Origin of the sequence: Chryseobacterium sp. UNC8MFCol, from assembly GCF_000482305.1 — a bacterium.
Classification (GTDB): domain Bacteria; phylum Bacteroidota; class Bacteroidia; order Flavobacteriales; family Weeksellaceae; genus Chryseobacterium; species Chryseobacterium indologenes.
Map to the genome: position 1 here is coordinate 1 of NZ_AXUZ01000003.1, position 57,671 is coordinate 57,671.

The 57,671-nt window shown below is 36.8% G+C and carries 49 protein-coding genes, 2 pseudogenes and 1 riboswitch (1 of these 52 running past the window's edge); of the genes and pseudogenes, 15 read left to right on the plus strand and 36 right to left on the minus strand.

What is annotated here, in order from left to right:
• Positions 1-236 precede the first annotated feature (236 nt).
• The 3 genes from cysS to folE form a co-directional block, all read right to left on the minus strand.
• Positions 237-1,703, minus strand: a complete 1,467-nt coding sequence (gene cysS / locus M030_RS0100010; protein ID WP_027371661.1) for a cysteine--tRNA ligase — start codon at positions 1,701-1,703, stop codon at positions 237-239.
• Between the two features lie 125 nt (positions 1,704-1,828).
• On the minus strand, positions 1,829-2,260 hold the full coding sequence (locus tag M030_RS0100015) for a DinB family protein (protein WP_027371662.1): 432 nt from the start codon (positions 2,258-2,260) through the stop codon (positions 1,829-1,831).
• A gap of 3 nt (positions 2,261-2,263) precedes the next feature.
• The gene (gene folE / locus M030_RS0100020) at positions 2,264-2,929 is read right to left on the minus strand and encodes a GTP cyclohydrolase I FolE (protein WP_027371663.1); all 666 of its coding nucleotides are present in this window, start codon (positions 2,927-2,929) and stop codon (positions 2,264-2,266) included.
• A 102-nt stretch (positions 2,930-3,031) separates the two neighbouring features.
• On the opposite strand from folE, the gene M030_RS0100025 reads away from it, so the two are divergent.
• Together M030_RS0100025 and M030_RS0100030 are read left to right on the plus strand one after the other, a co-directional pair.
• Entirely contained in the window at positions 3,032-4,183 is a 1,152-nt protein-coding gene (locus tag M030_RS0100025; protein ID WP_034721862.1) for a hypothetical protein, read from the plus strand.
• Between the two features lie 82 nt (positions 4,184-4,265).
• Positions 4,266-5,015 (plus strand): hypothetical protein, encoded by a 750-nt coding sequence (locus tag M030_RS0100030; RefSeq protein ID WP_027371665.1) that lies wholly within the window; start codon positions 4,266-4,268, stop codon positions 5,013-5,015.
• Positions 5,016-5,088: 73 nt separating this feature from the next.
• On the opposite strand, the gene metF is transcribed toward M030_RS0100030, so the two are convergent.
• From metF to M030_RS0100065, 7 genes are all read right to left on the minus strand, one after another.
• Positions 5,089-6,048, minus strand: coding sequence for a methylenetetrahydrofolate reductase [NAD(P)H] (gene metF, locus M030_RS0100035; protein WP_027371666.1), 960 nt, complete (start codon positions 6,046-6,048; stop codon positions 5,089-5,091).
• An 8-nt stretch (positions 6,049-6,056) separates the two neighbouring features.
• Positions 6,057-8,717: a methionine synthase gene (gene metH, locus M030_RS23475; RefSeq protein WP_051584818.1), complete on the minus strand. Its 2,661-nt coding sequence runs from the start codon at positions 8,715-8,717 to the stop codon at positions 6,057-6,059.
• 5 nt (positions 8,718-8,722) lie between these two features.
• Positions 8,723-9,814 carry a fatty acid desaturase family protein gene (locus M030_RS0100045; RefSeq protein WP_027371667.1) on the minus strand — a complete coding sequence of 364 codons (1,092 nt, stop codon included), beginning with the start codon at positions 9,812-9,814 and terminating at the stop codon, positions 8,723-8,725.
• Positions 9,815-9,897: 83 nt separating this feature from the next.
• Positions 9,898-10,908, minus strand: a complete 1,011-nt coding sequence (locus M030_RS0100050) for a homocysteine S-methyltransferase family protein (RefSeq protein WP_027371668.1) — start codon at positions 10,906-10,908, stop codon at positions 9,898-9,900.
• A gap of 92 nt (positions 10,909-11,000) precedes the next feature.
• Positions 11,001-12,161 (minus strand): O-succinylhomoserine sulfhydrylase, encoded by a 1,161-nt coding sequence (locus M030_RS0100055; RefSeq protein ID WP_027371669.1) that lies wholly within the window; start codon positions 12,159-12,161, stop codon positions 11,001-11,003.
• A gap of 68 nt (positions 12,162-12,229) precedes the next feature.
• Complete coding sequence (locus M030_RS0100060) at positions 12,230-13,768, minus strand: ACT domain-containing protein (protein ID WP_027371670.1); 1,539 nt, start codon at positions 13,766-13,768, stop codon at positions 12,230-12,232.
• A gap of 4 nt (positions 13,769-13,772) precedes the next feature.
• Positions 13,773-14,711, minus strand: coding sequence for an alpha/beta fold hydrolase (locus tag M030_RS0100065; RefSeq protein ID WP_027371671.1), 939 nt, complete (start codon positions 14,709-14,711; stop codon positions 13,773-13,775).
• 58 nt (positions 14,712-14,769) lie between these two features.
• Positions 14,770-14,877: riboswitch (SAM riboswitch) on the minus strand.
• Positions 14,878-15,065: 188 nt separating this feature from the next.
• Here M030_RS0100065 and M030_RS0100070 point away from each other — a divergent pair.
• Positions 15,066-17,684 (plus strand): MGH1-like glycoside hydrolase domain-containing protein, encoded by a 2,619-nt coding sequence (locus M030_RS0100070; RefSeq protein ID WP_027371672.1) that lies wholly within the window; start codon positions 15,066-15,068, stop codon positions 17,682-17,684.
• Positions 17,685-17,758: 74 nt separating this feature from the next.
• Here the strand turns inward: M030_RS0100070 and M030_RS0100075 are convergent, their stop codons facing one another.
• The 9 genes and pseudogenes from M030_RS0100075 to M030_RS0100110 all read right to left on the minus strand — a co-directional run bounded on the left by M030_RS0100075 (position 17,759) and on the right by M030_RS0100110 (position 24,928).
• On the minus strand, positions 17,759-18,178 hold the full coding sequence (locus M030_RS0100075; protein WP_027371673.1) for an OsmC family protein: 420 nt from the start codon (positions 18,176-18,178) through the stop codon (positions 17,759-17,761).
• 24 nt (positions 18,179-18,202) lie between these two features.
• Entirely contained in the window at positions 18,203-19,525 is a 1,323-nt protein-coding gene (locus M030_RS0100080; protein ID WP_027371674.1) for a DUF58 domain-containing protein, read from the minus strand.
• Between the two features lie 132 nt (positions 19,526-19,657).
• Positions 19,658-19,741, minus strand: a complete 84-nt coding sequence (locus tag M030_RS26040) for a four helix bundle protein (RefSeq protein ID WP_232527571.1) — start codon at positions 19,739-19,741, stop codon at positions 19,658-19,660.
• A pseudogene (locus M030_RS23480) lies at positions 19,727-19,881 on the minus strand (four helix bundle protein); the annotation flags it as partial. The gene M030_RS26040 and the pseudogene M030_RS23480, both read right to left, overlap by 15 nt.
• 64 nt (positions 19,882-19,945) lie before the next feature.
• Complete coding sequence (locus M030_RS0100090; protein ID WP_051584819.1) at positions 19,946-20,977, minus strand: AAA family ATPase; 1,032 nt, start codon at positions 20,975-20,977, stop codon at positions 19,946-19,948.
• 68 nt (positions 20,978-21,045) lie between these two features.
• A complete protein-coding gene (locus M030_RS0100095; protein WP_027371676.1) occupies positions 21,046-22,203 on the minus strand; it encodes a DUF4350 domain-containing protein in 1,158 nt (385 codons plus the stop codon).
• A gap of 11 nt (positions 22,204-22,214) precedes the next feature.
• The gene (locus M030_RS0100100; protein ID WP_027371677.1) at positions 22,215-23,006 is read right to left on the minus strand and encodes a DUF4129 domain-containing protein; all 792 of its coding nucleotides are present in this window, start codon (positions 23,004-23,006) and stop codon (positions 22,215-22,217) included.
• The gene (locus tag M030_RS0100105) at positions 22,999-23,961 is read right to left on the minus strand and encodes a DUF4013 domain-containing protein (protein ID WP_027371678.1); all 963 of its coding nucleotides are present in this window, start codon (positions 23,959-23,961) and stop codon (positions 22,999-23,001) included. Before M030_RS0100105 ends, M030_RS0100100 begins: the two co-directional genes overlap by 8 nt.
• A complete protein-coding gene (locus tag M030_RS0100110; RefSeq protein ID WP_027371679.1) occupies positions 23,945-24,928 on the minus strand; it encodes a stage II sporulation protein M in 984 nt (327 codons plus the stop codon). Before M030_RS0100110 ends, M030_RS0100105 begins: the two co-directional genes overlap by 17 nt.
• Positions 24,929-24,956: 28 nt before the next feature.
• On the opposite strand from M030_RS0100110, the gene M030_RS0100115 reads away from it, so the two are divergent.
• Complete coding sequence (locus tag M030_RS0100115) at positions 24,957-25,706, plus strand: RDD family protein (protein WP_027371680.1); 750 nt, start codon at positions 24,957-24,959, stop codon at positions 25,704-25,706.
• 92 nt (positions 25,707-25,798) lie between these two features.
• On the plus strand, positions 25,799-26,089 hold the full coding sequence (locus M030_RS0100120) for a GNAT family N-acetyltransferase (RefSeq protein WP_027371681.1): 291 nt from the start codon (positions 25,799-25,801) through the stop codon (positions 26,087-26,089).
• Here M030_RS0100120 and M030_RS0100125 read toward each other — a convergent pair.
• The 5 genes from M030_RS0100125 to smpB form a co-directional block, all read right to left on the minus strand.
• Complete coding sequence (locus M030_RS0100125; protein ID WP_027371682.1) at positions 26,078-27,049, minus strand: glycosyltransferase family protein; 972 nt, start codon at positions 27,047-27,049, stop codon at positions 26,078-26,080. The two genes, M030_RS0100120 and M030_RS0100125, sit on opposite strands and share 12 nt — an antisense overlap.
• On the minus strand, positions 27,050-27,874 hold the full coding sequence (locus M030_RS0100130) for a UDP-2,3-diacylglucosamine diphosphatase (RefSeq protein WP_027371683.1): 825 nt from the start codon (positions 27,872-27,874) through the stop codon (positions 27,050-27,052). It abuts the gene before it with no gap.
• Between the two features lie 143 nt (positions 27,875-28,017).
• The gene (locus M030_RS0100135) at positions 28,018-28,758 is read right to left on the minus strand and encodes a YebC/PmpR family DNA-binding transcriptional regulator (protein ID WP_027371684.1); all 741 of its coding nucleotides are present in this window, start codon (positions 28,756-28,758) and stop codon (positions 28,018-28,020) included.
• A 94-nt stretch (positions 28,759-28,852) separates the two neighbouring features.
• Positions 28,853-30,361, minus strand: a complete 1,509-nt coding sequence (locus M030_RS0100140) for an OmpA family protein (RefSeq protein ID WP_027371685.1) — start codon at positions 30,359-30,361, stop codon at positions 28,853-28,855.
• A 77-nt stretch (positions 30,362-30,438) separates the two neighbouring features.
• A complete protein-coding gene (gene smpB / locus M030_RS0100145) occupies positions 30,439-30,897 on the minus strand; it encodes an SsrA-binding protein SmpB (RefSeq protein WP_027371686.1) in 459 nt (152 codons plus the stop codon).
• Between the two features lie 121 nt (positions 30,898-31,018).
• On the opposite strand from smpB, the gene M030_RS0100150 reads away from it, so the two are divergent.
• Positions 31,019-32,641: an ABC-F family ATP-binding cassette domain-containing protein gene (locus tag M030_RS0100150; RefSeq protein WP_027371687.1), complete on the plus strand. Its 1,623-nt coding sequence runs from the start codon at positions 31,019-31,021 to the stop codon at positions 32,639-32,641.
• Between the two features lie 83 nt (positions 32,642-32,724).
• On the opposite strand, the gene M030_RS0100155 is transcribed toward M030_RS0100150, so the two are convergent.
• Entirely contained in the window at positions 32,725-33,537 is an 813-nt protein-coding gene (locus M030_RS0100155; RefSeq protein WP_027371688.1) for a M48 family metalloprotease, read from the minus strand.
• A 108-nt stretch (positions 33,538-33,645) separates the two neighbouring features.
• On the opposite strand from M030_RS0100155, the gene recJ reads away from it, so the two are divergent.
• The 6 genes from recJ to M030_RS0100185 all read left to right on the plus strand — a co-directional run bounded on the left by recJ (position 33,646) and on the right by M030_RS0100185 (position 42,150).
• A complete protein-coding gene (gene recJ / locus M030_RS0100160; RefSeq protein WP_027371689.1) occupies positions 33,646-35,358 on the plus strand; it encodes a single-stranded-DNA-specific exonuclease RecJ in 1,713 nt (570 codons plus the stop codon).
• 46 nt (positions 35,359-35,404) lie between these two features.
• On the plus strand, positions 35,405-35,989 hold the full coding sequence (nadD, locus tag M030_RS0100165; RefSeq protein WP_027371690.1) for a nicotinate (nicotinamide) nucleotide adenylyltransferase: 585 nt from the start codon (positions 35,405-35,407) through the stop codon (positions 35,987-35,989).
• A 75-nt stretch (positions 35,990-36,064) separates the two neighbouring features.
• On the plus strand, positions 36,065-36,403 hold the full coding sequence (locus tag M030_RS0100170) for a DUF3817 domain-containing protein (RefSeq protein ID WP_027371691.1): 339 nt from the start codon (positions 36,065-36,067) through the stop codon (positions 36,401-36,403).
• A 244-nt stretch (positions 36,404-36,647) separates the two neighbouring features.
• Positions 36,648-38,909, plus strand: a complete 2,262-nt coding sequence (locus M030_RS0100175; protein ID WP_027371692.1) for an outer membrane beta-barrel family protein — start codon at positions 36,648-36,650, stop codon at positions 38,907-38,909.
• 45 nt (positions 38,910-38,954) lie between these two features.
• On the plus strand, positions 38,955-41,207 hold the full coding sequence (locus M030_RS0100180) for an outer membrane beta-barrel family protein (protein ID WP_027371693.1): 2,253 nt from the start codon (positions 38,955-38,957) through the stop codon (positions 41,205-41,207).
• 82 nt (positions 41,208-41,289) lie between these two features.
• Positions 41,290-42,150: an alpha/beta hydrolase gene (locus M030_RS0100185; RefSeq protein WP_027371694.1), complete on the plus strand. Its 861-nt coding sequence runs from the start codon at positions 41,290-41,292 to the stop codon at positions 42,148-42,150.
• 38 nt (positions 42,151-42,188) lie between these two features.
• On the opposite strand, the gene M030_RS0100190 is transcribed toward M030_RS0100185, so the two are convergent.
• The 4 genes and pseudogenes from M030_RS0100190 to M030_RS0100205 form a co-directional block, all read right to left on the minus strand.
• Positions 42,189-43,943, minus strand: a complete 1,755-nt coding sequence (locus M030_RS0100190; protein WP_027371695.1) for a discoidin domain-containing protein — start codon at positions 43,941-43,943, stop codon at positions 42,189-42,191.
• 158 nt (positions 43,944-44,101) lie between these two features.
• The gene (gene ctlX / locus M030_RS0100195) at positions 44,102-45,025 is read right to left on the minus strand and encodes a citrulline utilization hydrolase CtlX (RefSeq protein ID WP_027371696.1); all 924 of its coding nucleotides are present in this window, start codon (positions 45,023-45,025) and stop codon (positions 44,102-44,104) included.
• Between the two features lie 53 nt (positions 45,026-45,078).
• Positions 45,079-45,397: pseudogene (locus M030_RS23485) on the minus strand (four helix bundle protein).
• Between the two features lie 115 nt (positions 45,398-45,512).
• Positions 45,513-46,427, minus strand: a complete 915-nt coding sequence (locus M030_RS0100205) for a dimethylarginine dimethylaminohydrolase family protein (RefSeq protein ID WP_027371697.1) — start codon at positions 46,425-46,427, stop codon at positions 45,513-45,515.
• A 281-nt stretch (positions 46,428-46,708) separates the two neighbouring features.
• On the opposite strand from M030_RS0100205, the gene M030_RS25350 reads away from it, so the two are divergent.
• Complete coding sequence (locus M030_RS25350; RefSeq protein WP_155857869.1) at positions 46,709-46,876, plus strand: hypothetical protein; 168 nt, start codon at positions 46,709-46,711, stop codon at positions 46,874-46,876.
• 484 nt (positions 46,877-47,360) lie between these two features.
• On the plus strand, positions 47,361-47,525 hold the full coding sequence (locus M030_RS25700) for a hypothetical protein (RefSeq protein ID WP_164464873.1): 165 nt from the start codon (positions 47,361-47,363) through the stop codon (positions 47,523-47,525).
• Between the two features lie 34 nt (positions 47,526-47,559).
• Here M030_RS25700 and M030_RS0100215 read toward each other — a convergent pair whose 3' ends face one another.
• The 5 genes from M030_RS0100215 to M030_RS0100235 all read right to left on the minus strand — a co-directional run bounded on the left by M030_RS0100215 (position 47,560) and on the right by M030_RS0100235 (position 56,160).
• On the minus strand, positions 47,560-49,734 hold the full coding sequence (locus M030_RS0100215; protein ID WP_027371698.1) for an outer membrane beta-barrel protein: 2,175 nt from the start codon (positions 49,732-49,734) through the stop codon (positions 47,560-47,562).
• 80 nt (positions 49,735-49,814) lie between these two features.
• On the minus strand, positions 49,815-50,876 hold the full coding sequence (locus M030_RS0100220) for a helix-turn-helix domain-containing protein (RefSeq protein ID WP_027371699.1): 1,062 nt from the start codon (positions 50,874-50,876) through the stop codon (positions 49,815-49,817).
• Positions 50,877-51,492: 616 nt separating this feature from the next.
• The gene (locus tag M030_RS0100225) at positions 51,493-52,779 is read right to left on the minus strand and encodes a citrate synthase (protein WP_027371700.1); all 1,287 of its coding nucleotides are present in this window, start codon (positions 52,777-52,779) and stop codon (positions 51,493-51,495) included.
• A gap of 81 nt (positions 52,780-52,860) precedes the next feature.
• A complete protein-coding gene (gene eno, locus M030_RS0100230) occupies positions 52,861-54,153 on the minus strand; it encodes a phosphopyruvate hydratase (protein ID WP_027371701.1) in 1,293 nt (430 codons plus the stop codon).
• 147 nt (positions 54,154-54,300) lie between these two features.
• A complete protein-coding gene (locus M030_RS0100235) occupies positions 54,301-56,160 on the minus strand; it encodes a glycoside hydrolase family 35 protein (protein WP_027371702.1) in 1,860 nt (619 codons plus the stop codon).
• Between the two features lie 66 nt (positions 56,161-56,226).
• On the opposite strand from M030_RS0100235, the gene M030_RS0100240 reads away from it, so the two are divergent.
• Positions 56,227-56,661 carry a hypothetical protein gene (locus M030_RS0100240; RefSeq protein ID WP_027371703.1) on the plus strand — a complete coding sequence of 145 codons (435 nt, stop codon included), beginning with the start codon at positions 56,227-56,229 and terminating at the stop codon, positions 56,659-56,661.
• An 83-nt stretch (positions 56,662-56,744) separates the two neighbouring features.
• Here M030_RS0100240 and rplQ read toward each other — a convergent pair whose 3' ends face one another.
• Both rplQ and M030_RS0100250 read right to left on the minus strand, forming a co-directional pair.
• A complete protein-coding gene (rplQ, locus tag M030_RS0100245) occupies positions 56,745-57,266 on the minus strand; it encodes a 50S ribosomal protein L17 (protein ID WP_027371704.1) in 522 nt (173 codons plus the stop codon).
• 6 nt (positions 57,267-57,272) lie between these two features.
• A protein-coding gene (locus M030_RS0100250) for a DNA-directed RNA polymerase subunit alpha (protein WP_027371705.1) crosses the window boundary here: on the minus strand, positions 57,273-57,671 show its end. It continues 597 nt past the right edge of the window; 399 of the gene's 996 nt are visible here — the last part of the coding sequence; its start codon lies beyond the right edge, outside the window; it ends in the stop codon at positions 57,273-57,275.

Consider the following 57,671-nt stretch of genomic DNA (forward strand, 5'->3'; position numbering starts at 1 on the left):
TCCATTTTCAACTTTTTACCATTTCCTAGCCCCGATAGAAGCGGTTACCCCACAGCAGGCGCTGGAGAATATAAGGTTAGACGTGGAGCGCAAGGGCGCGAGGAGTATGAGCGGATAGCGGGAAACAGCTCCTGAATATGAATATTACAGATATAATGAGGATCTACATAAAAAAACATTCCGTAAGAGTCCTTTTATAGGCTTCCTACGGAATGGTTATAAAGAAGTTATATTTTCTAATTCAGAACATAGGATGTTCCGTCTCTTCCATCTTTTAATTCGATACCTTCGGCAAGGAGTTTGTCTCTGATCTGGTCTGAAAGATCGAAGTTCTTGGATTTTCTTGCCTGATTTCTCAATTCGATCAATACTTTTAAAGTCTGATCAAGCTTTTCATTATTGTTTTCTTCTACAGTCTGTAATCCCAGTACGTCAAAGATAAATGCATTCAATGATGATTTTAAATCTTCGAGATCTGCTGTTGAAATTGTTTCTTTACCGTCATTTAAAGCAAAGATGTATTTTACTGCTTCAAATAAGTGAGCGATCAGGATTGGAGAGTTGAAATCATCTGTTAATGCGTCATAGCATTTGTTCTTCCATTCTGTAAGACTGAATGCCGATTGCTTGTTGTCATCTGGAGTAATGGAGTTCAATACCTTCACAGCTTCCATTAATCTGATAAATCCTTTTTCGCTGGCGATCATGGCATCATTGGAAATGTCTAACACACTTCTGTAATGTGCCTGCAGAAAGCAGAAACGTACAATTGACGGATGGAAGGGCTTTTCGAAAAAATCATTATCCCCGGTTACCAACTGCATAGGAAGGATATAGTTCCCGGTAGATTTGCTCATACGCTGGGAATTCATCGTTAGCATATTGGCGTGCATCCAGTAATGTACCGGTGCTGCACCATTGCAAGCTTTTCCCTGAGCGATTTCACATTCGTGATGAGGGAATTTCAGATCCATACCACCTCCGTGGATGTCAAATGTTTCACCTAAATATTTAGTGCTCATTGCGGTACACTCAAGGTGCCATCCCGGGAAGCCTTCTCCCCAAGGCGAATTCCATCTCATAATATGAGCAGGAGATGCTTTTTTCCAAAGGGCAAAATCCTGAGGATTCTTCTTCTCTCCTTGCCCGTCAAGATCACGGGTATTGGCAAAAAGCTCTTCTATATTACGTTTTGAGAGCTCACCATAGTTCAGCCCTCTTTTATTGTATTCCAATACATCGAAGTATACGGAACCATTACTTTCATAGGCAAAACCTGTGTCTATTAATTTTTGAGTTAGCTCAATCTGTTCTACAATGTGACCGGTTGCGGTAGGCTCGATATTGGGAGGAAGCAGGTTGAACATGTCCAGAACTTTATGGAAGTCTACCGTATATTTCTGTACAATTTCCATTGGTTCTAACTTTTCAAGACGGGTTTGCTTAACGAATCTGTCGTTATTTACATCTCCGTCATCGGTAAGGTGCCCTGCATCGGTAATATTTCTTACATATCTTACTTTGTAGCCCAAATGCATCAGGGTACGGTAAATAAAATCGAAAGAAAGGAAAGTTCTTACATTCCCCAAGTGTACATTGCTGTACACTGTAGGTCCGCAGACGTACATTCCTACGTTTCCTTCTAAAATAGGTTTGAATATTTCTTTTTCTGCTGTAAGCGAGTTATATATTTTTAATTGCATTTATTTTTTATTAAAAGATTCAATAGTTTTTTAAGATTCAAAAATTAGTTAAAATAAAAATCTGCCACAACATATAATTGTTGTGATGAAAATTTTATCTTCTATTTTTTTAAATTTTATCATTATTAAATCGCTTTTAAATGATGCTGCAGATGATCTACATAATCATTGATAATAAATTCCAAGGTAAACCTTTGAGGTTCTGTCTTGGTGGTGTCACAGGTTCTTTGCAACGCTTCATCGGGGATATTTTCAACAATGTGCACAACCTGATAATTCAGCATTTTCCACAATAAAATCAAATCAGCCGTGGGAACATTCTGATAGTTCTGAGCTTTTACCCAGGCATTCTGATCGTATACAATATTCTCGTTCTCTTTGTATTGTGTAACTACAAATCTACGGATATTTGTAAAAGCACTGTCACAAAGGTGACCAATAATTTCTTTTTTGGACCATTTTTCGGGTGCGGACTTGTAGCTCCATTCTTCTTCAGAAATCGTCTGAAATCTCTGAAGTTCTGCATCTATTATGTTTTTGAGTATCTGGTAATTCATGGATTAATCTAGTTTGGCATGGCTTCCAACATAATGTAAGAATTCCTGTCTTGTAATAGGGTTTGTTCTGAAAATTCCGCTTAATTCTGCTGTAATGGTAGAACTTGCAGTATCTTTAATTCCCCTGCAGTTTACGCAGAGATGCTTGGCATCAATAATGCAGGCCACATTTTTTGTTCCTAAAGCTTCTTTTAAAGCTTCAACAATCTGCATGGTCAATCTTTCCTGAACCTGTGGTCTTTTGGCATAATAATCAACAATCCTGTTAATTTTTGAAAGACCGATTACTTCACCATTTGAAATGTAGGCTACGTGAGCTCTTCCGATGATAGGTAAAAAGTGATGTTCACAAAAAGAATAGACTGTGATATCCTTCTCCACCAACATCTGGCGGTATTTATATTTATTGGAAAATGTAGAAATGCCGGGTTTATTTTCCGGAAGAAGTCCTCCAAAAATTTCATTCACATACATTTTGGCAACACGTTTAGGGGAATCTTTTAAAGAATCGTCTGTCATATCCAGCCCCAGTGTTTCCATGATTTCTCCAAAAAGCTCAGTGATTTTTTCTATTTTTTCCTGTGGCGATTTATCAAAAGCATCATCTCTTATTGGCGTATGTTCTTTTCCTGTGAAAATATCATCGTCGTTATCGGTAAAATCAACCATTTTTATTTAATTTGCAGCAAAAATACGGATAATATTTAATCATCTATTTTAAAATTAAATGAAAAATATTATCTTTTATAACCTTGTCTGATTAAAGAACATATGATTATTGTCGAAGAAGTACAAAACGAAAAACAAAAACAGGAATTTCTGGAATTTCCGGTACAACTGTACCAAAACGACAAAAATTATATACGTCCTTTAGATAAACATATTGAAGAAATTTTCGATCCTAAAAAAAATAAATTCTTCAAGGATGGTGAATGCAAAAGGTTCTTATTTAAAAAACACGATAAAACGGTAGGTAAAGTCGCTGTATTTATCAACAGTCACTACAAGCAGGAACAACCCACCGGTGGTTTTGGTTTTTTTGACTGCATTAATGATCAGGAAACGGCAAATTTTATTTTTGACCATTGTAAAAACTGGCTTCAGGAAAGAGGTATGGAAGCGATGGATGGTCCTATTAACTTTGGGGAAAGAGATAAATTCTGGGGACTTTTGATTGAAGGTTTCATCGAGCCTTTATTTGGGATGAACTATAATCTTCCTTATTATAAAGCGCTTTTTGAAAATTATGGTTTTCAGATTTATTTTGAACAGCTTTGTTTTACCAGACCCATTTTCACAGAAGTATCCCGAGTATTTAAAATTGCTCATGAAAGGAACAGGAGAAATCCTGCTATTTCAGCTCAACCCATGAAAAAGAACAATCTCGAAAAATTTTCCAGAGATTTCACTGAAGTTTATAATAAGGCATGGGCATCTCATGGGGAAGGTAAACAGTTGGATGAAAAGAAAGTGCTGAAGATGTTCAATACAATGAAACCAATCATCAATGAACACATTTCCTGGTTTGTATACGAAAATGAAAAACCGATAGCTATGTGGATCAATCTTCCGGATCTGAATCAATGGTTCAAGTACCTCAACGGGAAATTTGGAATTTTTGAAAAGCTTACATTTTTATTCTTAAAACATTTTAAGAAGAATGAGAAAATGGTGGGCCTTGTCTTTGGAGTTGTCCCGGAATGGCAAAAGAGAGGAATCGACGGATATATGATCTGGGAAGGGACTCAATATATTAGAAAGCATACGGATTTCAAAATTACTGAGTTGCAATGGATTGGTGATTTCAATCCAAAAATGATCAGGATTGCTGAAAATCTTGACACAACAGTAACCAGAAAACTTGCCACTTACCGTTATTTATTTGATAGAAAAAAGAAATTTTCAAGGCACCCATTATTGTAATATCCCATTTCCGTTAAATTCTAGCATAAATTCAAAGTTTTACGTTAGTATTATTTGTAAATTGCCTTAAAATTCTAATAATATGAAAAAAACATTTTTCTTAGCTATACTGATGTTTTCAGCTGTAAGCTATGCTCAAATTCTTCGTATGGATGAGATCCCTAATAGTGACAATATATTGTCCAACAGGCTTATGGATCCATTTTCGCCTGTTAATGGTGGGGTATTGAATCAAAGAGGTGAAATGTACATGAACCAACCCAGTGCTCCGGGAGCAAGAACTATAGCATATAGCGACATTCAGGGTGATCCTTATTTTAAAAAAGACTTCACGCCTACAAGATTCCAGGGTGTTACAGAACCCGCCCCGGCAAGATATAACACGTATCTTGATGAAATAGAATTTAAGAAAAAAGATGATAAAGTATATGTGCTACCAAAAAGTGATACTTTTCCCAAATTAACTTTTTTAGATAGTAAGGATACCTTAGTACGACTGGATACTGGTGATGATCTTTCAGGATATTTTTTTGAAATTGTAACGGGAGAATATGGACTGTATAAAAAGATCAAAACTACTTTTCTAAATGGCGAGAAAGCAGATAATGCATATTCAAACAATACTCCACCTTCATTTAAAAACCTGAACCCAATATACTATATAAAGACTCCGGATGGGTTTATCAAAAATCCTAAAAATTCAAAAGAATGTATGGATGGACTTCCGGGAAAAAAGGAGCAACTCGAAGGTTTCTTCAAGTCTAATAAAATTAAATTCAATAAACAGGATGATCTTATAAAACTGGTTAATTTCTTAAACGGTAAATCATAATTAAATCTGAATTTTTGATACAAAATAAACCCTGCTACATCACGTAGCAGGGTTCCTTCATTTAGTACTGATATTAGAATAGCTCGCCGGCTACTTTTTTAATATTATCACTTTTCCCCATGGAATAAAAATGCAAAACAGGAACTCCGAAATCCAGCAGTTCTTTGCATTGTGCAATAGACCACTCTATTCCGATTTGTTTGACTGCTTCATTATTTTTTGCATTTTCCACTTCGTTGATCAGTTCTTCCGGCAGATCAATTTTAAATACCTGTGGAAGCAGTTTTAAGTGTCTTTTGGTAGCAATGGGCTTGATCCCCGGTATGATAGGAACTGTAATTCCCATTTCCCTGGCTTTTTGTACAAATTCAATATATTTTTTGTTATCAAAAAACATCTGGGTTACAATGTAGTCAGCTCCGGCATCTACTTTTTGTTTCAGCCATTTTAAATCATAATTCATGGAAGGTGCTTCCATATGTTTTTCAGGATAACCGGCAACTCCGATGCAAAATTTATTCAACTCGTCACAGACCTGATCTTCATTGTGCAGGTACTTTCCTCTTCCCAGATCGTTAATCTGATTGACAAGATCCATAGCACTGGCATGACCTCCCTGCGTAGGTTCAAAATACTGGTGTCCTTTCATGGCATCTCCTCTCAAAGCCATTACATTTTCTATCCCGAGATACATACAATCTACAAGAAGGTATTCTGTCTCTTCTTTGGTAAAACCACCACAAAGTAAATGAGGCACGGTATCAACATTATATTTGTGTTGAATCGCCGCACAAATCCCCAATGTCCCCGGGCGCATCCTTGTGATTCTGCGTTCCATCAGACCATTTCCTTTATCCAGATAAATATATTCTTCTCTCGAAGTGGTAACATCAATGAATGGAGGTTTAAATTCCATTAAAGGATCAATGTTTGTATAGAGATCTTCAATACCTATTCCCTTTTGTGGCGGAACCACTTCTAAGGAAAATAGAGTCTTTCCATTTGCATTTTTAATGTGTTCAGTTATCTTCATGTTTAATTTTAATCTGCTAAGTTGGGTGACAACCATTTTTTAGCTTCCTGAATGCTACAACTTCTTCTGTCGGCATAATCTTTCAGCTGGTCTTCCGTAATTTTTCCTAAACCAAAATATTTGGCATGCGGGCTTCCGAAATAATATCCGGAAACAGATGCCGTTGGAAACATCGCCAGGCTCTCTGTAAGGAAAACACCTGTATTCTCTTCTACTTTGAGAAGATCCCAGATGGTTTTCTTTTCCAGATGGTCAGGGCAAGCCGGATATCCAGGTGCGGGACGTATTCCTTTGTATTTTTCGGCAATCAGTTCTTCGTTGCTTAAGTTTTCCTGATTGGCATATCCCCAATATTCGGTTCTTACTTTTTTATGTAAAAATTCTGCATAGGCTTCTGCAAAACGATCTGCCAATGCTTTCACCATGATCGCATTATAGTCATCATTGGCTTTTTCATATTCTTCTGCAAGTTCATCCGTTCCAAAACCCGTGGTGACACAAAATGCTCCCATATAATCGGTTTTCCCCGAACTTTGAGGGGCAATAAAATCACTTAGGGCCAGATAATCTTTTCCTTTTGATCTTTGAGCCTGCTGTCTTAAGGTTAAAAACTTGGCCTGTTCTTTATTATTTTCATCAAAAATCAAAATATCATCGGTCTCATTGGAATTGGCCTTAAAAATTCCGAAGACGGCTTTTGCCGTTAGTAACTTCTCATCGAGAATTCTTTTCAAAATGACCTGTGCATCTTTGAATAGCTCGCTTGCCTGCACGCCCACCACCTCATCTTCTAAAATATTGGGGTATTTGCCATGTAGATCCCAGCTTCTGAAAAATGGTGACCAGTCGATGAAAGGCAACAATTCCCGAAGGTCCTGGTTTTCAACAACGGTTACACCCAAATTATTTGGTGTGAAAATATCTTCGTTTTGCCAATCAATTTTAAAATGATTTTCTCTTGCCTCTTGTATAGAAACATAGTCTTTATCCACTTGCCTGTTCAGGAATTTCTCTCTGAAATCGGAATAATCGCTTTTCAGATCAGAAACATATTCTTTATTCCGGTCTCCCAATAATGAGCTGACTACATTTACTGCCCTGGAAGCATCATTCACATGAACGACAGCGTTTTTATATTTTAAATCGATTTTCACTGCAGTATGTGCTTTTGAAGTGGTAGCACCTCCGATCAATAAAGGAAAATCTAAATTTTGTCTTTCTAATTCTGATGCGATATACACCATTTCGTCCAGGCTTGGTGTAATCAATCCGCTCAATCCGATGACATCTACTTTTTCTTCAATAGCTGTCTGGATAATTTTTTCTGCCGGCACCATCACACCAAGGTCAACAATTTCGTAATTGTTGCATCCTAATACTACACTGACAATATTTTTTCCGATATCATGCACATCTCCTTTTACAGTAGCCATTAATATTTTTCCATTGGCAGGTCTTGATCCGTCTTTTTCAGCTTCAATGAAAGGCTGTAGATATGCCACGGCTTTTTTCATTACCCTTGCAGATTTCACTACCTGTGGTAAGAACATTTTTCCGCTTCCGAATAAATCTCCTACGACCCCCATTCCCGTCATCAGGTTTACTTCAATGACATGAAGTGGTCTTTCTGCCTGTTGCCTTGCTTCCTCCACATCCTCTTCTATAAAACGGTCAATACCTTTTACTAAAGCATAGGTAATTCTTTCCTGCAAAGGATTGTTTCTCCATTCAAGGTCTTCGGTCTTTTCTTTCTTTACCGATTTATGTTTTTCAGAATAATCAAGAAGTCTTTCTGTGGCATCTTCTCTTCTGTCAAGAATCACATCTTCAACCAGTTCAAGCAATTCCTTGTTAATCTCATCGTAGACTTCCAGCATAGCCGGGTTTACAATTCCGATATTCATCCCGGCCTGGATTGCGTGATAAAGAAAAACTGAATGCATAGCTTCTCGTACGGTATCATTTCCACGGAAAGAGAAGGAAACATTGCTCACTCCCCCACTTACTGAGGCATAAGGGAGATTTTGTCTTACCCATCGTGTTGCTTCGATAAAATCGATGGCATTTCTTCTGTGCTCATCCATTCCTGTAGCTACCGGGAAAATATTCAGATCGAAAATGATATCTTCTGCCGGGAAACCCAGCTGGTTGACAAGAATGTCATAAGATCTTTTTGAAATTTCAATTCTTCGTTCATAACTATCTGCCTGCCCTACCTCATCAAATGCCATGACAATGACTGCGGCTCCATATCTTTTAATAGCTTTTGCATGGTGGATAAATTCTTGTTCACCTTCTTTTAAGCTGATAGAATTCACCACACATTTACCTTGCGCGACCTGTAAACCGGCTTCCAGGATTTCCCATTTGGAAGAGTCCACCATGATGGGGATTCTTGCGATATCCGGTTCTGAGGCGATTAAGTTCAGGAATTTGATCATCGATGCTTTTCCATCGATCAGTCCGTCATCAAAGTTAACATCAAGAATCTGTGCACCTCCTTCCACCTGATGGCGGGCGATATCTAATGCTTCAGAGAACTTTTCTTCTTTGATGAGTCTTAAAAATTTCTTTGAACCGGCCACATTGGTTCTTTCACCTACGTTGATGAAATTACTCTCCGGCGTTATGATAAGAGGCTCGAGGCCTGATAATCTTAAATATTTCATTAATCTTATTCTTCTAAAATATAATAGGCATTATTTGCATTCTGCCTCAATAAATCTCTGTGCTTACTTAAAGCAGTGATCAAGGGAAACCTTTTATAGGCTAAACCATGCTCCCTGGCAAATTGTTCTATTTCCTCTGTGATTTCATTGTAATACATATAACTGTAGTTTGGAAAGAGATGATGGGCCACATGAAAATTAAAATTCCCCAATAGATTTCTTACAAACCAGTTATTTTCTTTTAAATCGTTGGTAACTTCCAGCTGATGACGAAGCCAGCTAAACGGAAGTCCGTTTTTATTATCTAATTTCGGAAAAGCATTATCCGGCAGCGGATGTAATGGCAGTAGAACAAACAGGGCAAAAATACTGGCTGCAATTACCTGCAAAAACCAGGCTCCCAGAGCCAATCCTATTGATACTTTAAAGAACACAACAGGGATCACAATCTGATAAAAGAAGTAGAATAGTTTATAACTCACCATTTTTACTTTTTCTACAACAGGAATTCTTCCCTGGGTTTTTAAAATCACCCTTTCCTTGTCAAAGAAGTCTCTAAAATCCCTTATAAACATCCAGTTGAACAAATACAAAGGATATACTAGAAAGAAAAACTTGTGCTGATACTTCTGAATGCCTTTTGCTTTAATCCATGGTACAATTAACAATAAACCACTTTGCTCGATGTCTGTATCCCATCCGTCTACATTAGGATAGGCGTGATGACTTGCGATATGCCTTTTTTTCCAGATATAGGAATTAGCCCCTACAAAATCAAAAATGTGTAAGACGATCCAGTTGAGTTTTTTGCTTCTGTAGATATTGTTATGGGCTGCTTCATGAATTAAATTCAGATAAATCAACACGAGAAGAATTCCCATACAGATAAAACTCAGTATATACCCCCAAGGTGTCTGTGCATTAAAAAGAGCAAAAAGATATAACCCCACATAGATCAATGGCAAGATGACCGCCTTGATCTGAATGTAAATATCCCTATTCTCGGAAATGGTTTCTACACGCTGGTTCACTTTCTTTCTTAATTCATTAAACAGTTTGGCATCGTCTGGATCTTTCAGGTAAATCGGCTTTTCCATTACATTAAATTTTGTGGTTTATTTAAAGTTAATATTTATAAGCCAGCCCACATTCTTGATTTTAATTAAAAAAATCTATCAAATCATACAAATTCCTTCAATTTTCTTGGTTGATACTTTTCTACCAGATCAGCAATGGCTTTGATATGTTCCGGTGTTGTTCCGCAACATCCTCCGATAATATTGATCAATCCTTTTTCTACATATTCCTTGATCTGTCTGGCCATATCTTCAGGAGTCTCGTCATATTTCCCGAAAGCATTAGGCAAACCTGCATTCGGATATGCTGAAACGTAGAACTCTGAATTATGAGCCAATGTTTCAAGATACGGGGTTAGCTGATCTGCTCCCAATGCACAATTGAATCCAACACTCAGCAAATTCAGATGGGAAACTGAGATCAGGAATGCTTCAGCCGTTTGGCCACTCAATGTTCTTCCTGATGCATCGGTAATTGTTCCTGAGACCATGATCGGAATTTTAATTCCTCTTTCGTCCTGCAGTTCATCAATGGCAAATAAAGCTGCTTTGGCATTTAATGTATCAAAGATGGTTTCTACTAAAAGAATATCGGAACCACCATCCAGCAAAGCTTCACACTGCTGTTTGTAGGCTACCCTTAACTCTTCGAAAGTAATGGCTCTGTAACCGGGATCGTTCACATCCGGACTTAAGCTTGCCGTTCTATTGGTAGGACCGATGGACCCCGCGACGAATCTTGGTTTATCAGGATTTTTGGCAGTATACTCATCACAGGCTTTTCTGGCAATCTTTGCTGATTCGTAGTTCAGTTCATAGACCAATTCTTCCATGTGATAATCAGCCATGGCTATGGTAGTTCCTGAGAAAGTATTGGTTTCAATAATATCAGCTCCTGCTTCCAGATATTTTTTATGAACTTCTTCTATCGCTTGAGGCTGGGTAAGGGAAAGCAAATCATTATTTCCTTTTACCGGATGTTCCCAGTCTTTAAATCGCTCTCCACGGTAATCTTCTTCTTCAAACTTATAACGTTGAAGCATGGTTCCCATCGCGCCGTCCAGGACTAGGATGCGTTCTTTGAGGGCTTTGTTTAGTGATTCTATATTTGTCATCTCTTTTATAGTTGTTGAGTGAGACTGATAGTTGGTTGATAGGACTTCGTTCTCTATCTTGGGTTAAATCGCCCCTTTGGCACTCTTTGTGATTAATCTAAGGCTTGTTTTAAGTCTGCAATAATGTCGTCTACATTTTCCAGACCTACTGAACAACGTACTAAACCTGCGGTAATTCCTACTTCGTTTCTTTCTTCATCCGACAGTTTTGAATGGGTCGTTGATGCAGGATGGGTGACGATCGTTCTCGTATCACCTAAGTTGGCAGAAAGCGAGCACATTTGTATCTTATCTAAAAAGCTTCTTCCGCCTTCGATACCTCCTTTAATTTCAAAAGCAACAATATTTCCTCCCAGCTTCATCTGTCTTTTAGCGATTTCATAGCTTGGATGGGATTTGAGGAATGGATATTTTACAAGTTCCACATTAGGATGGTTTTCTAAAAACTCTGCTACCTTCAGTGCATTTTCACAATGTTTTTCAACGCGGATGGCTAAAGTTTCCAGACTTTTTGATAGTACCCAGGCATTGAAAGGAGATAATGCAGGCCCTGTATTTCTTGCGAAAAGATAGATTTCCCTGATCAGGTCTTCCCTTCCTACTGCAATTCCTCCCAGTACTCTTCCCTGTCCGTCAATCAGCTTCGTTGCAGAATGTACAACAACATCTGCACCATATTTGATCGGCTGCTGCAGATAAGGCGTTGCAAAACAGTTGTCTACAATGAAAATCAGGTTATGTTTTTTGGCAATCTGTCCGAAAAACTCAAGGTCCAGGATTTCAATCGCAGGATTGGTAGGAGTTTCAAGGTACAGAATCTTTGTATTGGGTTTGATGTATTCTTCTACGTTTTCAGCATCTTCAGCTTTGAAGTAGGTGGTTTCAATATTCCATTTCGGGAAATATTTTGTAAACAAAGTATGGGTAGAACCAAAAACTGACTGACAGCTTACGATATGATCCCCCGCACTTAATAATGCTGCAAATGTTGAGTAGATGGCAGCCATTCCCGTTGCAAATGCATATCCTGCTTCTGCTCCTTCCATTTTTGCGATCTTCTCTGTAAATTCAGTTACATTTGGGTTTGAGAATCGGCTGTACAGGTTTTTAGGCTTTTCTTCCGCAAAGCTTGCTCTCATATCCTCAGCATCCTGAAAAATAAAACTGGACGTAAGGTATAAAGGTGTGGAGTGCTCATCAAACTGAGATCTTTCAGTCTGTGTTCTTATTGCTGATGTTTCGAAATTTTCCATATAGTTTTAATTTGATAGAATTGCATTCTATCTTTGGTTAAATCATCCCTTCGGGATTGTTTCTACAATTATTTTGTTTCACTTACTCTTAAAATGTCACCGAATACTCCTCTTGCAGTTACCTGAGCTCCGGCCCCGGCTCCCATGATGACAATCGGATTTTCGCCGTAGCTTTCTGTATAGATTTCAAAGATCGAGTCTGAACCTTTCAACTGACCTAATGCGGAAGTAGCAGGAACAGAGATCAGTTTTACATCCAATTCTCCTTTGTCTTTCTGTAAATCGCCATGTAAATCTCCGACGTATCTCAACACATGACCCGGTTCCTGGCTTTCTTTGATTTTTTGGTATTCTTCGTCTAATTCGTCAAGTCTGGAAAGGAATTCTGATTTTGAAACAGATGATAAACTTTCCGGTACCAGATTCTGAATGTTGATATCATCAAATTCATTGATCAGATCCAGTTCCCTTGCCAGAATCAATAATTTTCTTGCTACGTCATTTCCTGAAAGGTCTTCTCTCGGATCCGGTTCTGTATATCCTTTTTCAAGAGCTTCATTGATGATGGTTGAGAATTTGTCGTTTCTTAAAGAAAAATTGTTGAATACATAGCTCAATGTTCCGGAGAATACCCCTTTGATTCTTGTGATATTTTCTCCTGAAAGGTGTAATAATTTGATAGTGTCAATTAAAGGCAACCCTGCTCCTACATTGGTTTCGTATAAATAACGTCTGTTATTTTTACTCAACGTATATCTTAGTTTACGATATTCTTCAATAGGCAGCGTATTGAAAATCTTGTTGGATGACACTAAGTCGAATCCGTTTTCAGCCAATGCATGATAATTCTTCACAAAGTCTTTGCTGGCAGTGTTGTCTACAACGATCAGGTTTTCTAATTGATTTTCGTTTGAAAAGTTAATCAGTTCCTGAACATTTGACGGATGTTCTGCAGTCAACACTTCATCACCCCAATTGGCATCAAATCCTTTTTTGTTGAAAGCTATTTTCTTTGAATTGGCTACAGCAACTACTCTAAGATCTATTTTCTTGCGTCTTTTAATTTCTTCTGACGACTCAAGCACCTGCTGTATTAATGTTTTTCCAACATTTCCATGACCGATGATTGCCAGATGAACGATCTTTGGTTTTTTAAAAATTTCGGATTCAATGATATTTTTTGTTTTTTCATCCTGAGATGAAGTCACGACGATATTTACTCTGTTTTCTCCGGCTACCTGATTTAACAATAATGGAAAAACGTTGTTTCTTGCCAGTTCGGCAAATACTTTATTGAAATCTTCTGCAACAAATCCGATAACAGAAACATTATTGATACTATATATCTGGGATACTTTTCCTGATTTTCTTTCCGGTTCAAATTCATCAATAAGACAAGCTACTGCTTTTTCGGCATCATTTTCGTGAACCAAAATAGAGATTCCGTTTTCTATAGCTTGCTGGGAGATCACTCCTACACTGATACGCGCTAGAGTAAGCGCTTTAAAAATTCTTCCGTCAATTCCGATTTCTCCTAAAAAATCTTCTCCTTCAAATTTGACGATTGATCTGTTCTTCAAAAATTTTATTTCGTTAGCATTTTTCATTACTTTATAAAATGTTTTTTATGATATTATTTAATTGTTGGTATTCCATTAGGAAGGCGTCATGCCCGTGTATAGATTGGATCTCGTGATAGGAAACAGTATTCTTTTTTTTCTGCAGGCTTTCAAAACACATTCGGATTTCAGAAGCAGGAAAGAATAAATCTGTATCAACGGAGATCATGTGCATTCGTGCCTGTATGCTCTCCAGAGCAGATTCTTCCGTGTTAATATTCATCAGCAGATGATTCATCAGTTTATAGGCTTTTAAACTAAATCTATCGTTTAAAGCATTTCCATGATAAACCAGCCAGTCTTCTGATTCCAGGCGTTGTTTTTCCGGGTTGTATGTATTTTGAAATCTGTCATTGAGTGACTGCGGAGTTCTGTAGCACAGCATGGCATGAATTCTTGCTTTTTGTAATGGCTGATCTTCAGAATTCAATAGAAATTTCTGAACCAGACATTGTGCATGAAGCCAGTCATGAGTTCTGTGATCACAGGCTATCGGGATAAAAACTTCTGTCAGCGCAGGTTGCTTGGCCAGCATTTCCCAGGCAATTCCGCCTCCGAGTGAGCCTCCGATAATGGCGTATACGTTTTTGATATGTAAAGCTTCAAGCCCTTTCAGAAATAGATTTGCAATATCTGAGGGAGTGAAGTCTTCATAGTTGTCAATTAAAAAATGATCGTAACCGTTTCCGGGAATATTGAAACACAGAACTGTGTATTTTTCCGTATTGATCACCTGATTTTCCCCAATAAGTTGTTTCCACCATCCTTTTTCTCCTGAAACATCAGAGTTTCCGGTTAAGGCATGATTGACTACAATAATGGGTGCTGTAAACAGCTCTTTCCCGAACAGCTGATAGCTCAACGGGATATGGTATTCCTTTCCGGAATTGGTTTGATACGTAAGATTAATATAGTTTAGTTCTGTTTTCAATTCTATTATTTTAATACAATTGAAAATGCCACAGGAAATGGCTGAAAAGAACTTCAGTAAGTTATCTGTCCAAAATAATTTTGGTAGAACGTAGCACCTTCTTTGCTTGCACAAAGGGTTGCTAAGGTTTCATAGGGTCTAATCCCTCAACCTTTCTTGATAACATTTTCAATATTTGAATGAACGAATAGTGCAAAGGTAGTTCTTTTCTTTTAATTTCAAAAAAAAATTAATTTAATATTTAAAAATCGGCTTAAATACTAGTGTTTCAAGAGTATATTAATAATTATTCAGATGAAAAAAATTGGAATTACTTTTCAAAAAAACTAACTTCGTATAGAAAAATGATGAGATATGACCGCCGAAAAAGAAAGATTACAAGATACCAAATGGAAAAACTGGGGACCTTATGTAAGCAACCGGCAATGGGGAAATGTACGTGAAGACTACAGTCCGAACGGAAATGCCTGGAACTATACCAATCATAATAACGCGGAAAGCTATGCTTACCGTTGGGGTGAGGAAGGTATTGCCGGGATTTCAGATGTAAAGCAGCTTTTCTGCTTTGCTTTTTCATTTTGGAACAAAAAAGATAAAATCGTAAAGGAACGCTTCTTTGGATTAAGCAATCCACAGGGAAACCATGGAGAAGATATCAAGGAAATTTTTTATTACCTCGATAATACCCCTACGCATAGCTATATGAAAATGGTATACAAATACCCTATCAATGCTTTTCCTTATGATGATCTGGTGAATGAAAACGGAAGACGCAGCAAACAGGAACCGGAATACGAGCTTTTCGATACCGGGATCTTTGATCAAGATGAGTATTTTGATATTTTCATTGAGTACTGCAAGGTTGACCATAATGATATTCTCGCCAGAGTAACGGTGTGCAACAGGAGTCAGCATGAAGCTCCTATTGTTGTGATCCCCACAGCCTGGTTCAGGAATAACTGGAAATGGGGCTACAATACCTATAAAGGGCAATTGAATGCCTCTCAAAACGGATGTATAGATATCGGGCATGACAGTATTTCCATCAAGAAAATCTATTCTAGGAATACGGATGTTCAAAGTGTGTTCTGTGATAACGAAACCAATACGACAAAGCTTTACGGAGTTCCGCACACTGAAAATAATTACTTCAAGGATGGAATTAACGATTTTATCATCCATCATGGAACTGATACCGTTAATCCTGAAAAGAGAGGAACAAAAGCGTCTTTTCTGATTGATGAAATGATTGGCGCCGGACAATCGAAAGTTTTTGAATTCAGATTGTGTCCGAATGAAACAGACGAACCGTTTGCACAGTTTGAGGAGATCTTCAATAGGAGAATTGCTGAAGCTGAAGAATTTTATCAGGAAATTCAGAACGACCCTATCAACGAAGATGAAAAAAATGTTCAAAGGCAGGCATTTGCAGGACTTCTGTGGAACAAGCAGTTTTATCATTATAATATCGGAAAATGGCTGAAAGGTGATCCGAATTTTGAAGCTCCAAGGAATTTCAATGAGTATGTACGAAATACGGAATGGAACCACCTTCACAATAAGGATATTATTTCGATGCCCGATAAATGGGAGTATCCATGGTATGCGACATGGGATCTTGCTTTCCACTGTGTGCCTCTTTCCATTATTGATGCAGAATTTGCTAAAGGACAGCTTCTGCTATTGACCAAAGAATGGTATATGCATCCTAACGGCCAGCTTCCCGCGTATGAATGGAATATGAGTGATGTAAACCCGCCTGTACATGCATGGTCGTGCTTCCGGGTTTTTAAAATTGATGAAAAAAATAATGGCAAACCCGATCTTTTGTTCCTTGAGAAAGTTTTCCAAAAACTTCTCCTGAATTTCACCTGGTGGGTGAACCGAAAGGATAAAAACGGTAAAAATATTTTCGGAGGAGGGTTCCTTGGTCTGGATAATATCGGAGCTTTTGACCGGAATATGGTTTTAAAAGACGGCCAGCATCTGGAACAGGCGGATGGAACAAGCTGGATGGCCATGTATGCCCTGAATATGATGCGAATCGCTATGGAACTGGCTCAATATTATCAGGTGTATGAAGATATGGCGATCAAATTTTTTGAACATTACCTTTATATTGCTGAAGCCATGGAGAATCTGGGTGAAGGGACAAAAGGTCTGTGGAATGAGGAAGACGGATTTTTCTATGATGTCTTACAGCTTGGAAACGGAGACAGTGTCTCCCTGAGATTACGAAGTATTGTAGGATTAATTCCGTTGTTTGCTGTAGAAATTGTGGACCACAGATTACTGGAAAAAATGCCGAATTTTCAGGCCCGAATGGAATGGATCTTAAAAAATAAACCTGAGCTTACGAAGCTGGTTTCTCACTGGGATGAGGAAGGACAAGGCAGAAAGCATCTGATGAGTATTCTTCGTAAAAACAGATTGACCAAAGTTTTATCAAGAATGCTTGATGAAAAAGAGTTTTTAAGTTCTTACGGAATCCGCGCCATGTCTAAGGTGTATGAAGAAAACCCATTTGTATTCTCTGTTCACGGCAAAGAAAATATGGTGTATTATACGCCTGCAGAAAGTGACAGCCGGATGTTTGGCGGAAACAGCAACTGGCGTGGCCCTATCTGGTTTCCTATCAACTTTCTTATTGTAGAAAGTTTACAACGTTTTCATTACTATTACGGAAACAGCCTCAAGGTAGAACTACCAACGGGAAGCGGTGATAAAAGGAATCTTGACGAAGTTGCCCAGAACATCAGTAAAAGGCTCTGTTCGATATTTTTAAAGGATGAGCATGGACAACGTGCCTTTAATGGAGGTAATCCTAAGTTCAATTATGATGAGCATTTTAAAGATTATATCACCTTCTTTGAATACTTCCACGGGGATAATGGCAGAGGTGTAGGAGCTTCCCACCAAACGGGATGGACTGCTACAGTCGCCAAATTGATAAAACCAAGACTGACCATATAAGATAATGAGCAATCAGTCATAAACAATAAAAGCCGGATCAATTTCCGGCTTCTTTTATTTTTTTAAATCAAAAATCAGATCTTTTCTCCGTTGACAAATACCTCATACCTGATCTCTACATTAGGTTCTAATGTTTTGGAGACAGAACAGTATTTTTCAAAGGATAACTGAGCCGCCTTCTGAGCTTTTTTAGGATCGATTTCTCCTTCTAAAAGGAATTTTACATTAATTGATCTAAAGGGTTTTGCATCATCTACAGGAATTCTTTCTCCTTCTACTTCTGCCTGGAAACCTGTAATTTCCTGACGTTGTTTTTTTAAGATAGAAACGACATCGATTCCGCTACAGCCTGCGACTGCCATTAAAACACTTTCCATTGGAGAGACACCCTTTGCTCCGGGTTGGGAAGTATTATCCAAAAGGATAGAATTTCCCTGGGAATTGGTGCATTCAAATAAAAAGTCCTCGTTTATTCTGTTAAGTGTAATTTTCATTTTTACTTATTTCTTACTACAAAATTATAAAATTCCTCTCGCTTTAATCTCTAAATATTTATTGATAACATCGATATTCAAATTTTCCGGAAGTGTATATACTGTATAGATTCCGTATTTTCGAAGTTCCTGAATGATCAGTTTCTTTTCAAATTCAAACTTTTCAGCAATGATCTCGTCATAGATTTCCTGCATATTTTCAGGGTTTTTACTGATGATCGTCTGCAGTTCTGAGTTTTTGAAGAAAACCACAACCAGCAAATGGTTTTTAGCGATCCCGCGAAGATATTTTAACTGACGGTTAAGCCCGTCCAATGTTTCAAAATTGGTAAAAAGAAGAATTAAGCTTCTTTGATTGATGGAGTATTTTACATCCTGATAGAGACGATTGAAGTCACTTTCAAAGAAATCTGTTTTGATATTGTAAAGTGCTTCAGAAATCTTTTTAAGCTGACCCGATTTATTATCAGCAGCAATTTTATTTTCTGCTTTTTTGGAGAAGGTCATCATCCCTGCACGATCTCCTTTTCGCAGAATAATATGGGATAACGCCATTGTTGCATTGATGGAATAGTCTAATAAACTCAATCCGTTGAAAGGCATTTTCATGGTTCTGCCTTTATCAATCAGCATAAAAATGCGTTGTGATTTTTCGTCCTGGAATTGATTAACCATTAAACGATTGGTCTTGGAAGTCGCTTTCCAGTTGATGGTCCTGATATCATCGCCAGGCACATAGTCTTTGATCTGCTCAAACTCCATGGTGTGACCCAATTTTCTGACTTTCTTAATTCCTCCCAGTAAAAATTCACTCTGAAGAGCCATCAGCTCATATTTTCTAAGATGAATGAAAGAAGGATAAGAAGGCAGCATCGCATCTTTTTGAAAATTGAAGCGCTTGGAAACAAAGCCAAGTGGTGACGATGCATAAATATTTAAACTTCCGAAATGATATTCTCCTCTTTCTTTGGGCTCTAAGCTATATTGAAAATAGATGTTTGAGCCGCTGTCGATATTCTTTTCGATTAAAAAATCTCTTTTTTGAAACTGAAACGGGATTTCATCAATAATTTTAGTTGTAATCTTAAAGCTGTAATTATTTTTAATATCTATTTTCACAAAGTTTTCATCCCCGTTCGAAAGTTTTTCCGGCAATATTCTTTGCGCCTGCAGTGCATTTTTTTGATTAAAAAGCAACAGATAATCAACCATGGCCGCCAGGAAGCACAGCAACAATACGATATGTGCTGCCCACATCAGAATCGGGAAAAAGAATGCCAGGACATACAGGATTCCCACTCCAATGAGTGTAAAGAAAAAACGTGTATTGATGTATAAGTTTTTCATTATTAAGGTTGCAGGTTGCAGATGAAAGGTTTTAGGTAAACGTCTATTGGCTTTTTCATCATGATTATTATTGTAAGGAGTTAATAATTCCGTTCAACATTTTAGCTATTTCTATAATTTTCCCGTTTAATTTTAAATACTCATTTCATTTAAAAAATTAAGGTTTTTTGAGATAATTAATTGTGTTTCTACTTCTGCACAACTGCCTCTTGATATTTTTAAAAATTGCAGATAATCAGGTTTACTTCTATCAATCCATATGTCTCATCTTTAGGAAAAGGTTCTGTAGCGCTGTAAATTTCAGTAACAACATCAATAGATTTCTGCCAGACTAAAAGGTCTTTAAAATCTGCCATATATGATAATTTTGTAACTATTTAAACAGTCACTCACTACCAGCTGCCACCTATTATCTATCCCCTATCTCGGAATCTCTATTCCTTCTAAAATCTGGCGGATAATTTCATCTGCTGTCAGGCCTTCCATTTCTCTTTCCGGCGACACGATAACCCTGTGTCTTAAAACAGCATAACTGGCTTCTTTAATATCTTCCGGGGTTACAAAGTCTCTTCCTCTCAATGCAGCAAATGCTTTTGAAGCGGTAAGCAGTGCCAGCGATGCTCTTGGTGAAGCTCCCAGATATAAAAACTGATTTTCTCTGGTATTGATGATGATCTTTGCAATATATTCCATCAGCTGACCTTCCACAATCACTTCTTTTACCAGATGTTGATAGCTTTTCAGCTGCTCTGCAGTAATCACTTTACCTACTCCTTCTGTTTTATCTTCTTTTTTGCTTTCGTGCTGATTTTTGATGATGGCAATTTCCTGTTCAAGGTTAGGATAACCCACATTGATTTTAAATAAGAAACGGTCTAACTGAGCTTCCGGAAGTCTGTATGTTCCTTCGTGCTCTATGGGGTTCTGGGTCGCCACCACCAGAAACGGTTCTTCCATAATATACCGGGTTCCGTCCATAGTAATCTGACGCTCTTCCATTACTTCAAATAATGCCGCCTGGGTTTTGGCCGGGGATCGGTTGATCTCATCAATCAGGATAAAATTGGAGAAAATAGGTCCTTTTTTAAATTCAAATTCCGAATTTTTCATACTGAAGACAGATGTCCCGAGAATATCTGAAGGCATCAGATCCGGTGTAAACTGTATTCTGCTGAAACCTACGTCGACTGTTTTTGCCAGTAATTTTGCAGTAATGGTTTTTGCAACACCCGGCACCCCTTCGATCAAAACATGCCCGTTGGAAAGTAATGCAGCCAGGAGATGCTCAATCATACTTTCCTGTCCGACGATTACTTTTCCTATCTCAGATTTTACTTTATCCAAACTGGCACGAAGCTCGATCATATCGATTCGTGACTGGAACTGCTCTTCCTGTTTATTAAGGTTGACAGAGCTTTCATTTTCTATATTTGGGTGATCAGGGTTTTCCATAATTTTTATTTTTTGGTTGGACAGGACTTCGTGCTATCTTGTTTGAAATCGTCCCGTCAGGGCTCTTTTTATTTTAATATCTCGTCAAGGAGTTTATTGATTCTTGCCAGATCTTCTTTCATCACATTTGCATAAGGGTCCTGTGCTTTCTTAATGAGGCTTATCGCTTCGTGAATAATTTCCATAGGTTTTCCTGTTTTAAGTTGTAACTTTTTGGCAAAGTCTGCATCCAGATCCTGTGTATCGATCAGGAGATCTATTCTTACTTTATTCAGAAAATACTGAGCTTTCTTTGCCATCATATCATGAAAATCGCCTTCCTGAAGATATAGATTTCCTATGCTTTTCACAAAATCTACGGAAGTATTTCTCAATGGCTCTAAAACAGGAACGATTCTCTGTTTTCTTTTCGCATTAAAGAAAATAAATAAGACCAATCCTCCCAGAAACACCCACCAGGCATATTTCAGGGCAGGATTCCCCAAAATAAACCTCATAAAGAACCGGGATTCTTTTGAATTGTTCTCAACAAACCAAAGTGTTTCTCTATCCTGAAGATAGGAGAAAACATCCTGAGCATATTTTGTATTTCCGGGTTTCAGCAAATAATAGTTTGTCAGAAAAAGGGGTTCACTATGAGCATAGATATAGCCTTTCCCGAATTTCACCTTGATGAAATTGGCCTGATCAGCATTTTTATTTTCTATTGTTTTACCCAGTACAACTACTCCGGGTCTGATAAATGAAAACCCTCTTCCTGATGGAAATTTATCTAATTTAACAAAATCATTCTGATACTTTTTGTCCGTAAGCTTCAATACATTTTCCTCTTCAAATGATATTTCGGAATCATAGTATCCGATTGTATCCGAAATCTGCTTAGGCATTCTGCTTACCATCAGCATCGCATCTGAACCTTTTGAAACCTCATCTAGAATTTTCTTCCACGATTCCCTATCTATATCATTTTCAATAACGATTATATTGTGGGGCTCTTTTTTATACTGTTGATAATATTCGTAAGGAGCCTGCTCCACTTTTTTCAGCTTACCTTTAAAAAGATCCTGTGCTTCATTACTAAAAACAAAAAGTCCGAAAGGAGATTTCTCACTGCGATCAAAATTCCTTCGCCAATCTGTAGTTTCTTTCTTATTAACTTCAAGCAATGCCAAAATAATCATCACAATGATGAAAATAACAGCATATATTTTGAAAGTTTTGTTCATGGTAAATTAAGTTATGGTGTAAAGGTCTGAAATTGATTTTTGAATTTTTGATAATTCTGCTCTGTAATATCAAATTCTCCGTACCAGACATACTCAAAGATATGAGAAAGGTCGGAAAACTCTTTTTTAAGATGAGGAGCTTTTACTTCTGCAACGTAGTCTTTATTTGTTTTTTCAGGATTCCAGGTGATCAGTTTTTTATCACTTAATTTTTTGAGAATAAATAAGAACTGATAACGTACCGCAGAACGGTAATCTTTCTCGTGCTCAAACTTCGCAATACTTTCAGGAAAGTTAATTTCATGAATATTTTCGTGAAGCTCTTCTACATTGAGATTTAATTTTCTGTTCTTTTTACCAAAAATAAAATTACCATCTTTCCCAAGAACATATCTGATAACAAAATACAATAAAAAGCCGACAAGAATAATGGCAAATAATCTAACCAATGTTGTTGTAAATTGTGCCGATTTGGTAAAAACGGTTTCTCCAAAAATTCCCCTGAAAATATTTTTTATTTTTCTTACTAATTTCGCCCAGAATGATTCTCTCGGTTTTGATTCTGAATAATCAAATTCATTTCCCTTATATCTGGACGGAACATTTTTCTTAAAGGTTTTGGGATATACTGTATTCTCCGAAACCGGATTTGCTTTTAAAACAGAATCTGCGGGAAGCATATTTTTATAATGTACCGTAGCATATAACGAATCTATCAAATGATCATCCACAGGACTATCATTCTGAGCCCGAATAAACCCCAGAAAAAAAAGAAATACTATGGAAAAAAGTATTTTATTCATTGATACCAATCGTGTCTATTTCGGCAAGTTCTGCTTTCTGGTGAAGATCTGTTCTGCTGTCATAATACATAATACCGGCATTCACATACATCAGGTTTGACAGGAAAAATGAGAGAATCATTGATATTCCGTAGAAAATGAACATAGCGATTCCCATAGCTCCGGTAAACGGATTTTCCTCAAAACTGGCGTCCGGTGTGGAAGTAAGCATTGAGCCGTAGAAAAATATCATCGGAACCAATGTAAAAATGGTCGTTGCAATGTAGATAATGATAAACATGACAAATGAAGATGCCCAATATTTCCAGAACGGAGACTTTTCACTTCCATTGGTGTAAGAAAACTGAGAGCGGATAGAATAGCTTAAGCTTTCTAAAAAGCCTCTTGAGGAATTAAAATAGTCGTACATCAAAAATGTTGTACAGTTAAATATCGTAGGATATAAAAGCAATATCAGAAAAAATCCGATAATGATCAGTACAAGGAGGTAGGAAAATCCAACCACGAACAAAACCAATGGTGCCACAATAAAAATCATTCCGAGGCACAGTTTGCCTATTCTTCCCGAGTTTTTTTTGAAGTCATCCAGAATTTCATCTGTCTTTACTTTTTCGGCTCCGTGAGCAATTCGTTTCAGATAAAAAACGGGGTATAAATAGTTAATGATTGCAATAAGCATTAACAATATAAACATCAATACCGACACTACCACAAGCATGCCTGTGTTCTCAGAAAAGTACTTTTCGAAGTAATAGGTTTCCCCACTCATATTAGGCCCTAAGAGCTGTCCGAAAATCTCCCTGAATCCGAAAATAACTACCACAGCGGCTAAAATCAGAAGCAACCCGTTAATAAGAATATAATTTTTAAAGTAATTCTTTCCGTATAATTTGAAGAAGTTGAAACTATCACTGATGAAAGTTCCAAAATCTCTTTTTTTATAAAATTGTATCATTGACGTGTTTATTAGTTTTTTTATTAACAATAGCAGGATATATAAAATAATAAAACCCTATGATCACAAGTGAAGTGATGATAATCGCAAAATTCAGTACCAAAGGCATTTTCAAAGCATGCCTGGTGATATAACCCTCAATAATTCCTGCGCAGATCGTAAAGGGAACCGTACTCAAAAATATTTTAAATGAATCCTGAAAACCTTTTTTAAAAGAATTAAATCTTGAAAATGTTCTCGGGAAAAGAATTGATGCTCCCAGAATCAATCCGCACATGGCTTCCACCACCATCGCAAAAATTTCAAAAACCCCATGAAGCCATATTCCCCTTGCACTGTCTTTCAAAGCTCCGTAATCATAGAAAAAATATTGGAAAGATCCCAACATGACACTATTGGACAGAAGAGCAAATAAAGTTCCTACTCCACCGGCAATTCCGTAGATATACAATTTGGCTCCCACCTGGATATTATTGAAAATAATTCCGATCGTACTTCCCCAGGTAGTTCCGCTCTGGTAAATTCCTACTGCATTATTACTTTTAATATTTTCTATCGTTTGATTCACATAATCTTCACCCAGAATGACTTTGGCAAAATCTTTATCATAAATACCTGATAATACCCCTATGGAAGTAAATAAAATAAAAAAGAGGAAAGCATACATCAGATACCGTCGATACTGATAAACCAGTAAGGGAACCTCAGTTTTAAAAAAGTAAATAAGCCTGTTCTCTTCCACTCTTTTTGTCTTATAGATCTTCTGAAAAATCTGAGAAGATAAGTGATTGAGATAAACGGTTGTATTACTTTTAGGATAATAAGTCTGTGCAAAAGAAAGATCATTGATCAGGTTGATGTACAACGAAGACAGGTCATCAGGATTTTTTTTAATTTTCCCATCAATAACCTGTTCTATTCCCAACCATTTTTCTTTATTTTGTTTAATGAAATAAACCTCTCTCATAATTGTAAAAGCTAAAATAATAAAAAATATGGCTCAAATTGCGATAAATACCTCACAAAATGTAAATATTAGCTTTAATATTGCCGGCGTAGGAGAAAGAATGCTTGCATTCATCATTGATCTTCTCATCAGGGTTGCTTACGTGATTATCATACTTTATGTTTTTTTCAATATTTTCGATTTAGGATATTTGCTGAATGGTCTTGATCAATGGTCTGTCATGGCTGTATATATCATTCTTACCTTTCCCGTATATATTTATCCGGTAGTTCTTGAAAGCTTAATGGAAGGACAGACTCCGGGGAAAAAACTTATGAAAATAAGGGTGGTGAAGATTGACGGATATCAGGCGAGCTTTGGGGACTATATGATCCGATGGGTATTCAGAATTGTAGATGTTTCATTTGCCGGTATCGTTGGACTGATCTCAATGATCGTGTCTAAAAACAATCAGCGTCTGGGAGATATTGCCTCAGGAACGGCTGTTATTTCATTAAAGAACAATATCAATATTTCCCATACTATTTTAGAGCATATTAAGGAAGATTATATCCCTTCATTTCCTCAGGTTATTGCTTTAAGTGATAATGATATGAGGATCATTAAAGATAATTATACAAAGGCTTTGAAAGTAGACGACCGTCAGATCATCAGCAGACTTTCTGATAAAATAAAAGGAATCCTAAAACTTGAAATAGATCCAACAAAAATGACGGAAAGGCAGTTTATCAATGTTATTATCAAAGATTACAATTATTATACGGGAAAAGATAATTAGGCGCGAAATATTGATAATCTAAATCATTTACTTATGACCTACAATTAAAGGTCGGTTCAATTTTTGTATCTTTAGAATCAAAGTCCACACTCATGAAATTTGAAAACAATAAATCCGGAAACGGCGGAGTACTTACATTAAATAACGAAATTAAAGAAGTAGGAAGACTTACCTATACCATTTTCCCTGAAGATCACAAACTGATCATTTCATTTGTTCTTGTGCATCCTGAATTTGAAGGGAGGGGAATGGGAAAATTTTTAGTTGAAGAAGCAATCAGATTTGCAAGGGAGAATAGCTGGAAGGTGTATCCTCACTGTTCATATGCAAGATCTGTAATGATGAGAATGAATGATGTGGATGATATTTTTCTAAAGAATTAGCACTTCGTTCAAAAGAATATCTTCAATATCATTGGGATAATCTACTTTTAAATGTTGGTCAGAAGCTACCCATTCCATAATTTCCTGCAGTTTTAAAACTTTAGAATTAGGAATTCCCATTTTATCCAGGGCACAGGCATTACACTCCTGCTCATATTGGTTGTGGATAGGAATTACGAACAGTTTTTTATCCATAAAAAGTGCTTCTGCAGGTGTTTCAAAACCTGCATTGCATAGAATACCTTCGCATCCTTCGAAATATTTCAGGTATTGGATTTCGTCAATAGGAAAAACTTCAACGTTTTTTACTTTTACACGAACTGTGCTGTATTTTGAAAATACTTTCCACTGTACGGGAATCTTTCTTAAAACTTTGATGATGTTTTCATCTGCAAAACTCGGAAGATATACCAGATAATATCCCTGTTTTTGCGGATTGAGATCTCTGATTTTTTTTCTGATCACCGGTTTTTTAATTTGGGGATGATAATTTTCAAAGTGAAATCCGATTTTCCGTTCACTGGGAACGTAATATTTCAAAATCATTTCACCCAGGAAATCTTTTTTTCCAGGTTTAGGAGTTTCAGGAAAGCTCATTGATGCCTGATGGCTTAGTTCAATCATCGGCAGCCCTTTCATCTTCGAAGCCCAGCCTGTTAACGGTTCATAATCATTGATGATTAAATCATATCCGGAAAGCTCAAGATTCCTTATAGTTTTTAACGCATCGAAAAATTTATTCTCAGTAAACGTTTTACGGTAGGATAAACCTCCTGTTTTATTATAAAGTAAAGAAATACCTTTATATTGAAAATTAATACCAAAATCAGCCTTTAATTGCGATTGATGACCACTGATCAGTGTATCGACGGATGCATATTTTTTTAGAATGGGAATTATTTCCTGGGCTCTGGCCATATGTCCGTTTCCGGTACCCTGAAATGCGTATAAAATTTTCATTTAGGTAAAATTGGTTACGATTTTTAAAAGATCAGAATTATCCATTTCCTGAATGTCTTCTGCTCCATCATCTGTGAGCAAGTGTTTATACTCGTCATAATAAAAGATCCTCCATTGTTTATCATTATATTCCAGAGCGGATAGATTCTCAATCCAGTCACCGGAATTAAGATAGGTACAGGAACCTTTCTTAGTGACCACTTCGCGCATTTGCGGCTGATGAATGTGCCCGCAGATCACATAATCATAGTGATTGTCAATAGCAAGTTCAGAAGCTGTCAGCTCAAAATCACCGATGTACTTTACTGCTTTTTTTACATTATTTTTGATTTTTTTTGAAAACGAATACTTTTCCTTACCCATCTTCTCCAAAAACCAGTTGACAACATTATTGATTATGATTAAAAGATCGTATCCCTTTCCTCCCAGTTTGGCAATCCATTTAGAATGTTGAACAGACGCATCGAAAACGTCGCCATGAAAGATCCATGTTTTTTTATCGTCAATGGTAAGACAAATTTTGTTACAAACCTTAAGTTTTCCAAGCTCAAAATCTGTAAACTTACGGAACATCTCATCATGATTGCCAGTGATGTAATAAACCTCCGTATCTTTAGTAGCAAATGAAAGAATCTTTCTGATTATTTTCAAATGAGGTTTAGGGAAGTAAGACTTTTTGAACTGCCAGATATCAATAATATCGCCATTCAAAACCAGTGTTTTGGGTTGGATAGAATTGAGGTACCTCAACAATTCTTTAGCCTTACATCCATAAGTTCCCAAATGAACATCCGATATGACAACTAATTCAACGTTTCTTTTCATCCGTATATTTTTCAGCTTTTTTTGGTTTGCCGAATGAAACGCCCGACAATTTCAATAGTTTAGAAATTTAGGAAAGGTATTTCATAGTTTTATACAAAGAAACTAATTGAAAGTTAACTGTATATGAATGCTATATTATTTTTTTAAAGAGAATTCATCAACTCTTCAGTGATTTCCATATTGTGGTAAACGTTTTGTACATCATCGTCATCTTCAAAACGTTCAAGCATTTTCATATTGGCTTTGAACTGGTCTTCAGTCACCTCTTTCGTATTATTAGGAATTCTTTGCAGTTCTGCGCTTTTTGCTTCAATTCCAAGTTCATCCAATTTATGGGATAAAGATCCGAAATCTTCAAAAGCAGTTGTAATCATTACTTCCTCTTCATCTTTTTCCACATCTTCTGCTCCTCCATCAATCATTTCCATTTCAAAATCATCCCAATCCATTTTGATTTGCGCCAAGTCGATCGTGAAAATACCTTTTCTGTCAAAGATAAAGGCAAGCTCACCATTTTTTCCAAGGTTTCCGTCAAATTTATTAAAGACAGCTCTTACATTAGCTACAGTTCTGGTTGTATTATTTGTAGTGCATTCTACAAAGAAAGCCACACCTCCCTGTCCGTATCCTTCGTAAGTAACTTCTTCATAGTTTTCGGCATCGGCACCGCTTGCTTTTTTAATTGCTCTTTCAACATTGTCCTTTGGCATGTTGGCCCCTTTGGCATTCTGGATACATCTTCTTAGTGCCGGATTGGATTCCGGATCTGCGCCTCCTGCTTTTACTGCCAGTGCAATATCTTTACCTATTTTAGAGAATGTTTTGGCCATCTTGTCCCATCTGGCCATTTTAGAAGCTTTTCTATATTCAAATGCTCTTCCCATTTTAATTTTTAATTTTCAACAAAATTAACTAAAAGTCAACAAAAAAAAAATACCTCCAAAAAAATTGGAGGTATTCATTATTTAGAAAAATTAATTATTTTCTTTTTTTAGCTGGAGCTTTTCTTTTAGCTGGAGCTTTACCTTTCTTCACTACAGTCTTCTTCACTACTACGTCTAGATCAGATTTCTTAAGTGCATCCCAAGCAGCACCGTTAACAGCTTCAACAACTACTTTTCTGTCAACCATTCTTTCAGCGTCAGTTGCTTTAGCAGGAACTTTAGCATCTCTTGATCCAACACCAGTAGATTTCAATTGGTTACCGTTAACTCCTCTTGATTCAAGAGCAGCAACTACAGAAGCAGCTCTTTCTCTTGAAAGTTTCAAGTTGTAAGCAGCAGCACCTTTAGCATCTGTGTGACCAGTTACTAAGAATGTACCATTTGAAGATTGCTTAATGATCTTAGCAGCTTCATCTAACTTACCGTTAGACTCTGGTCTGATCGTAGCTTTGTTGAAGTTGAACAAGATACCTTTAAGAGCACCTGTAGCTTCTTCAGAGATTACTTTCTCTGGTTTAGGACATCCGTTGTATTCTGGAAGACCTGGAACAGTAGGACAAGCATCATCTTTATCAAGGATACCGTCACCGTCTGTATCTGGCCAAGGACAACCGTTGTTTTCAGCAGGACCTGCTACTGTAGGACAAGCATCATCTTTATCGATAACACCGTCACCGTCTGTATCTGGCCAAGGACAACCGTTGTTTTCAACTGGACCAGCTACATCTGGACATTGATCGTCTTTATCTGGAACACCATCTCCGTCTGTATCAGGACATCCCTGGAATTCTGGTAAACCTGGTGTATCCGGACAAAGGTCATCTTTATCTAGGATACCATCCTTATCTCTATCTCTGTTTCCAAATCTGAATAAGATAGATGCAGAAGCTTGCCAGTGGTTTGCAACTGAAGATTTATCACCTGGAGTTGATACATAATCACCCTGAACACCAAGACCGAAGTTCTTAGTTACCCAGAAGTTAGCACCAGCACCTGTAGATAAAGCAAAGAAATTAGCTTTACCATTTTCGTTACCATCTTTACCGTTTTGAACAGTTTCGATTGGGTTACCATTAGCATCTACACTAGTTCTTGGGAAAGAAAGTGCAGTATAGTCATGTCTTAAATAGTTAGCACCAACTCTTAAATATGGATCAAACCAAGATTCTTCGTTCCATAAAAGACCTGCAGCTTTAACCTGAAGACCAAGACCTGTCATTAGGTAGAACTCTTTCCCCATGTTGAATCTTTTGTTTTCAACATTTCCTACTGAAGTCTGCCAGTCGATAACGAAACCTTTTCCAATGTTTCTAGCAACTGTTAACTTAGATAGTGGAGGTGTAATAGAGAAGTTGTTCATATTGAACATACTCTTCGTTAAATTTTTAGCAGAGAACGTATTACTGAAGCTTGAACGTGCTGCTACGTGGTTTTCTGCGTGAGCACCAACTCCGATCAACCACGGATTATTGGTAGTCTGCGCGAAAACAGTAGAAGCGACAGTAAGCGCAAATGCTGAAATTCCTAATTTTAGATTTTTCATAGAATTAAATGATTAAATAATTGATAATGCAAAATAAATATAATTTTTCTTTATATACAAAGTTTTTCAAATGATTTTTAACTTTTCTTTAATATTCTGTCCAGGTTCCGTTTATTTTCTCTATCTTTTATCGCCTCTCTTTTATCGTAAAGCTTTTTCCCTCTACCCAGCGCTATCAGCACCTTTGCTTTACCTCGATCGGTGATATATAACTTCAGAGGTATAATTGTGTTCCCGGCATCTTTTAACTTTTTCTCAAGTTTTGTTAATTCTTTTTTGTGCAACAGCAATTTCCGTTCCCTTTTTGTTTTGTGATTATAAAAAGTGCCTAATTTATACTCATCAATCATCATATTAATAATGTATAATTCCCCATCAATAAACTGACAGAACGATTCTGTGATAGATGCTTTAGAAGAACGTAAAGATTTTATTTCTGTCCCTGTCAAAACCATCCCGGCTTCGTATTCCTCAAGAATTTCATATTCAAACCGGGCTCTTCTATTTAATATGTTAACTGTTTTTTCAATCTTCATCATTTTAAAATTTCGTTAATGAAATATATAAAAAATACCCTACATTTAAAAACTTGAGTATTATATTATTACAATATACCCAAATTCTTTTCGTATTTTTGCGCCAAATTTACAAAACTATATGTTAACAGTATCTAACTTATCTTTACAATTCGGGAAAAGAGTTCTTTTTGACGAGGTAAATATTATGTTTACCAAAGGAAACTGCTACGGGATCATCGGAGCAAACGGTGCGGGAAAGTCTACATTCCTGAAAATACTAACAGGGAAGCAAGATCCGACAACAGGGCATGTATCTCTGGAACCAGGGAAAAGAATGTCAGTTTTGGAGCAGGATCACTTTGCATATGATCAATATACTGTTCTTGAAGCTGTATTAAGAGGAAATAAAAAATTATTTGAGATAAAGGAGGAAATGGATGCGTTATACGCAAAAGAAGATTTCTCTGATGAAGACGGAATTAAAGCTGGTGAACTAGGGGTAATTTATGACGAAATGGGAGGATGGACTGCTGAATCTGATGCACAAACCATGCTTTCCAACGTAGGAATTACAGATGATATGCACTGGCAGATGATGAGTGAACTTGAGAACAAAGACAAAGTAAAGGTTCTTTTGGCTCAGGCACTTTTCGGAAATCCGGATGTACTGATTCTGGATGAGCCTACCAATGACCTTGATATTGATACGATCTCCTGGTTAGAAGACTTCCTTGCTGATTATGAAAATACAGTAATCGTTGTATCTCACGACCGTCACTTCTTAGATACAGTTTGTACGCACATCGGTGACCTTGATTATTCTAAGCTTAACCTTTACACAGGTAACTACTCTTTCTGGTATCAGGCTTCTCAGCTGGCTACAAGACAGAGAGCGCAGGCAAATAAGAAAGCTGAAGAGAAGAAAAAAGAACTTCAGGACTTCATCGCAAGGTTCAGTTCGAACGTTGCTAAGGCTAAACAGGCTACGGCAAGAAAGAAAATGATCGACAAACTAAATATTGACGATATTAAGCCATCTTCAAGAAGATATCCGGCTATTATTTTCGAAATGGAAAGAGAAGCAGGAGATCAGATTTTAGATGTAAAAGGTCTTGAGAAGACTAAAGATGGAGAATTATTGTTCTCTAACATCGACTTAAATCTTAAAAAAGGAGATAAAGTAGCGGTACTTTCTAAAAACTCACTTGCCATTACAGAATTTTTTGAAATTCTGGCAGGAAATGTTGAAGCAGACAAAGGAACAGTTGCTTGGGGAGTTACAACAAACCAATCTCATATGCCTTTGGATAACACTAATTTCTTTCAGGAGGATTTAAGCCTGGTGGACTGGTTGAGACAATTCACCAAAAATGATGAAGAGCGCCATGAAGAATTCGTAAGAGGATTCCTGGGAAGAATGCTTTTCTCTGGTGATGAGGCTTTAAAATCCTGTAAAGTGCTTTCAGGAGGTGAAAAAATGAGATGTATGTTCAGCAGAATGATGCTTCAGAAAGCAAATGTACTTTTACTGGATGAACCGACCAACCACTTAGATCTTGAGAGTATCACAACATTGAACAACTCTTTATCCAACTTTAAAGGTAATCTTTTGTTAGCATCTCATGACCACGAAATGCTTTCAACCGTTTGTAACAGAATCATTGAACTGACTCCTACAGGAATCATCGACAGAGAAATGACTTATGACGAATATCTTGCTGATAAAAAGGTAAAAGAATTAAGAGAAAAAATGTATTCTTAATCTTATAACAGCATTAAAAAATATATAAAAATACCTCAAAGCTTTGCTTTGAGGTATTTTCGTTTAAACAATAAATAAAATAATTATTTTGTCAGTTTTGAAGTGGGAAGACTTACCGTCCCCGGATCTTTCCACAATCCGTCTTTCTCTGCTTTCTTTTTGATTGCAAGCGCTCTCTTTTCACTGTCAGGGTGAGAATTAAACATCTTCTCAAAATTGGTCTGCGTACTTCCTTCTGAAAGTAATGCCAGTTTTTTGAAAGCTGTATAAGCTCCTACAACATCATACTTATTCGTCTTCATGAAATCGTATGAGTAGGTATCTGCTTCAGATTCCTGTTTTTTGCTGTGAGAGGCATCTAAAAATGCATTGGCCATTTTTCCGATCTGGCTTTCATTAAGGGCTGCTACTGCGCCCGAAGCTGATGATGCGGCATCTAATGCGGCGGCCTTCAGGTATGCAGATTTCATAGCATCTTTTGTATCCTGATTTTTTACGTGACCGATTTCGTGACCGATTACAGCCAGTAATTCACTGTCAGTCATGATGTCCATCAGGGAAGAAAATACTCTCACACTACCGTCTGCACAAGCAAAAGCATTGATATCTTTTACTTTGTACACTTTGTAATTCAGGTTAAGGCCATCTTGTGATTTGTGTTTTCCAAACAATTTATTCAATCTCACGGTATAAGGATCTTTTGCTCCCGCCACAGGATTATTCTTATCCATCCATTCTACTGATTCTTTGGATAATTTGATGGCATCTTCGTTGGTAAATGTCAGGGCTTTTGCACCATTAGAAACGATTCCAGCTGCTTTTCCCAGATTAATTTTTTGAGCATTGATCGTATGCATTGCGCCCAGAAATAAAAGGCACACAGTCATTTTTTTCATAGTCATTTAAATTTGGAGCACGAAGATAATTATTTTTTAACAATTACAAAGCTCAAACTTCATTCCTGATCGTTTTACAATGCTATTTTTTTTCCCTATTTTTGTGAAATGAGTCAAAAATGGATTTATAAGCCTGAACCCGATGAGGAAGTTGTGGACAGACTAAGTTCGTCACTTGGTTTTGGTACTTTTGAATCTAAGCTCCTCGTTCTGCGGGGAATTGACAATTATCAAAAGGCCAGAGAATTTTTTAAACCGAACCTTAACGATATTCATAACCCGTTCTTAATGGCGGATATGCAAAAGGCTGTTGAGCGCATTGCTACTGCAATTGAAAACGGAGAAAAAATATTGGTATATGGCGATTATGATGTAGACGGAACCACAGCTGTAGCCCTGATGTACCTTTATCTCAGCAAAATTGTTGAGAAAAAATACCTGGATTACTATATTCCGGACAGAAATTCTGAAGGATATGGAATTTCTACAGAAGGAATTGATTTTGCGAAAGAAAATGGTTTCTCCTTAATCATTGCCCTCGATTGTGGAATAAAGGCACTTGATATGATAAGCTATGCCTCTGGTTTAGGGATAGACTTTATTATTTGTGACCATCACCTTCCGGGTGAAGAAATTCCTAACGCAGCTGCCGTTCTTGATCCTAAAAGAACCGACTGCCGATATCCTTTCAAGGAACTTTCCGGATGTGGTGTAGGCTTTAAGCTTTGCCAGGGATTAAATACCATTTATAAAATTCCGGAAGCCGAATTATTTGAACTTACGGACCTTCTTGCTATTTCCATAGCAGCCGACATCGTTTCAATGACCGGAGAAAACAGGGTTTTAGCCAAAATGGGGTTAAAAATCCTGAGGAAAACAAGAAATATGGGATTAAGACTATTAATTCCTGAGGATAAACTTTCCCATTTTGAAATTTCCAATATTGTTTTTGAAATTGCTCCTAAAATTAATGCAGCCGGAAGAATATCTCATGGTAAAGCCGCGGTAGAATTAATGGTTTCCGACAATTTAAAGCATGCCAACCAGATTGTGAATGATATCATGAACCTCAACGATGAGAGGCGTGAACTGGATATGAATTCTACGCTGTCTGCCTTGAATCAAATTATAGAATCCCAGCAGGAAACAAAGCATACTACCATCGTTTATCATCCTGAATGGAATAAAGGAGTAATCGGTATTGTTGCCTCACGGCTTATTGAGACCTATTACAAACCTACCCTTGTATTTACTGACGGTAACAATGGGGAAATGGTAGCTTCTGCAAGATCTGTTTCTGATTTTGACGTTCATGAAGCTCTTGATATGTGTTCTGAATATTTCCTTAAATTCGGAGGGCACCACGCCGCCGCCGGACTTTCTATGGAGAAAGATAAGTTTGCTGCATTTAAAGAGAAATTTGAAAGAATTGTTTCTGAAAAAATTCAGGAGCACCAGAAAGAGCCTTCTATTTCGATTGATACGGAAATTAAAATTGATGAAATCAACAGAGAATTTATCAATTTTCACAGAAAACTCGCTCCGTTTGGCCCTCATAATATGAAACCTATTTTTACATTGACAAACCAGAAGCTGTCTGGCTATGTAAAAACGATGGGAAAAGATAACAACCATCTTAAGTTTTATATTAAACAGGAATCTACCGGAAGAAATATTGAATGTGTCGGTTTTAAACTCGGGCAGTTTGTTGATGATTTTAAAACTAAAAGTTTCGATCTGGCATTCACATTGGAAGAAAATCACTGGAAAGGCAATGTAACCCATTATCTTAATATCAAAGATGTAAAGTTCAGAGAATAATTACTGTTTTACCTTATCTGTTGCTTATCATCTCTTACTTTGACAAATGAAAAAAATCGGTTTATTTTTTGGATCTTTTAACCCTATTCATATCGGGCATCTTATTTTAGCTAATTATATTCTGGAAAATTCAGACATGGATGAGCTTTGGTTTGTAGTGAGTCCGCAAAATCCGTTTAAAGATAAAAAGTCATTGCTGAATGACCACAACAGACTGGATATGGTTCAGCTTGCTGTAAAAAACTATCCGAATATGAGAGCTTCCAATGTAGAGTTTTCACTTCCGAAGCCCAGCTACACGATTGATACTCTTACCTATCTTCATGAAAAGTATCCCGAATATTCTTTCAGTTTGATTATGGGAGAAGATAATCTGGATAGCCTTCATAAATGGAAAAACGCTGATATACTGATCAAAAACCATCATATTATTGTGTACCCCAGAGTGTTTGACGGAGCAAAAAAGGATTCTGAATATCTGAGGCACGATAATATTTCTTTGGTAAAGGCGCCAATAATAGAACTTTCTGCCACTGAGATCCGCAATATGATTAAAGAGGGTAAGAATGTAAGGCCCATGCTGCCACCCGAAGTTTTTGAATATTTGGACGGAAGCAGTTTTTATAAGTAATTTTGCAAACCAGAAATCAGAGGTTAGAAGTTTGATAAAACTCTTACTTACAGCACTCAAATTATACGTAAAGAAATGAACTTCATCGAAAAATTTTTCAACAAATATTCCCAGGACAAAATCATTAAGTGGTTTAAACAGATTTGTCTTGCAGAGGCCATTTCATGTATTTTACTGTATTGTGTAGCTATGATCTGGATTCGATATGATGAAAATCTGTATTCTATTATTTTCATTAGTGTAGTGGGAAGTTTACACGGCTTATTTTTTACACTTTATCTTTTATTATGTCTTCCTGCAAGAAAAATTTACAACTGGGATGATGAAGATTTTGTGTTTGCTTTATTAGCAGCATTTTTCCCTTTTGCTACGGTTTGGGTCGATAAAAAACTGGCTCAATTCGACAGAGAATAATCACTTTTTTAATAAAATCTGAATTTTTGCTGTAACAAAATTGTTGTTACAGTTGTCTTATTATACAGAAAGGTCAGGCAAACCATATTTTTCATTTAATTTTTATTCATTGTAAATCAATTAATTAGATATAAATAAAAATATTTTTCAGTACTTTGTATTGCATAATACTAAATTAATTACATATCTTTGTAATGTTAAATAACTAATCATACAAGCTATTAACAATTAAAAAATAATCATCATGAAAACTCAAATCCTTATAGCAGCTTTATTTTTCGGCGGATTGATAACTGCACAGCAAAAAAAAGACAGTCTGAAAGTAAATGCTATTGATGCGGTGAATATCAAGAAACAGGTTTTCAAAAAGCAAGGTGATCGGTTAATATATGATGTGGCATCTTCTCCTATTGCAAAGGGAACCAATACTTTTAATCTTTTAAAGCAAACTCCTATGATTTCCAGTATTGACGGAAAAACATTAAAGATTCTGGGAAAGTCTGATGCCATTATTTATATCAACAATAAAAAAACCAATATGGATTCTGAAGCATTGATAGAAATGCTGAAGTCAACTCCCTCAGAAGATATCCAGAAAATTGAAGTGATTACTGTTCCGGGAAGTGAATTTCAGGTAGAATCTAAGGAAGGAGTTATCAATATTGTCATGAAAAAGAATAAAAACAACGGCTATAACGGAACCTTGAAAATGCAGAATGAACAGGCTTATTACAATAATCCTAATGCAGGAGCATCATTTAATTTCAGACAGGGAAAATGGTCGGGGAATTCAAATTTCAGAACGGGAAGCTGGACAGAAAGACAAAAATACTCTTTATCCAACGGAGACTCAACCTTCAGAAATGAGTCTTATGGTTTTAATGATGATCCTAATAAAAACTTCAGTGGCGGATTCAATATCGACTATGAGATTAATAAGAGACAAAGCTTAGGATTTTCGTATAACATGAGATACAACAAAAGTTTCAATTCGGTACTTGATATCACCAACTGGCAAAATGGTGTTTTAAAAAACAGAACGGTTAATAACGAAGATGCACAGACAAGAAATCATTCTTTTAATCTCAATTACGAGCTAAAAACAGATTCTCTGGGTAGTAAACTTACTTCGAATGTCTCTTATTTATGGTTTAACCGGGATAAAGTAAGTTTCAATGAAAGTTTTCCTCTGACAAATGATACGATCAATAAATACGGGGCACTTCACCAATCAGTTCCACAAATTATCAACAACTATGCAGCCAATATCGACTATCTTAAAAAAACTGCCAAAGGAGCGACCTGGTTAATGGGAATCAGCTACAACCGTACCAATACAGATAATGATACAAGACAGGATAAACTTTTAAAAGGTGAATTTGTCATCGACCCCAACCAAACCAACCACTTTATTTACAAGGAAAACATATTGGGAATCTACCTCAACTATGAAAGAAAACTGACGGAAAAATTATCCGGAAAAATAGGAGCACGTTACGAAATGACCAGAAGTACGGGAGATATCGTAGACAAAACAGGATTTGAGAGAAACTACAATAACCTGCTACCCTACCTGAATCTAAACTACACCATCAATTCTGACCACAACCTCAGCTATACTTTTTCCAGCAGAATCAGAAGACCTCGATTTTGGGAACTTAATCCTTCCAGAACTTATTTTACTCCAACCAATTATACACAGAACAATCCGTTTATACTGGCATCCAAATATTACAACCAGGAGCTTAATTACATGTATAAAAATGCATTCTATGCTAATCTTAGTTTTAATATGGTAGAAGATGCTGCTGCCTCTGATATGCTTCCTTTACAGGGAACGGTAACGGCTCCTCAAAAAGATGATGATGGTAAAATCATTTACGATATTAAAGGAAATCCAATCATGCAGACTACCCGATTTCTGAGATACATAAGAACCAATTATGGGAAGAGCAGGGAACTTAGCCTGACCCTGGGTATGAATAAATCCTGGTTCAAAGATATCTGGACAACGAACTACTCTGTAAACCTGTCTTATGTAACCTATAAAGGTGCTGTTCTGAATGATCCTACTTCTATGCCAGCTCCAGGGGAAATTGAGGTGGTGGATCCTTACATCATTGATATTAAGAACTACAATATGTCTGCGACAATCAACAATATTGTCAGGCTTTCTTCTAAAAAAGACTGGTTTTTGGGGGTCAATTACTTTTTCTCCAGCAAAGCAGCTACGGAAGCAGGAACAGTAGGGGTAAGACAAAGCTTCGATCTTAACCTGAAAAAAATTGCGGGTGACTGGACTATCATGGCGGAAGTGAGCGACTTATTTAATCAAAGCTACTACAGGGTCAACGGAATACAGCCAGATGGAAAATACAATAACATCACAAACTTCAGCTATCCGAGACTGATAAGTATAGGAGTTACCTATAATTTCGGGAACCAGAAACTAAAAAAAGCAAGGGAAATGAAATCAGCCAATGATGCTGTAAAATCAAGAACCTAATATCATAAAACTATATCATTCAACCACTCTTAAAAAAAAACAAACATGAAACGTATCCTTTTGTCAATGGCTGTCATCTTCGGAACCTTTGCATTAGCTCAGGAAAAGAAATCCGACACGGCAAAAACAAAAAATATAGAAGGAATTACCCTCACTAAACAGGTATTCAAGAAACAAAGCGACCGTTTTGTATATGATGTTGCTGCATCGCCTGTTGCTAAGGGAAATACTACTTTTGACCTCCTTAAACAAACTCCTTTGTTATCTTCAACAGATGACAAAACATTAAAGATTGCAGGAAAAAATAATGCCCTCATCTATATCAACGGCAGAAAAACAAATATGGATGCAGAATCTCTGGTTCAGTTCCTCAAAAATACACCTGCTGAAAACATTCAGAAAATTGAAGTTATTACAGTTCCCGGCAGTGAATATCAGGTAGAATCTTCAGACGGAATCATCAATATCGTATTAAAGAAAAAGATGAGTGACGGACTTAACGGAAATATGAGGTTTTCAAACACACAAAGTAAATACAATGCCAGCCAGGCAAGCTTCTCTGCCAATTACAGAAAAGATAAACTGGCCATCAGCGCCAACCTTAATGGTGGTGAAAATATTCAGGCACAAAGATATGTATTGAGAAACGGAACTGCAGATACTTCCAATGAATCTGTAGGAGACATCGATGATCCAAACAAAAACATAGGTGGCTACCTCAACATTGATTACCAATTGACAGATAAAAGTAACCTTGCTCTTTCCTGGAATACATGGGCCAATAAAAGCTACAACTCAACTGTAAGTTTATTCAATACCATAAAAAACGGCAACAACACGGTTTATACCTGGTCAAAAAATAAAGAAGATGCCAGAACATACAATAATTCTCTGAACTTAAACTATGAATTAAAAACGGATTCTCTGGGGAGTAAATTGAATGTGAATGCCGCTTACCTGAATTATAAAAGATTTCAGTTTACCGACAACAGGACGTATGCCTCAAATAGTAATGGAGACATTAAAGATATGACCACTCAGGTATTCCAGGACCTTCCTCAGATTATTAATAACTTCTCAGGGATGGTTGATTATATCCAGAAATTTAAAAATGACCTGACCATTTCAGTAGGAGGAAATTATAACAGGACAAAAACTGATAACGATTCTAAAAACATAACTTACTTTTATGATCCGGCAAAAAACCCTGATCCAAAACCGAATCACTTTATTTATGACGAAAATATCTATGGATTGTATGTAACGGCAGAAAAGAAATTTTCTGATAAATTTTCCGGAAAAATTGGTGCCAGATATGAGATCACAAACAGCCTGGGAACTTCTGACAATGCAGCCACTGAAGATCTGAAAAGAATTGAAAGAAATTATAATAACTTTCTTCCTTACCTGAGTTTCAACTACGCAATTAATGAAAAAAACAATATCTCCTATTCCTTCTCCAGCAGAATGAGAAGACCGAGCTTCTGGGAAATCAACCCGGTAAAAAACATCCTTACAGATTATAATTATACACAGAATAACCCTTTTGTAAAAGCCTCGTCTACCTACAATCAGGAACTTACCTATATGTATAAAAATTCATATTTCCTGATTTTAAACCATTCTTATTTTAAGGATGCTATTACCCAGGTACCGTTGCAGGGCTATCCTGTATCTCCGGATGGAACCGTTGGATCAAACCCTGTATTGAGATACATCAGAACCAATTTCGGAGACAGACAGGAAATGTCTGCCATGTTTGGAATTCAAAAGTCATTCTTCAAACAATACTGGACCACCAACTTTAATATCGGACTTCAGCATAACATCAACAACGGAAGCCTGGATACCGATCCTACAACAGGAGATCGCTTTAAAAATAAAGATGGCCAGTTTATTGTATATACTAATAATATAAAATCTACGAGTCTTTTGATCCAGACCAATAATACCATCCGTCTTGATAAAAAGAAAACGTGGTTCCTGGGAATTAATTATTTCTATATAGATAAGCAACAAATTGAGCTCGGTCAATTAAAAAGCCTGATGAGTTTAGACCTTAGTATAAAGAAAACCTGGAATGACTGGACTTTCGCAGTGAATCTTAATGATATTTTAAGAACAAATATTGTTAAGATCGAAGATTACCAGGCCAATGGAAACTACAATTATGTACACCAAAACCAGTACCCAAGGAACATCATGGTAAGCCTTACCTACAACTTTGGAAATCAGAAGGTGAAAAAGGTAAGAGACATTGAAGGGGCATCAGACTCTATTAAAAGCAGAACAAGATAGAAATTATCTTTCTTCATATTTAAATCAATTATTTTGTACACAAACCCGTTGAGATCTCAACGGGTTTTTTATCTTTAATGGTATGAAAAAAAGGTTGATCGGAACACTTTTATTGACCACCTTATTTCTTCTTTTAATAAACTGCAAAGACAAAAAGATTAGTTTTGATAATAAGGTCGGTTTTGATAAAGAAGAAAACATTTCATATGGCCCACATTCCGGACAAACCATGGATCTTTATATTCCTCATAAAAAAATCACCGAAAACACAAAGGCTTTTATCATGATCCATGGAGGTGGCTGGCGTGCCGGAAATAAATCACAGCTGACATTCTTTGCCTTATCATTGATGAAGCAGTTTCCCAGTCACATTTTTGTTAATATGAATTACCGGCTTGCTTCTGAAACTGAATATGCCTTGCCCAATCAGACAGACGATATCGGCCATGTGGTTTCTTTTTTGGAGAACAAACTTCATTACTCTCCTCAACTGATCCTATTGGGAAACAGTGCCGGCGGCCATTTATCCATGTTATACGCTTACAAGTGTGACCTTTTGAAAAAAGTTAAAGCAGTTATCAATATTGTCGGACCGGCAGATCTTTCCGATTCCGGTTTTAAAAATTATCAGGAATACTCCTTTGTAGAAAGACAGCTTGTAGATCCTCATTTTCCAAAAGCCGGAATTTCAGATATCGAGGTGGCCAGTCCTGTATACTGGATTACAAAAGAATCACCTCCTACTCTATCTTATTACGGAAAGAACGATCGGGTCATTCCATCCGGCCGGGGAAAAATACTCGATTCTGTTTTGTCCAGAAATAATGTACTGCATGAGTTTTATGAATTCAATGGCGGCCATCTGGATTGGGACAAATCACCAAACGATGTTGTTCTCATCGATGGTATAAAATCATTTCTACAAAAGGCTGATAATAAATAACACCCTGATAAATCAAAGTGTGTTTATAAAAGAATTATTTATTCTGATCTAAAAACCTCTGTTCTTTCCGACATTCCGTTGGCATTAAAGGCTTCAATCTGAAAATAATAAGCATCTGCTCTGTCAGCACCCGTAAAGAAATACTCATTCTTTCCGTATACCATGATGCTGCCATATAATTTATCCGGTGATTTCCCCCAATAGATGACGTATCCGTCTGCTTCAGGATTTTGTTGCCATTTCATCCAGATACTTCTTCTTTCACCATATTTTTTAGGATCGGCTCTTAACGGAACAAAGCCTTCAACCTTCTTAGGTTGTTCTCCTGCTCCCTTTCCAAATACCCTGAAGCCGCTTAAGGCAAATTTTCCGGTAGGCATTTTCAGATTTTCCATCTTAAGAAATCTTGCGGAGGCTGGCTTTTCCAGTTCGATATAATCATGCGGAACATCTTTGGTATTTTTACTTTTATCTACTAATACTTTCCATTTTTTACCGTCATCAGATCCGTAGATTTTGTACTGATGCATTTTTCCTGAAGTTTTCCCCATAAACTCAGCATCCTGATCTGCATAGTTGATCTGAATGGCATTGATCGTTGAAGTCTCCCCAAGATCAGTCTGGAACCATTCTCCGGTGTTTCCGGTTTTTGCGCTCCAGTAGGTTTTAATATCTTCATCTACTGCAAAATTGGGCTGGTAACTTCCCAATGTAGAAGAAACCTGCACGGGTTTGTTATAGTTCAGTAACATCCATCCGGCAAAAAGTCCTTTGCTAAAATCCTTTCCTTGTGCATATTGGGGAAGGTAGGTCGGATAATCTCCATACGCTGTGTTGCAATACATTATGTCATCTTTATCAAAACCAGCCGGCCAGATTCCAAGTCTTCTTTCAAAATTATTTTTGGTGGAAATAAAAATAGTGGAAACGTGCCACCAGTTTTTAAAGTTATCCTCAAAAGTAGCACCGTGCCCTGCTCCTCTGGCAAAACCTCCCGGTTTGTATGAAAAAGGGTTGTGCTGCTGATATTCGAAGCCTTCCAAAGGACTTTTACTCACATATACTCCATCCGAATACCCACTGAATTCAGTGGCTGGAGCTCCGTACTGCATATAATATTTTCCGTTATGCTTTGTCATCCATGCTCCTTCTACAAAAGGCTGCAGAAAAACATTATCATTGTACTCCCCAAATCTTTCCCAACCATGGTCTTCCGGCTTTAATCTGAGGATAGGCTTTACAAAACCTTCTGACTGAAGAGTCTTTACTTTGACTTCAGTTCCCAATAGCGGCCATTCATTGCTGGATCCCCAATAGAGATAAAGTTTATTTTTATCTTCATCATAATGGAACGCCGGATCCCAGGCACCTACTTTTAAGGTATCCACGGCAATTTTCCAATCGTCTTTAGTAGGATTTGTACTTTTCCAGATCGGGAAATCCTGCTCCCATGTTGAACCGAAAACATACAATGTATCTTTCATGGCCCAGACGGCCGGAGCATTAAGATCGTGAATATATTTATTATCTCTGAGAAATTTTCTTTTGACAAATTTCCAGTCCAGCATATCATCACTATACCAATATCCCTCCTGGTTGGTGGAGAAAAGGAAAAGTTTATTTTTAAAATTAACAATTACCGGATCTGCTGTAGCACGGTGTTTCCCTTGTTTCGAAAAGGCTTCAAACGGCGTATAGCCATAATCAATATTGATGGGATTACAGAATGTCTTCTGCTGGGCACCTATTACAATTCCAAGGAAAATAGCTATTGACAGAAAGTATTGTCTCATTTTTAGATTTTAAAGATTAAGGCAAAGTTAGCTAACTTTTTTGGGTTTCATCAAGGCAATACTATCAAGAAAGAAATTGACATGGCTCAGTCTTATCAAAAAAAAACTTCTGACTCTGTTTCCAAAGTCAGAAGAATATGTAAGGTTGTTACTGATAATTATTTTTTTGGCAGAAACACTTCAGCAAGCATACATCTTGCACTTCCGCCTCCGTTTACTTCAATTGTGTTAAGATCTGAATAAATAATTTCGCAGTATTTTTCAACAGCTGCTACCTGTTCCTTCGTTAAGGACTGGTATGCCGTCTGGCTCATTACCAGGAATTTTTCGCCGTCTTTATTCTGAACCTGAAGCATATTTCCTGCAAACTGCTGCATCTGTTCTTCGGAGATTTCTATGATTTCTTTTCCTGAGTTTTTGATGGTTTCAATCACCTTCTCTCTTTCCAGCTCATCATCAATACAGTCAAGGCAGATTACGACAAACTTGTCTGCGACACACATCATGACATTGGTGTGATAAATGGGAAGTCTTTCTGCTCCTACTGTCTGAAAAGAATGGAAAACGACCGGTGTAAAATTATATTTTGCACAGAATTCTCTGAATAAATTTTCGTCTAATCTCAGAGAAATTGAACCATATGCTATTTTGTTATCGTGATCGAAGATCATACTTCCCGTACCTTCAAGAAAATGCCCTTGGGTCTCAGGAAAGGACCAATCATCAATTTCAGCGACTTCAAACCCTTGTGCTTTGATGGTTTCAATAATATCATCCCTTCTTTCCACTCTCCTGTTGGAAGCAAACATCGGATATAAAACAACTTTTCCATCTTTGTGAAAGCTCACCCAGTTGTTAGGAAAAATAGAATCCGGAGTATGGGGATCTAATGTGTCTTTTATACTGATCACATTAATCCCTTTACTTCTCAGCTTTCCTACAAAAGTATTGAACTCTGCCAATGCCTTTGACTGAATATCTGAACCTGTCTGTTCAACCTGAAAATAATTATTTTCTGCAGTTTCTGCGTTGTAACCGAATGCTATCGGCTCTATCATTAATACGGTATCTGTTGTTTGCATTTTTATTTAGTTTGAGGGTGCTAGTATTTGAGAGTCTGAGATATGATTTACTATCAATTCTCGTCATCTTTTTTAATTGATGAGAATGAACACCATTTTTCTGACTGACCCGTCATATTTACTAACATTCCTATTATTTGATTATATTGTCTGTGTGAATCATTATATTGCTCTACATTAATGTAACAGCAAGCATATGCAAATTGGAGCCATGTTTGAGTTTCTCTTGCTTCACCCTCTGAATCTTTTTCCCCAAGCTTCACTTATATTCGCAGAAACTGATCTTGATGATCTCCTGATCTGATCTGTTAAAGTGTATAATTCTACTTTGGGAAAAAATTGAGAGTTTATCAATTTGTTGTGCTGTTTCAAAAGACTTTTGATAAACTTTTAAATCCTGATGAAATTTAATTGTTGACATAATTTATCAGTTAATATTAGACAACTCCTTTTCCCCACTCTAAAACTCTCCGACACTCTAACTCAGCTACTCTCTCACCAGAGGCATTGTGGAACATCTCAGCAATCCTCCCATTTTAGAAATTTCTCTGTACGGGATTTCTTCAACGGTCATTCCCCACTCGTTTCTTAAATGGTTGTTCATTCTTGTAAATGCTTTGTCTGAAACAACTACTTCAGGGGAAATAGAGAAAATATTCGGGAACATTTCAAACATTTCTTCATCATTGATATGGAAACAGTTTTCTTCTCCGAAAATATCAATAATTAATCGGTAATCACTTTCATCAACAAATCCGTTTTTATAGATAATACATTTGTCTTCACCCACAGGATTGAAAGTACAGTCAAGATGAAGAATACCTTCAAAAGGAACTTTGTCATTCTTCTTTAGTTCAAGATCAATGATTCTTTTCTTGGGAAAATATTCTTTTAAAATTTCGATCGCATATTCGTTGGTTCTGGCCGTTTTATAGTTTCTGTAGTCTTCGCTGAAGCAAGTTCCTATAAAAAGAAAATCGTTCCATACAATGACATCTCCGCCTTCGATATGTGCTGTTTCCGGAAGATTGATAATTTTTCTCCAGGCCACTTTTTCAAAAACACTTTTGTAGGCTTCCTGTTCGTCTGCTCTGTCGGCGATCACGTTGGAAATAATCATTTTATCATCAATAACGAAGGCTACATCTCTTGAAAAAACCTGGTTGTAATCCTGGATAATACTTGGACGAAGCACTTCAACGTTATACTTTTTTAAAACTGCTTCAAAAGCATTCATCTCATTGATGATATCCGCTTCTTTAGGATAAATGTTGTGTTCGATTGAGTAATATGACTTGGCGTCATAACTTTCCTCTAGCGTGGGAACCGGTCCCAGTGAATTAGGCTGGCCTAGAACTACTGACTTCAGCCTCCCCGTTTCGTTTTTAATGTTTAGTTTCATAAAGATTTATGCAATACTACAAATATAAGTAAAGGTCTCTATCTATAAAACTTTTGGATTATTTTATGTATAAATTTGATGGGTAGCGGGCTTATCTTTTCATATTTTTTAACAAAATCAGTCACCAAAGGTTCCTAACCATCTATAACTAACTATATTTCATCTACGTAAGAATCCCGGATTTGCTGAAAAAGTAAAAACAACTTCCTACATTAGGGATATAATTCTCGAGAAATTATACTTCATAAAACTTTACTATTAACATCAAAAAAAACAAAGTCATGAACAAGAGAAATTATGTGCTGAAAAACGCACAAAAGCTGGGACGAGACCAGCAAAAAACAATCATCGGAGGTGAATTTATGCCTGGAACTAAAAAATGCTGCGAGTGGGATGATGCCACCGGAACATGTTTCCTCTGGATATGCGGCAGATGTAACTGCCCGTAACATGAAGTAAGCCGTTTCATATGATGAGACGGCTTTATTATTTATTATAACCCTTCTGAATTATCAAAGAAACACTCCCGAGTGTCGAGAATTCCTCTTGTTTTAACAATGAAGACAAAAAAATATTTTTACACATTTTCACAACTTACTATATTCCAGATGCATAATGATAAATTTTTCGTTTAAATTCAAAATAAATTCATAAATTAGGGATATAATTTTGCAAGATTATAAAATAATTAAACTAAACTATCAACATCAAAACAACAAAATCATGAACAAGAACAATTCTGTGCTAAAACACGCACAAAAATTAGAAAGAGAGCAACAAAAAAAATTAGTAGGCGGAATAGGAATCTCAGCAGGAAAAAGATGCTGTGAATGGGATCCTTCAGGAAAATGCCTTATCTATACCTGTGATAGATGTCAATGCCCATAAAAATATGACAACCTAACAATCTATTAACATCAAAAACAAAAAATCATGAACAAGAACAATCCGACGCTTAAAAATGCACAAAAATTAAGGAGAGAGCAACAAAAATCAATTACAGGAGGAAGCATAAACAGACCCCCTGATTACTGCTGCGAATGGAATGAGGATGGTAGCTGCAGAATCTGGACATGCGGAAACTGTGTTTGCCCATAAAATATTCAACCTGCTTTTTCAAGCAGGTTTTCTTTTATCTTGTCCTGTGTTCTTCTTCTGTCTTCTGAAATTCTTTTACCTGATATACAGAACTTCCAAAATGATAACTCAACGAAATAAATAGTCTACTGCTATCCCACCAATGCGTAAACTTATTATCCATAATCTGCTTATGCCTGAACTCCAGGCTTTGGTCATAAGAATCAAAGATGTTGTTATACCCAATTTTTGTATTAAGCTGATTATCTAACCATGATTTTTGAAGTGACAAGTCTACGGTGTACCGTGGCTTGATCATGTAGAGACTGTTCCCTGATTTTGATTCATAATTTGCGAACAGATTCACTGTATATCCTTTGGGTAAAGTAAAAACCTGGTTTAACCTTATGTCATAATTATAAATATCAAGTGCAAAGACGTCTCCAAGGTAGGGCCTGAATTCTTTATTGTAATATCCCGTAATCTGGGTAGTGAGATTCCACCATTTTGTCATTTTCAACGGGAAAGTGGTTTCTAAAACAGCAAAATTCCTGTAAGGCATATTGGTTCCCAGGTATTCTAAAACATTTGTTTCGGGATTATAAATAGGATAACGCGTCATTACATCTTTCTCTTTTCCTATACTAAAACTTGTAATCCAGTTTTTATAGCGATAGGTTGCTTTGATCTGGCTGGTGAAAGAAGGTTGCAGGTAGGGATTTCCTATCCAGTAGTTCAAAGGGCTAAAATAAAACCTGAACGGATTAAGCTGGGAGAAAATAGGTCTGGTCATTTTTCTGCTGTAAGAAAGGGAAATTTCACTGGATTTACTGAATGTATAATTCGCGCTAAAGGAAGGCAGCCATTCCAAGTAGTTTCGGGTAACAATAGAATCTACACTGACTGCATCAGAAATGCTGTTCGTATTCTCAAGTCTTAACCCTGCATTCATCTGAAGTGCCCCAAACTTTTGTCTATATGCTAAATAACCAGCCAATATTTTCTCTTTATAGGAAAATACATTACTCCTGTCGGGGTCGAATACAAACTGTCCTCCGGCAGATAAAGTATCATATCTGATATTGTTGCTGGTATCTGAATAGCTGTACTTAATTCCCATTTCAATGTCTGCATTTCCTATTTTTTGAGATGCATCCATCTGTGTGGTGTAGATATCTATCTTATTAACGAGGTCAGACTTCCAATATGATAAAAGATCAGATGTAGGTTGATCTCTGTTGATAAAGTCATCTTTCTGTTTGTTTTTAACTGCAAGATAGTTTCCGAGAAAATTAATTGTTAATCCCTTGTTTTGAAAAGAATAATCGGCTGTAATACCATAATTATTCTGTACATAGTCTGAAGGGTTTTCACTTGTAGTATGAAAAACCAATTGAGTTTCATTTTTGTCAGTAGTGTATAATGATCCGGAACGAAGACGATCATTATCCCGAAAATTGCCTCTTACATTGATCCCCAATCTATTATTATCATTTAATGTGAAATCTGCACCTACCAAAATATTATACACACCGGCATTTTCTTTTTGTTTTGTATTTGTGCGCATCACATTGGTATTTGCTAATCGTTGTAAAGCATTATAACGGTAGTTAGAAATGCCATCATTATAGCTGGTCTGCATCGTAAAAACAGCCTTTGAGATATTATAGGAAAGGTTTAAAGTATTTTCTCTGTAATTGAATTTATTGATATATATATTTCCATTATAATTTCCCTTCCATCCGAGATGGATATTCTTTTTTAATTTAATATCAATGATTCCTTTAAATTCCGCATCATATTTTGAGGAAGGATTGGTATTAACTTCTATTGATTCTACCACCTCAGGTGTTAAAGACCGTAGATAAGCCTGCAGTTCCTGAGTACTCATGACCACAGGTTTACCATCGATAAAAATAGCAGGAGTTACCCTGCCTCCGATAAAAATGCCCTCTTCCTGGTCTACGGTTACTCCCGGCGTTTTTCTCAACACTTCAAGAAGATTTGTTGAAGTCTTAAAGTCTTTATTGCCGGAAACTGCTACGACCGTATTTCCATCACTAAGCTTTATACTCCTCGGAGCAGATTTTATAATAACCTCTGCGATGTTCGCTGTTGAAGACTTTGATTCAGTGAGGGAGTCCGAAGCTTTTTCTTTTACAATCTCCTGTGCCTTTCCAAAAATGGTTAAAAAGAGCAGGAATAAAAGAAACCATAATTTGATCATCATAAACTTTATATTTTATGAAGTCAAAAGTATCGGCCTGGGGTAAGAATGCGGTTTTAAAGTTTAAATTCCGCAGTACTGAATTATAAATTTGAACTCTGGAATTGTTGTTCAACGGGTATTTGCGATTGTTTATATAAAAGAGGGGTTGTATTTTTAATTTTCTTAAATGTTGAGAAAAATGTAGATTTTGAATTAAATCCGACCTCATAGCCAATCTCTTCAATCTTCAGGTACGAACCTCTTTCAATCATTTTGCAGGCTTCATCAATTCTGTATTCATTGATGTAGATGGAAAAACTTTTCTCAAGGTTGTCATTCAATAGTTGAGAAAGCTGATGGGAAGACATACTCATCATAGATGCCAGATCACTTAATTTTAGATTTGGATTTTTATAGAGTTCTTCGGAATGCATGAGCCGCTCCAGCTTTGAAGTAAAATTATTCGCCTGTTCGTCCGGTATTTTTTTATTGGAATACTTATGAGGCTCTCTTGTCGATATCTGCTGATATTTTTTATTGAATAAAATAAGGAAGTTGGCATACAGCACAAAAGAAAAAACCAGACTTCCTCCTGCACAATAGATTTGTACCCAACCTGTAGAGATCAGCTGATAGGTTAAAAAGATAATGACATTACTGAGTAAAACAGGGAAAACAAACTGGTTGTTATTTTTGTTCTTTTGTCGGGAAGAAATATAAAACTGATAGACCGCCAACACTATAAATACAGACCAGACCGTATAAGTAAATGTACCGAAATAATGATCCCAGGTTACCGGGAAAAACAGATAAAGCAGCCCCACAGCTCCTAAAATAAGGGTTAATAGCCCAAACATCCTCCGACACATTCTTTGATCAAATTCTTCCCGCTGAAAAGAAGACTTAATGTAATAATAGAGAGCCGGGCCTGTAAAAAATAATGCAGATAATCCAAGGTGGGGAATAATTCTCGGTAAGTCAGGATAGAAATAAATACTTACTGAAATCCCAACTCTGATACTTAACATCAGTAAAAGAAGGCCGAGAAAAAAATCAGGCAGGTATTTTAGTTTTTTAATATACAACAGATAAATCCCCAGCAAAAACCCATTGAAAGCTCCTACTGCACTGAAGAAAAATAACATCTGCTGTCCGAAAGTCATGTTCTATTAATTTTTATTTTTTGCATACAAATGGGCTCACAAAACGCATTAATCTCTGGTCATCATAAAAGATTTACATGTATTTTGTCAATAAGCATCAACTTTTTGATGTCGTATCTGTTGAAAGTAAATTTAATAATTTATTGGATTGAATTTCAGGAATATGTAGGTTTTTTATAGAAATCTATTGATATTTTTATAGGTTTCCGCTAAAGCCGATGGGCAGGGATTTATTTGTTAAACAGGCTAAAGCCCGTTTCTATTGGATGACAAGGTTTATGGAGCATACGAGGTAAGTGTTTGTATGAATAAGAAATTGATAGTATTTTTTCCCACAGATTCCTCAGATCTTCATAGATGTTGGTTTGTTTCTTCGGGATCTTTATCAACAGAATACCTGACATTAAAAATAAGACTAATATTGTCTATCATTACTCATATCATAGCCCTGATAGGAACGGTTACCCCGCAGCATGCAATGGAGCGTAATAGGCCTTGAACGCCGGGCTGGCACTGGCGCGAGGAGTATGAGTGGATAGCAGGAAACAGCTCCTGAATATTAGAAACAAAAAATCCCAAAGCAAGCCTTGGGATTTTGATATGGTATAAGCAAATATTATCTGCTTGCGATATCGATGTAGTTTCTTTCTTGAGCACCTTGGTACACCTGTCTTGGTCTTCCGATAGGGTCTCCTTTCAGTCTCATTTCTTTCCACTGAGAGATCCATCCCGGTAGTCTTCCCAAAGCAAACATTACGGTGAACATTTCTGTAGGAATTCCTAATGCTCTGTAGATAATACCAGAGTAGAAGTCGACGTTAGGATATAGTTTTCTTTCTACGAAGTACTCATCTTCAAGCGCTACTCTTTCTAACTGCATGGCAATATCAAGAGCTTTGTCCTGGATACCTAAAGCTTTAAGGATATCATCAGCAGCTTTCTTGATGATTTTTGCTCTTGGGTCGAAGTTTTTGTACACTCTGTGTCCGAATCCCATTAGACGGAAGCTATCTCCTTTATCTTTCGCTTTAGCAACATATTTAGATACGTCACCACCATCTTTTTCGATAAGCTCAAGCATTTCGATAACAGCCTGGTTAGCACCACCGTGAAGTGGGCCCCAAAGTGCAGATACCCCGGCAGAAATAGAAGCGAAAAGGCCTGTGTGAGCAGAACCTACCATTCTTACTGTAGAAGTAGAACAGTTTTGCTCGTGATCAGCGTGAAGGATTAATAATTTATCTAGAGCATTTACAACTACCGGATCGATTTCGAAATCTGCATTTGGTAATCTGAATGCCATTTTGTAGAAGTTTTCTACATAGTTTAAGTTGTTATCTCCGTGGTTTAAAGGTAAACCTTGAGTTTTTCTGTACGTCCATGCACAAAGGTGGGAGAATTTAGCGATCATTAGCTCAGCAGCATGATCCATTTCTTCTTTAGAGTTTACGTTAACTGCTTTTGGGTTGAAAGCCGTTAATGCAGAGGTCATAGAAGAAAGAACTCCCATAGGGTGAGCAGAACGAGGAAAAACATCAATGATCTTTTTCATCTCATCTGCGATGAAGTTATATTTTTTAATATTGTTTTCGAAAGAAGTAAATTGGTCCTGAGTAGGTAATTCTCCATGTAATAAAAGGTACATTACTTCTGTAAAGTTAGATTTTTCCGCGATCTGCTCGATTGGATAACCTCTGTAGAATAATTCCCCTTTATCTCCGTCTAAGTAAGTGATGTCGCTAATGGTAGCTCCTGTATTTTTGTAACCTAAATCCAGAGTGATTAAACCTGTCTGGTCTCTTAATTTTGAAATATCAATCCCTCTGTCTCCGATAGTACTATCCACGATAGGATATTCATATGAATTACCGTCGTAATTCAATATTACTTTGTTGTCTGACATTATTTATTTTTTTTTAAATATACTACTTTCCATAAAATACGGCAAACAAAAATTATCGCTTGCCGTTATTTATAAATTCGATTATCTTTTGATTTTAAATGCTTCCAGTCCTGGGAAAATAGCAGTTTCACCTAACGCTTCTTCGATTCTTAAAAGCTGGTTGTATTTTGCCATTCTGTCTGATCTTGAAGCTGAACCTGTTTTGATCTGTCCACAGTTCATGGCCACTGCCAGATCAGCAATCGTAGCATCTTCAGTTTCTCCTGATCTGTGAGACATTACGGAAGTGAATTTGTTGTTCTGGGCCATTTGTACAGCAGCCATAGTTTCAGAAAGAGAACCGATCTGGTTTACTTTTACTAGGATTGAGTTGGCAATTCCTTCTTGTACTCCTCTCGACAGTCTGTCTACGTTGGTTACAAATAAATCATCACCTACCAGTTGTACTCTGTCACCGATTTTATCAGTTAACATTTTCCAACCTTCCCAGTCATCTTCCTGCATACCGTCTTCGATAGAAATAATAGGATATTTAGCTGCCAGCTCAGCAAGGTAAGACACCTGCTCTTCTCTTGATCTGTGAGCTCCTTTGTCGCCTTCGAATTTTCTGTAATCATAAGTTCCGTCTTTATAGAATTCTGAAGCTGCACAGTCTAATGCCAGCATGATATCGTCACCAGGCTTATAACCGGCTTTTTCGATTGCCTGAAGCAGAGTATCCAGAGCGTCTTCAGTTCCGTTGAAAGTTGGTGCAAAACCACCTTCGTCCCCTACTGCAGTAGAAAGACCTCTTCCTTTTAGAATGGATTTTAAGTTGTGGAAAATTTCAGTTCCTTTTCTCAATGCATGAGAGAAAGAATCTGCTTTTACCGGCATAATCATAAATTCCTGGAATGCAATTGGAGCATCAGAGTGAGATCCCCCGTTGATTACATTCATCATTGGAACAGGAAGTGTATTAGCATTTACGCCTCCTACATATTTATATAAAGGCATTCCCAGCTCTGCAGCGGCAGCTTTTGCTACGGCAAGAGAAACACCTAAAATGGCATTCGCCCCAAGATTTCCTTTGTTTGGTGTACCGTCAAGATCAATCATAATCTGATCGATATAGTTTTGTTCAAAAACCGGTTGTCCTACTAAATTCTCTGCAATTACTTCTTTTACATTTTCAACAGCTTTCAGAACTCCTTTTCCCTGGTATTCTGAACCTCCGTCACGTAATTCCACCGCTTCGTGTTCTCCTGTAGATGCTCCTGAAGGTACAGCAGCACGGCCCATTGCTCCGTTTTCTGTAAATACGTCTACTTCAATGGTAGGATTACCTCTGGAATCCAAAATCTGTCTTGCTTCTATGTAAGAAATTGCACTCATTTTTTATTTTTTTTAGTTTATACAAATTTAGCTAAAATTAAACTTTTCAAGGGTATTTCATGAATATCTTTTTGCAACAATTGCAAGTTAAAATTTAGTTAATAAGCAGGCTGACATCTTATTTAAATCATAGTAAATTTTAAAAAATCATTTTTTGACAAGCTGATCCAATATCGGATGATCAATGGAATGAATTGTATTTTGATTTTCATAAAGCTGTTCGAAAATCTGAATTGTATTTTTTCCCTTTTTCAGCCATACACCGGGAACATATAAAGTGAGCTGCGGCCCTACTTTGCTCCAATACCTTCCGATATTCTTTCCGTTAATAAAAACAATGCCCTTACCAAATTTTCTCATATCAAGGAACGTATCTCCGGTTTCTTTAAGGGTAAATTCTCCTTCCAGAACCGCGGGCGAATGGTCAGCGATATTATTTGAATGATCCTGTTGTACTGGAAATGTATCAAAAGGCAATGGAAACATTTGCCAATCCCCCGAAATATAGGTTCCGTTTATTTTTACCGGGCTTATCATTCCTTTTATATTGTGGACAATCTCAGCTCCATAATTAATTCTCCCCATATTTTCCAGAACAATATCCAACTGATCGCCTGTTTTAAGATCTATTTCAAGATCATATTTTTTATCAACCCTGTTCAGCTCTCCTTTCCAGACTTTATTTACATATATATTAGCATAGTCTCTGAGTCCTTTTATTTCAAGAATTCCTTTCCAGGCTTTGTCAAATTTTCTTCGGTATACCATATAACCATTTCCAAAATTAAGGTCTTCAAATGTCTGGGGCTGGTCACTGATTACCGGCTTAGTATGCGTAAGCAAATCAAAAAGGCCGGTTTTCCTTGAAATTTTTATATCCGGTATCGAGATTAATTTTACCTGTTCAGGAACTTCCGGAAGTGTATTATTACTTACCTTCGAAAAGATATTCCTTAAGGCTTTATACTTTGGAGTGGCCCATCCTGACTCGCTGATGGGTGCATCATAATCATAGCTCGTGATATCGGGCTGAATGTCATGGTTCTTATCATAATTGGCTCCGCTTGTAAATCCGAAATTAGTTCCGCCATGGATCATGTAATAGTTAAAAGAAACTCCATTTTTGATGTACAGTTCCGTTTGTTTCACTACTTCTTCTGTAGAAACTTTCACAAAAGGCTCAGCCCAATGATCGAGCCATCCCGGATAATATTCTGCAACCATATAGGGCCCCTTTCCTCCATGATATTCATCAATACTTTTCTTTAAGGCCTCAATATCACTTTCACCGTTTGCTGTAGGCAGTGCGCCTTCAATAGATCCTCCCTTAAAAAGGGAGCTTCCATCTGATGTAAAAAGCGGGACAGAAATTCCGGCTTTTATAAGCATATCTTTTATTTTGTGGCTGTATTTCCTATGTTCGTCTAAAGGAATATCTTTTCTTTGGGCCACATAAGATCCGAATTCATTTTCTGCCTGAACCATAATTACCGGTCCGCCTTTATCAATTTGTAACGGAACGATCTGACGGGCCAGCTGCTGAATATACTTTTCACATTCATCTAAAAAGGCTTTATTGTCCCTTCTAATTTCCAGGTTTCTATTTTTTTGCAACCACCAGGGATAGCCACCGAATTCCCATTCTGCACAAACATAGGGGCCGGGACGGATAATCACATATAGCCCTACTTCCTGGGCGGTTTTTATAAATTTCTTCAAATCTTTTTCGCCGGAAAAGTTCCACTTTCCGGGAGCCTCTTCATGATAATTCCAAAAGACATAAGTCGTCACGGTATTTAGTCCCATGGCTTTCATCATTTGCAACCTGTGTTTCCAATATTCGGAAGGAACTCTCGGATAATGCATTTCTCCGGAATAAATGGTAAAAGGTTTCTCATTTAATAAAAAAAGACCATTTTTGATTTGAAAATTTCCTTGCTGAGAAAACATCAAATTAAACGAGGAAATAAAAAGAATTATGTACAAATATCTGCTGAAATTTTTCATATTGTAAGGCATGATTTTTGTAAAATTAAAGAATAAAAATTATATTGAATATCAAATAAAATAATCATGAAAAAAAGTCTCCTGGCACTTGGTGCAATACTTACATTATCTGTGATCAGCTGTAAAAAAACTGAAAGCGGAAATACAGGTATTATAAAAACAGACAGTTCAGAAACAGTTGTCACTGATCACAACGGAAAAATTGATTCTGCCACTGAAAGCTCAACTATAGTAGATGTCAATGGTAAAAGATATGAAAAAACAGATTTCGTTTACAAAGCAACGGACGGTACATTGGTAAAAGTAATTTTCAAAAATGATCCGAAGGAAAGCACGGTAGCTATTACCAGCAATAAAAAAACATTTACGCTGCCGAAAACAGAAACGAAGGGTGGTGAAACGATCTATAAAAAAGATGATATGACTGCAAGAGTGAAGGGAGACAGCCTTCATCTGGAGCAAGGGAATAATATTATTGAGTTGAAGAGAACAAAGATTTAAACGGTATCTGAGAACGTACAAGATGCACAATAAAAAAAACCATCCGAAGTTCGGATGGTTTTCTATTTATATCTGAATGAATATTATTCTTCAGTTTTTTCTTCAGTAGTATCAGCTTTAGCTTCTTCTACTTTTTCTTCTACTGCAGGAGCTTCAGCAACTACAGCTTCAGCTTTTTTAGGTGCAGCAGTTGATCTTCTGCTTCTTCTTGTAGCTTTTTTCTCCTCAGCATTCGGGTTGTAAAGCTCGTTGAAATCTACCAATTCGATAAGAGCAGTATCAGCAGCATCACCTGGTCTGAATCCTGTCTTGATGATTCTTGTATAACCACCGTTTCTTTCAGCGATCTTAGGAGCTACAGTTCTGAATAATTCAGCAACCGCAAATTTATTTTGAAGGTAAGAGAATACTACTCTTCTGTTGTGTGTAGTATCTTCTTTTGCTTTTGTTAATAGAGGCTCAACATATACTCTTAAAGCTTTAGCTTTAGCTACAGTAGTGTTGATTCTTTTATGCTCAATTAGAGAACAAGCCATATTAGAAAGTAAAGCACTTCTGTGAGAAGCTGTTCTTCCTAAGTGATTGAATTTTTTACCGTGTCTCATTATTAATTATTTATCAGCGTCTAACTTATATTTTGCAACGTCGAAACCGAAGTTAAGACCTTTTGAATGCACTAATTCTTCTAGTTCTGTCAAAGATTTTTTACCAAAATTTCTGAATTTCATCAAATCAGACTTACTGTAAGAAACCAATTCTCCAAGAGTTTCTACTTCAGCTGCTTTCAGACAGTTAAGGGCTCTTACAGAAAGATCCATATCTGCTAATTTAGACTTAAGTAGTTGTCTTGTATGAAGAGTTTCCTCGTCATATTGGATAGATGCTTTTACGGCTTCAGTTTCAAGTGTGATTCTCTCATCAGAGAACAACATGAAGTGATAGATTAATATCTTAGAAGCTTCAGTTAAAGCATTCTGAGGGCTGATAGACCCGTCAGTTTCTATATCTAA

What these genes read in the sequence shown, in the direction of transcription:
- cysS (WP_027371661.1), bottom strand. Translation starts at nt 1,703, where the DNA reads ATGCAATTAAAAATATATAACTCGCTTACAGCAGAAAAAGAAATATTC.
- M030_RS0100015 (WP_027371662.1), bottom strand. Translation starts at nt 2,260, where the DNA reads ATGAATTACCAGATACTCAAAAACATAATAGATGCAGAACTTCAGAGA.
- folE (WP_027371663.1), bottom strand. Translation starts at nt 2,929, where the DNA reads ATGGTTGATTTTACCGATAACGACGATGATATTTTCACAGGAAAAGAA.
- M030_RS0100025 (WP_034721862.1), top strand. Translation starts at nt 3,032, where the DNA reads ATGATTATTGTCGAAGAAGTACAAAACGAAAAACAAAAACAGGAATTT.
- M030_RS0100030 (WP_027371665.1), top strand. Translation starts at nt 4,266, where the DNA reads ATGAAAAAAACATTTTTCTTAGCTATACTGATGTTTTCAGCTGTAAGC.
- metF (WP_027371666.1), bottom strand. Translation starts at nt 6,048, where the DNA reads ATGAAGATAACTGAACACATTAAAAATGCAAATGGAAAGACTCTATTT.
- metH (WP_051584818.1), bottom strand. Translation starts at nt 8,717, where the DNA reads ATGAAATATTTAAGATTATCAGGCCTCGAGCCTCTTATCATAACGCCG.
- M030_RS0100045 (WP_027371667.1), bottom strand. Translation starts at nt 9,814, where the DNA reads ATGGAAAAGCCGATTTACCTGAAAGATCCAGACGATGCCAAACTGTTT.
- M030_RS0100050 (WP_027371668.1), bottom strand. Translation starts at nt 10,908, where the DNA reads ATGACAAATATAGAATCACTAAACAAAGCCCTCAAAGAACGCATCCTA.
- M030_RS0100055 (WP_027371669.1), bottom strand. Translation starts at nt 12,161, where the DNA reads ATGGAAAATTTCGAAACATCAGCAATAAGAACACAGACTGAAAGATCT.
- M030_RS0100060 (WP_027371670.1), bottom strand. Translation starts at nt 13,768, where the DNA reads ATGAAAAATGCTAACGAAATAAAATTTTTGAAGAACAGATCAATCGTC.
- M030_RS0100070 (WP_027371672.1), top strand. Translation starts at nt 15,066, where the DNA reads ATGACCGCCGAAAAAGAAAGATTACAAGATACCAAATGGAAAAACTGG.
- M030_RS0100075 (WP_027371673.1), bottom strand. Translation starts at nt 18,178, where the DNA reads ATGAAAATTACACTTAACAGAATAAACGAGGACTTTTTATTTGAATGC.
- M030_RS0100080 (WP_027371674.1), bottom strand. Translation starts at nt 19,525, where the DNA reads ATGAAAAACTTATACATCAATACACGTTTTTTCTTTACACTCATTGGA.
- M030_RS0100090 (WP_051584819.1), bottom strand. Translation starts at nt 20,977, where the DNA reads ATGGAAAACCCTGATCACCCAAATATAGAAAATGAAAGCTCTGTCAAC.
- M030_RS0100095 (WP_027371676.1), bottom strand. Translation starts at nt 22,203, where the DNA reads ATGAACAAAACTTTCAAAATATATGCTGTTATTTTCATCATTGTGATG.
- M030_RS0100100 (WP_027371677.1), bottom strand. Translation starts at nt 23,006, where the DNA reads ATGAATAAAATACTTTTTTCCATAGTATTTCTTTTTTTTCTGGGGTTT.
- M030_RS0100105 (WP_027371678.1), bottom strand. Translation starts at nt 23,961, where the DNA reads ATGATACAATTTTATAAAAAAAGAGATTTTGGAACTTTCATCAGTGAT.
- M030_RS0100110 (WP_027371679.1), bottom strand. Translation starts at nt 24,928, where the DNA reads ATGAGAGAGGTTTATTTCATTAAACAAAATAAAGAAAAATGGTTGGGA.
- M030_RS0100115 (WP_027371680.1), top strand. Translation starts at nt 24,957, where the DNA reads ATGGCTCAAATTGCGATAAATACCTCACAAAATGTAAATATTAGCTTT.
- M030_RS0100120 (WP_027371681.1), top strand. Translation starts at nt 25,799, where the DNA reads ATGAAATTTGAAAACAATAAATCCGGAAACGGCGGAGTACTTACATTA.
- M030_RS0100125 (WP_027371682.1), bottom strand. Translation starts at nt 27,049, where the DNA reads ATGAAAATTTTATACGCATTTCAGGGTACCGGAAACGGACATATGGCC.
- M030_RS0100130 (WP_027371683.1), bottom strand. Translation starts at nt 27,874, where the DNA reads ATGAAAAGAAACGTTGAATTAGTTGTCATATCGGATGTTCATTTGGGA.
- M030_RS0100135 (WP_027371684.1), bottom strand. Translation starts at nt 28,758, where the DNA reads ATGGGAAGAGCATTTGAATATAGAAAAGCTTCTAAAATGGCCAGATGG.
- M030_RS0100140 (WP_027371685.1), bottom strand. Translation starts at nt 30,361, where the DNA reads ATGAAAAATCTAAAATTAGGAATTTCAGCATTTGCGCTTACTGTCGCT.
- smpB (WP_027371686.1), bottom strand. Translation starts at nt 30,897, where the DNA reads ATGAAGATTGAAAAAACAGTTAACATATTAAATAGAAGAGCCCGGTTT.
- M030_RS0100150 (WP_027371687.1), top strand. Translation starts at nt 31,019, where the DNA reads ATGTTAACAGTATCTAACTTATCTTTACAATTCGGGAAAAGAGTTCTT.
- M030_RS0100155 (WP_027371688.1), bottom strand. Translation starts at nt 33,537, where the DNA reads ATGAAAAAAATGACTGTGTGCCTTTTATTTCTGGGCGCAATGCATACG.
- recJ (WP_027371689.1), top strand. Translation starts at nt 33,646, where the DNA reads ATGAGTCAAAAATGGATTTATAAGCCTGAACCCGATGAGGAAGTTGTG.
- nadD (WP_027371690.1), top strand. Translation starts at nt 35,405, where the DNA reads ATGAAAAAAATCGGTTTATTTTTTGGATCTTTTAACCCTATTCATATC.
- M030_RS0100170 (WP_027371691.1), top strand. Translation starts at nt 36,065, where the DNA reads ATGAACTTCATCGAAAAATTTTTCAACAAATATTCCCAGGACAAAATC.
- M030_RS0100175 (WP_027371692.1), top strand. Translation starts at nt 36,648, where the DNA reads ATGAAAACTCAAATCCTTATAGCAGCTTTATTTTTCGGCGGATTGATA.
- M030_RS0100180 (WP_027371693.1), top strand. Translation starts at nt 38,955, where the DNA reads ATGAAACGTATCCTTTTGTCAATGGCTGTCATCTTCGGAACCTTTGCA.
- M030_RS0100185 (WP_027371694.1), top strand. Translation starts at nt 41,290, where the DNA reads ATGAAAAAAAGGTTGATCGGAACACTTTTATTGACCACCTTATTTCTT.
- M030_RS0100190 (WP_027371695.1), bottom strand. Translation starts at nt 43,943, where the DNA reads ATGAGACAATACTTTCTGTCAATAGCTATTTTCCTTGGAATTGTAATA.
- ctlX (WP_027371696.1), bottom strand. Translation starts at nt 45,025, where the DNA reads ATGCAAACAACAGATACCGTATTAATGATAGAGCCGATAGCATTCGGT.
- M030_RS0100205 (WP_027371697.1), bottom strand. Translation starts at nt 46,427, where the DNA reads ATGAAACTAAACATTAAAAACGAAACGGGGAGGCTGAAGTCAGTAGTT.
- M030_RS25350 (WP_155857869.1), top strand. Translation starts at nt 46,709, where the DNA reads ATGAACAAGAGAAATTATGTGCTGAAAAACGCACAAAAGCTGGGACGA.
- M030_RS25700 (WP_164464873.1), top strand. Translation starts at nt 47,361, where the DNA reads ATGAACAAGAACAATCCGACGCTTAAAAATGCACAAAAATTAAGGAGA.
- M030_RS0100215 (WP_027371698.1), bottom strand. Translation starts at nt 49,734, where the DNA reads ATGATGATCAAATTATGGTTTCTTTTATTCCTGCTCTTTTTAACCATT.
- M030_RS0100220 (WP_027371699.1), bottom strand. Translation starts at nt 50,876, where the DNA reads ATGACTTTCGGACAGCAGATGTTATTTTTCTTCAGTGCAGTAGGAGCT.
- M030_RS0100225 (WP_027371700.1), bottom strand. Translation starts at nt 52,779, where the DNA reads ATGTCAGACAACAAAGTAATATTGAATTACGACGGTAATTCATATGAA.
- eno (WP_027371701.1), bottom strand. Translation starts at nt 54,153, where the DNA reads ATGAGTGCAATTTCTTACATAGAAGCAAGACAGATTTTGGATTCCAGA.
- M030_RS0100235 (WP_027371702.1), bottom strand. Translation starts at nt 56,160, where the DNA reads ATGAAAAATTTCAGCAGATATTTGTACATAATTCTTTTTATTTCCTCG.
- M030_RS0100240 (WP_027371703.1), top strand. Translation starts at nt 56,227, where the DNA reads ATGAAAAAAAGTCTCCTGGCACTTGGTGCAATACTTACATTATCTGTG.
- rplQ (WP_027371704.1), bottom strand. Translation starts at nt 57,266, where the DNA reads ATGAGACACGGTAAAAAATTCAATCACTTAGGAAGAACAGCTTCTCAC.